This window comes from Bacillus sp. CR71 (assembly GCF_003429245.1).
GTDB classification, from domain to species: domain Bacteria; phylum Bacillota; class Bacilli; order Bacillales; family Bacillaceae_G; genus Bacillus_A; species Bacillus_A thuringiensis_S.
Genome location: NZ_CP031748.1, coordinates 4,160,631 through 4,218,301, shown reverse-complemented (window position 1 = coordinate 4,218,301; position 57,671 = coordinate 4,160,631). Strand labels below are relative to the sequence as shown.

Here is a 57,671-nt window from a genome sequence, read left to right as displayed (position 1 = left end):
ACTTCTAATAATGAGCTTCTTCAAAGTCAAACGTATTTAGAAGAACTTAGTGAAGGGCTTAATTCACTATTTGGAGAAAATAGAATACAGTTAGAATGTGATTTTAAAGTGCTTGATGACTGGCGCAGAGATACTGACAGGATGACGACTAGAATACAAATGGATGAAGTAAATATTTTACGTCGATTTACGCCAGCACAATTTTTGTTGAAAAGTGCCGGTAAATTATTTGGAGTTCTTCCTAAAAATAAATCTATGCTATATAACAAATACAAACAGTATGTAGAAAATGAAGATTATACTGAAGTAACGGCTTCTATTATGAAGAAATTTTTCTTGCAATTTGAGCTGTTTGAAAACACACAAGAGCGAGATATTAATATATTCTTTAGGAATCCATTTAACTCCTTAAAGCAAGCTGTAGAAAACACGCATTTAGAAATACAAGAAAAACAAGAGATATTACATAAGATGAAATCAAATCCTGAAATCTATCATGATTCTATCATGCTCTTTGAATTGAGATTGCGTCAATGTGAAGTAATTTTAAATATAGGTGATGATAATACCTATACGGATGTAGCTTTAGAAACAAGCGTAGAATAAAAGTAAACACATCAGATTTTTTATATGAAAAATCTGATGTGTTATAAGAAAGTAAAAAGGAGCAATTGTAATAAGTTGCTCCTTTTTCATATATAGATTATTTTTCTGTTTCTTTAATTTTAGTTTGTACTTCGCCAGTTTTAATTTTATTACTTTCTGAGAAGCGTAATAAATCGCCTTCAATAATTTTGTCAGACATTCGTAATTCATTTTGTGCACGTTTAATGAGGGCTTGAGCTTCTTTTTTTGGTAAATCTACAATTTCCCCTGTTATACGGTCGTAGAAAGTGTTGTTTTTGTATGCATACTTATCTGTAACGAAGCTACCATCGCGTAAAACAACAAAGCCAGTATATTCATCTGAAAACATATCATGGCCAAAACGGATATCATTCGTAGAACCAACACCTAATAAATTTAGAATAGTAGGTTTCATATCGATTTGTCCCGTAGGCTTTGAAATAGTTTGACCTTCTGTTTGTCCAGGAATATGAATATATAAAGGTGTACGTTGTAAATTTAAAGTATCAAATTCTGTTATTTGATCTTTGTCTAAAAACTGTGCCATTGCACGATTATGTTTTTCGGAAATGCCATAATGATCACCGTATAACACAATAATAGAATCATCATACATTCCCTCGGCCTTTAAACGCTCAATAAATTTTTTAATTGATTCGTCTAAGTAACGTGCAGTTACGATGTAACGATCGAATACGCCATTACCAGAGTTGTATGGTTCAATGAATTTTGTATCTTCATCATACGTGAATGGATAATGGTTTGTTAAAGTAAGGAAACGAGCATAGAATGGTTGATCAACAGTTTTTAATATATCTACTGATTGATCAAAGTATTCGATATCTTTTAATCCCCAATTTAAATTTGTTTCTGGCGTAATTTTGTAATCAAGCTCATTATAGTAACGATCATAACCAAGAGCGGAGTACATAATATTACGATTCCAAAATGTTGCGTTATTCGCATGGAATACAGAAGTGAAATAACCTTGCTGACGTAAAATTTCTGGAGTCGCAGTATAATCATTGTTACCGTGTGTGAAGAATACAGCCCCTCGATTTAATGGATACAACGACGTATCGATTAGAAATTCAGAATCGGATGTTTTCCCTTGACCAGTTTGATGGAAAAAGTTATCAAAGTAATAACTTTCATTTATGAATTCATTTAGGAATGGTGTAACTTCTTGCCCATTGACTGATGCGCCTATTAAGAAGGTCTGCAAGGATTCAAGAGTGACGACAATTACGTTTTTTCCTTTCGCTGCACCAAACATATTAGGGTTTGGCTCGCTTTGGTTTGCTTTTACGTAGTTTTCAGTTTCTTGTAATTTACTACTATCAGCAAGTGCTTTTTGTGACCCAGCTTTTACTTGCAGTGTTAAGTCATATACTTGGTGAGTATATAAGCCTAAATTTTTGACAAGCATTACCCGGTCGAATGATCTCGTTAATAATTCAGGGCGCTCTTTTTCTGCAAGCTGTAGATTCGTAAAGAATACACCAATCGTTAAAAGAAAGTATAACAAGCGTGTAGAATGAGTTACACGTTCTGTTTTAAAGACCAATGATTTCTTTTTTAATAAAATAAAGAAGAAAACAATGTCTACGAATGCGAGTATAATTTTGTAGTTTAATATCTCTATAATACTGCCGCCTAATTGGCCAAAGTTTGAGGTTTGTCCAAGTACTGGTAATGTAACGAAATCACTATAAAAATCATAGAACATTACATTTCCAACAAGCACGATCGTTAATAAGAAATTAATACATAGCGCTATATAATTTCGCTTTTCACCAGTTGCAAATAATGCTAATCCAACAAATGCTAATGATGCGGCTAGAGGGCTAATAAACAAAATAAGCTCTTGCGTTGAAGACTCAATTTTTAAATCAAAACTGAATCGCGTAATAAGATATGTTTTTAACCATACTGCTAAAGCCATTATTATAACAAAACTTATATTTTGCATTTGTAAATTTATTTTATTCTTCATTTTTACACCTTCTTTATACAATTTATTTAATTGAAGTTATATATTATGTTTTTATAACTATTAGAGTTTAATGAACCATTTAGATTATGTTTTCTAAAGGGAATAATTTGAAGTATTCATATACATACAATGGGGATTTTTAAAGCGTAGTAGCATAAATATAACTCTTTTTGAGAAACGGGCAGAACAAGTCATAGTTGTAGTGAAATTGACTTATAGACATCCTACCATATTAAACACTATGATGATGTTACAAAATATCGAACAAATGAAAGTGAAAATGGATAGAGACTTTTAAAACTGTTGACATTCAATTTATTAGAATTGAATGTCAATCGTTTTAAATATACAGTTATGTTACATATGTATTTTGTAAAATTCCGTTTCTTTGCCAGTTAATCATTAGCCGGGAAGGATAGGAGGGATTATTAAAACACTTTTACTATATATAAGTAAAAGTGTTTTGGAATTGAAAATATTTGACTGACATCTTAATGATAGAAATTAAATGTCAGATAAGTACTTTCCAACATACAGACCACTTGCAGCAGCTTGAGATAAGGAATGAGTGACGCCGGAACAATCTCCAACTAAAAATAGTCCATGCACACTTGTTTCAAAAGAGTTATTGATTTTTATCGTAGGAGCATAGAACTTTCCGTCAATTCCATATAGTAAAGTATGTTGATCAATAGGCTCTTGTATAAATTGTTCTAAACGTAATAAAAATTCTTTCAGCCCTTCAATATATAATTGAGGAACTTCTTGATTCAAATCTCCATAATCCCCCTGTAGTGTAGGTTGTATACGATTATGTTCCATGCTGTTTTTCGCCGTAGGTTGTTTCTTTAATAAGTCCTCTAAGCGCTGTATAACAATCCGATCTCGTCCTTGGTTAATGCCTTTAATAATTGAACTTGCGTATACATTTGCTTCTTTGAGAGTTGGAAAATAGCGAGGAATAAATAAAGTGAAGTTTAAATTAGAAGTGCCAGTTCCTTGCTCTCGAAAATTTTGACCGTCAGGCATAACTAAACCTTCTTCGTACTTTCGAATGATGCGTCCTTTTGGATTCATACAGTAAGTAGTTGCTGTGAAATGCTCACCTTGATAAGAAAGTTTTGTTTCAAAAGTATCTTTTAATATAGAACGTAATTGATGTTCTTTCATTTCTACTCTAATTCCTAAATCTACACGTGTTTGCTCCTGAGAAATACTTAGAGAACTGCATATTTCTTTTAACCAATCGGCCCCTGAACGCCCAGTTGCAAATACTAGTTGCTTAGTTTGAACTGTTCCTTGATTTGTCTCTATTGTAAAATAATCTTCCTGTTTCAGAATATGTTGTACATCTATTTGAAATTTGATCTTTATTTTCGTCAATAAAAATTCATAGAGCTGCTGAAAAATGTTATTGGAAAGGGGAGTACCAAGATGTCTTACTTCTGTTGTTAGCATTTGTAAACCACACGCTTCAGCTCTTTTAGTGAGACTTGAATTTTCAGTACAATATTTTGAGACAGAACTTCCACCAAACTGACATAGAATTTCATCTACTTCAGCCATGAGCTGTATAAAGCCCTCTTTACCGACTTTTTGCTCAAGTTCTCCGCCAAATCCGTTTGTATAATTAAATTTCCCTTCAGATCTTCCTAAACCACCAAACCCGAAATATTTATCACATGTAGTACAATTACACACTTTTCCTTCGTCTAAAGGACAATGGCGATCTTCTAGCGCTTTACCTTTATCAAGAATTAAAACTTTTTTGTTACTTTTAGCTAGTGAATAAGCCATAAAAATGCTACTTACTCCAGCGCCGATAATTGTAACATCATACATATTCTTTCACCTGCTAACGAATAGTTTGTTTTTTATTTTTCTAGTGTATAACAATTTTATGAAGTTAAGAAATAGCTTTTATTAATAAAGTGGGAGTTTTTGAACTTGATGCTGTATTAACTTCTCCGAGTGGTGGAGTAAATACAAAAATTTTTATTTGAAAGAAGAAATAGTTTGAAAAATCACTATGTCATATGATTAATAACATCTTACATAGAAAAAAAACAGACCTTTTAAGTGAAGAGGTCTGTTAATGATTTTAAATCTTATTTAGCAAACACATGGTTACCAATTACTGCTACTGTTTGACGTGTCGTAATCCACTTGTCTGTTGATGTTTTTGGATTGTAGAAATAAATCCAGTCAGAATGTACTCCATTTGTGGAGATAGCCTCTTCTACAGCCATTTTTGCTTCTGCACTTGCAGGCTGATTAATTCTGCCATCTGTAACAGGAGTAAATGCATATCCGTATTTAATAGGTTCATAAATAACACCTGTTATTGTATTTGGAAAACCTTTTGCATTTACACGATTTAGTATAACTTTTGCTACTGCTACTTTTCCTTTATAGGATTCGCCACCTGCTTCAGCAGTAACTAAGCGTGCCATTAAGTCTTTTTCTTTTTGTGAAATGCTTGAGTTAATTTTTAAATGTTGTCCTGTATAAAGCTTGTTTCCGACTGTATTGTTAATTTGTTTTATAGATTGGACGGTGACATTGTAACGCTTTGCTATCGTTTCTAATGAATCCCCCGGTTGTACTTGATAAATAATTTGTCCAGAAATGCTCGCAGGCTTGGCGTTTTGAGGAACAGTGATTTCATTTGATTTCACGGACCCTGGAATATGTAACTGTTCGCCAATAAAGGTTTTATCGTTTCCTTTATTATTAGCCTGTTTAATGGATTGTATTGAAACTCCGTATTGTTTACTAATGCCCCAAAGTGTATCGTTCTTTTTTACTGTATGAATGGTAGAAGCTTCAGCTGTACTTTGACTACATACGAATGTAATTGCAGCCGCGGATAAAGGGATTATATGTTTTATTTTTAGTAATTTCATTGTAAATCCTCCTAAGAAAAAATTAAGGTGAAACTATTAAGTAATGTAGTTCAAAATGTGTATATGCGTAATATATTAATGTAAGTATATTAGCACATATAAAATAAATAATCACTATAAGTTTCATATTCGTGTAGTGTAGAGTCAGAATATGAAATATTGCATATGAAAATACATTGAAGTTCATATTTCTGATTACTATAATCTATTTAGTAGAAAGGGAATACGTTATAGAAATAAAATCATTATAGATTAATATAATAATTAATAATTAATAATTATTAATAGGAGGATTGATGTAATGAAAATATTTCAAAAAATGTATGCGTCAACTGTAATCATTACAACACTTTTAGGAACAGGAGGTACTATCAATAGTGTACATGCTGATTCTATAGAACAGCAGAGTAAATTAGGGATAGAACAAGAAACAGATAAGCAAATCATTGTAAAATTTAAAGCAGATTTGGATTTTCCATATGAAGATGGTATTGAAAAACAAATACAATCTCAAACGAATGATAAAGTAATAAAAGATCTTTTGACAGAATATCCAGATGTAACATTTACTCGTTTATTCACATCTGTAAGCCCGGAACAAATACAAAACCTTGAAGTGAAAGCACCTAATCATGTATCTACAAGTTTATTAAACTACTATATTCTTCAAAATCAAAATAGTGGGTATGAAGAAGAAATAGTAGATAAGTTAAAGGCATCTTCTTTAATAGAAGATGCGTATATGAAGAAACAAGAGAAAATAATGCCACCTGAAGTGCAATCATCAAGTGTAGCTCTTAATCCTAATAAAAATCCTAGATTTAAAAAACAAGGTTATCTTGAAGCAGCCCCATACGGTATTAATGCGCCTTTCGCCTGGGGAGTTCAAGGCGGTAATGGAAATGGTATCACTTTTGTTGATATGGAATACGGATGGCTATTAAATCATGAGGATTTATTACATCAAAATATTGAATTAATGTCTGGAAGAAATATAAATCAGCATGTCGGTCATGGGACGTCTGTACTAGGAATTGTATCCTCTGAGGACAATGAAGTCGGGAATATTGGGATTGCGCCAAAAGCGAAAGCAAAGGTTATCTCTCAAATAAGAGATAACGGACAGTATAATACGGCTGATGCAATATTAAGCGCTGTAAATCAGTTAGAAGCTGGGGATGTTTTATTGTTAGAGGCGCAAGCATCCTTTGATGGATATGGTGATAAATATTTACCTGTTGAAGTACAACCAGATATTTTTGATGCAATTCGTGCTGGTACAGATAAGGGAATTGTAATTATAGAGGCTGGAGCAAATGGGTGGAATGATTTAGATCAGTTCAAAGATAGAAAGGGTAAGCAAGTCTTAAATCGTAATAGTAAAGATTTTAAAGATTCGGGTGCAATTATGGTAGGAGCTGGCTCTTCATCTTTCCCTCATGAACGTATGTGGTTTTCGAATTATGGAAGCCGTATTGATGTGTACGGATGGGGAGAAAATGTAGATACAACTACAGCCGAGCAAAGTAGAAGTGCTGTAAATCTTTATACTTCAAGCTTTAGCGGAACATCTAGTGCTTCGCCAATTATTGCTGGGGCAGCGACTTTAGTACAAAGCATTGCTAAAGAAAATTTAGGACAACCATATAGACCTAGTGAACTAAGAGCAATATTAAGCAACCAGAGCACAGGAACAAAATCTAAAGATCCATATGCAGATAAAATTGGTGTTTTACCAGATTTGAAGTCTATACTAGTAAACTTAGGCTATGAACAAAGAAAACTAAACGGTGGGAATGAATTACAAGTAACAGAAAATGAACCAAATAATGAGCCTAGACAGGCAAATAAAGTTAACTTTCATACACTGGTGAAAGGAACGCTACATAATAGTGATAGAGTAGATGTATTTACTTTCCAAATTGACTCGCCGGAAAATATTAATATTTCTCTACTAAATGAACAAAATATCGGAATGACATGGGTACTTCATCATGAATCAGATTTAAATAACTATGTAGCATATGGTGAAAATGAAGGAAATGTAGTTAAAGGAACTTATAATGCAAAGCCAGGAAAATATTATTTATACGTCTATAAATATGAGAATAAAGATGGTTCATATGTATTGAACATAAAATAAGCAAAGGGAACTTCAGATGAAGTTCCTTTAAATTTTTCTAATTTAGTATATGTGAATGATTTTTTAACTTTACTTCTATGCAATATTTCATATTGATGAAATGTTATTTATTTTTTATGAACTAGCCTATATTATATTCAATAAGTTTGATATAAAAACAGAAAAAGAGAGTGATAATAATGAGAAATAAGAAGTTAATTTTGAAATTATTCATATGTAGTACAATATTTATCACATTTGTATTTGCTTTACATGATAAGAGAGTAGTTGCAGCTAGCTCTGTTAATGAGCTTGAAAATTGGTCGAAATGGATGCAACCTATACCTGATAATATTCCGTTAGCACGAATTTCAATTCCAGGAACACACGATAGTGGGACGTTCAAGTTGCAAAATCCGATTAAGCAAGTGTGGGGAATGACGCAAGAATATGATTTTCGCTATCAAATGGACCATGGAGCTCGCATTTTTGATATAAGAGGACGTTTAACAGATGATAATACGATAGTTCTTCATCATGGGCCATTATATCTTTACGTAACACTGCATGAATTCATAAATGAAGCGAAACAATTTTTAAAAGATAACCCGAGTGAAACAATTATTATGTCTTTAAAAAAAGAGTATGAGGATATGAAAGGGGCAGAAAATTCATTTAGTAGTACGTTTGAAAAAAATTATTTTGTTGATCCTATCTTTTTAAAAACAGAAGGAAATATAAAACTTGGAGATGCTCGTGGGAAAATTGTACTACTAAAAAGATATAGTGGCAGTAATGAATCTGGAGGATATAATAATTTTTATTGGCCAGATAATGAGACGTTTACCACAACTGTAAACAAAAATGTAAATGTAACAGTACAAGATAAATATAAAGTGAGTTATGATGAGAAAGTAAAATCTATTAAAGATACAATCAATGAAACGATGAACAATAGCGAGGATTTAAATCATCTATATATTAATTTTACAAGCTTGTCTTCGGGTGGTACAGCATGGAATAGTCCATATTATTATGCGTCTTATATAAATCCCGAGATCGCGGCATATATTAAACAAGAGAATCCAAAAAGAGTTGGTTGGGTTATCCAAGATTATATTAGTGATAAGTGGTCACCGATTCTCTATCAAGAAGTTATAAGAACTAATAAGTCGCTTTAATTTTTATCATAATTTCATAGAAACAATATAACTCTATTAAAAGTCTTGTGGAATTCCCATAAGACTTTTTAGTATTTGATAGTATGAGAATCAAGTTCTTCGAATATAATTATAAGATTAATAAAAAAATGTCGATAAATGTCGATTGTTGTTGTAATATAAAACAAGTAAAATATAATATATAGATGGAGTGATTTTGTTGTCTTTTATTAAAAATAGTAAAATTGGAACGAAATTAAATGTGTTAGTCATTATATCGAGTTTGGCTTGTATCATGTTATCTTCACTCGGGTTTTTAGGGCTTCAAAAAGGTGAAAATGCATCTTCTAGTATGTATGAAGAAAGACTATTACCAATTGAATGGATAGGAATTGTAGAATCAAATTTTTACCATGTTAATATGAATTTTATGGAGATTATGATATCGAAAGATGAAAAAAGAATGAAAGAACTCATAATAGAAATGGATAAGACTAGAAAAGAAAATGATGAGCTGTTAAAACAATTTGAAACTAGAATTAGTTCTCATAAAGAAAAAGATTTGTATAATGCGTTTCAAAGTCAATTTAAAGATTTAAGAGTACAAATGAAAAAAGCACAAGATTTGGGACTGACTAATAATGAAGAAGCCTATAGCTATTATTTAAAAGAAATTGACCCTAATATGGAAAAAACAATTCAGTCTATTCGTGAACTTATTTTATATAATAATAATGCTGCTGAACAGCTACAAAAAGAGAATGTTAATAGTGTGAAAAATACAATCATAACATTTGTAATTATTTCATTTGTTGGAATCATAATAATCATTTTTATTGGTTTTATAACAAAAAATGCTATAAAAAAACCAATTGTATTATTACAAAAAGATATGGAACGAGTATCTGCTGGAGATTTAACAATTCGAACTTCTTATAAATCCGAGAACGAATTAGGCCATATTGTACAGTCCTTTAATAGTATGTTAGATAACTTGCAACAATTAGTCGGTCAGGTGAAGGTTACGGCGAAAGAAGTGATTGTTTCAACTGAAAATATGCTACAAGAGACGAAAACGGCAGCACATATATCAAACGAGGTTGTTCGAACTACTTCTGAAATAAATAAAGAAATAGAGGGACAAGTGACTAGTATTCAAGAAAGTTCAACTTCAATGGAAGAAATTGCAACTGGTGTTCAAACAGTAGCTGAATCTTCAGCGATGGTTGCTGAAGTTGCTGTTGCAACAATAGACCAAGCAAACTCTGGTAGTGAAGTTATAAAACAATCTATTCATCAAATGAATAGCGTGAATGAAGTTGTCGAAGAAACTTCTAAGGTCATTGATAGACTTGTTACGCGTACACAACAAATTGAAGAAGTGTTAGATGTTATTACTAATATTGCGGAACAAACGAATTTACTTGCTTTAAATGCTGCAATTGAGGCAGCACGTGCTGGAGAAAATGGAAAAGGATTTGCAGTAGTTGCAGCTGAAGTAAGAGGTCTAGCTGAGAAATCTAAAACATCTGTAAATGATATAAATAATTTAATACGTTTTATACATCAAGATACAGAGGATACAGTTCATGTAATGAAAAAAGGTCAACAACAGGCTAGTGGTGGTAAAGAAGCAGCGCATAAGGCAGAACTCGCATTTTCATCTATTATGCAAGATATTAATAGAATAACGACCCAAATTCAAGAAGTGTCTGCTGCCACAGAAGAAATGTCTGCTGGGACAGAAGAAGTAAATGCCTCTTTGTCAATAGTTTCTGAAACTGCAACACAAGTCGCACAAGAAACGAATCGAACGGTACAATCAATTCAAGCACAAGCCACATTGATTCAAGAAATAACGACGAAATCTAATGAAATGAAAAAGAAAGTCGAAAATTTAGAAATGCTAATTTCACAATTCATTATTGAAGAATAAGTCTATTAACATTTATCCCGCTATTTGCCGGGCAGTAAGACCCCTACCTCAAAATTCAGCGGAAGCAAAGAAGTTAGGTAGGGGCCTGCTGCCCGTAAAAGCCCGATTGGTGAAGACTGATTAAAGTTTCACTTTATCATTAGTATAAACTTTAAGATACTCAACATAGTGCTGTGTTGTATAATTTGAAAAAGGACCTTCATAGGTTCTTTTTTTGTAAATGGTGTGAACGATACTTTTCATTATGAAAAAATCAAACTTTTAAATCGGGTTAATTTCAAGTGGAAAATGGATATAATTAACCTTGCGAAAAAGCAACTGGTCCTAAGTGATCAGTTGCTTTTTATTTTTAAAGTGGATGAGCAAAAAAACGCGAAAGTGGTTGGTCCGCTTTTTACAAACATCTATTATGATAAGAGAAGAAAGGTAGTATGTTATCAGCATTTTAAAGAGGAAGGTTTTTATGTAAGTTCTTTAATTAAAATAGATGGGTCTTAGAGAGGTGAAAAGACAATGAGTTTTGCAATTTCACTAGTCGTTATTATTGTAATTGTATCGCTATTTGGGACTGTACTAGTTGCAAGAAACGTGGAGGAGAATTACGGCAAGTCTACAAAAAGAAATGTGAAAAACTTATCTGCAATCTATATTCTTCTTCTTTTTGTTCTACTGGTTGGGGTAACATGGTATGTGGTAATGATTTGATAGTTTGTGAAAGAACTGAAATGAGAGTATGAAGTTGGAATTTCAGAAGCTATCGAGTAATCAGAAAGAGAACTATTTTGGATATATCCATTTACGGATAAGAAAATGTGACTAATTAATACTATTTTTACGGTGAATACTGTTAGTAAAAAATGAGGATAGTTCGTTTTGAAAGGAGGGAACTAGATGGAATGGAAACCAAATCGTGCAGATAAGACACCTTTATATAAACAAATTGCTGATTATATTGAAAGAGGCATTTCTTCAGGTGAATTTCCTTCTGATAGTAAGTTACCTTCTGAGCGTATATTGGCAAAGGGATTACAGGTGAACCGGAGTACAATAGTAGCTGCGTATGAAGAATTAAAATCACTTGGAGTAGTAGAACGGCAAAAGGGAAGCGGAACACGGGTCAATACAGACATATGGGGTGTCTCACATAAACGAATACCGAACTGGGGTAGGTACGTGGAGGACGGATCATTCTTACCTAACGTACCACTCGTTCAACAAATTCGAACGGAAACACAAAAAGATGATTTAATTAATTTAGCAAGTGGTGAACTGTCACCAGAATTAATTCCAAGTGATAGATTTCGAACAATTTTGTCGGAGAAAACATTTATGGAAAACCTCGGTTATGACCATCCACTTGGAAATGAGATGTTGAGAAAAACAATTTCAGCACATGTTCAGCAATATAAACAAATTGAAGCAGATTCAAGCTCTATTCTTATTACGTCTGGAGCACAACAGGCGCTTAATCTTATCGTTCAATGTTTATTAAAACCTGGCGATGCGATCGCGATTGAAGATCCTTCGTATTGTTTTTCGCTTCCAATGTTTAAATCGGCCGGTTTAAACATATTTCATTTACCTGTTGATGAGCATGGAATGAATCCAGATGACTTAATCGATTTGCACAAAAAGCATCGCATTCGGATGGTATTTTTGAATCCAGATTATCAGAATCCAACGGGTACTGTACTTTCATTAGCGAGACGTAAAAAGATTTTAGAACTGTCTTCTGAGTTCGGTATACCAATTGTAGAAGATGATCCGTATAGTTTAATTTCTTTTAATGGAGAAGTGAATCCGACATTAAAATCAATGGATCAAAATGGAAATGTTCTTTATATAAGTTCATTATCAAAAATTGTTGCATCAGGATTACGTATTGGATGGATAATTGGTCCTATACGAGTAATTGAGCGTTTAGCAGATGCAAAGCAACAAGTTGATTTTGGCCATAGTGTATTTACGCAGTGGGTAGCAAATCAATTTTTAGAATCAAAGGATTTTCATACACATATTACGATACTTCGTGGACAATTAAAGCAAAGAAGAGATGAATTAATTACAGAGCTTGAAGGAACATTGGGAGACCGAGTTGAATGTTTCGTGCCAGAGGGTGGAATACATGTATGGTGTAAAGTGAAAGGAAAGTTTGATGAATATCACTTATTAGGTGAATCTATACGGAATGGTGTCGCATTTGTTCCGGGCAGTGTTTTAGGTTCGAAAAATGAATATATACGATTTACGTTTGGTAGAGCGAATATAGAACAAATTCAACTTGGAATTAAACGGTTTGCTTACACGCTAAATGAGATTTCATAATATGGATGTGTGATAGTGAAATGAGGGAAATAAATGAAGTACGTGACGCTTTTACTTCAAGTAGGCGTGCTATATGTATTTAGCTTAGTGGGTATGTGGATTCAGGAAATATTCCATCTATCAATACCGGGAAGTTTAATAGGGATGTTAATACTGTTCCTGTTTCTTTTCACTCGCGTTCTACCGTTAAAGTGGTTTGAGTTAGGTGCGGAAAAGTTAATCGTATTTTTACCGTTATTTTTAATCCCTTCGACAACAGGGCTCATGGAATACGGATCTTTTCTTTTAAGTAAGGGGAGTATTATATTCCTTTTAGTAGTTGCAAGTACTATAGTAACTTTAATTGTTTCAGGTTATATAAGTCAATTATTAGTAACATCAAAAAAATAAAATCGACAAGGTGCACGATTCAAATGGTCTTAATTATTATTACTGTAGCAATTTATTTCTTGGCGACAAATCTATATAAAAAATTTACGTTTGCATTTACGTTACCGGTGTTAACAGTTACGGCAATTATGATTTGTTTATTTTTGATTTTTGGTATTTCTCATCATGAGTATAGGGAAAATGGGGGAGACATTCTTTCAAGCTTATTGAGCCCTGCAATTGTAGCATTAGCCATACCTCTATTTAAAGAGCGAAAGATACTGATGAAAAATTTTTTATCGATACTTATCGGAGTAGTGATAGGTATAGTGGCTGTAACGAGCATGAATGTAGTGATTGGCGGAATTTTAAATATAGATAAGGAACTTATATTAACTACTTTACCACAGTTAGCAACGATGCCTATTGCCCTTTCATTAGCGGATCAAATTGGTGGTATTCCATCTATGACTTCTAGTTTTGTAGTTGTTGCAGGGATAACAGGTGCTATTGTCGGACCGACAGTACTTAAGTTTTTCAGTATAACAAGTACGATTGGAAAAGGAGTTGGAATGGGCTGTGCATCACATATTATCGGTGTGAGTCGTTTAGTGAAGGAAGGCGAGAAAGAAGCGACTATCGGTTCGGTAACGATGATTGTAACTGGAATACTCATTAGTATACTAATACCGTATGGAACGAAATTTATTTTTTAAATGTAATGGAGATGATAACAATGACAACATGGTTTATAGTTACATTATTTGTTTTTGGAGCTATTAAAGTATTAGTTTCTAGTATGCCCACTTCTGTTGTAGAATCAATTATTAGTAAATTTGAGTTGCATCAAAAACTTGAGGCGGAAAATACTTCTATATCAATAGATGGAAAAAATATAGAGGGAGAAATGAAACTACAAGTTATTCATGAATTTAATGAAGCTTTGTTTTTAGATAAACATTATTTCCCGCCGCACGGAGAAGGGACACCAATAGTCATTGATACGAAGAAAGGGAATAAAGAGATTAGGTTTTCTCTATATAGTTATGAGGAACATATTGATGTCATTAAGCAATATAAGAAGAAAGTCGTTGCCTATCGTTTACGCTCTAAAAGCCTACAAACACTGGCACCATTAGCAATAATGGAAGAGTATGCTTAAGAAGGGACCTATAATGGTCTCTTTATTTTTTTATCCAATTATATATGTTCCAAATAAAAGAATGGAAAATCATATAACCAAATAAAGAATATGTATGGTTCCAATTCGTACTGTGTATAAATAAACCTAAACTTTCAGCAATCTGTTCAAAAAGGCTAGCACAAATACCAATTGAAATAATAAATAGAATTCTAGAAACTTTAGATAATTTTTTTGAAATGTGTATAAAGATAACTGTTAAAATCGGCAGTACGAATAATGTAAAAGCTATATTAACCGAAAATGTGGATGAGAAGGGTCTAGCTGGAAAGGAATATATTTGTTTATGAACAAAAAAAGCATCTAAACAAGTTCCAATAATAGCAGAGAGAAAGATTGTAACTACTAATGCTAGAAACTCATTCTTCTTCTCGGAGGAGGACATTTTTCTTTGCGAGAATTGCGAGTTCAATTTTTTCGAGTGTTTTGCAGTAGTCTTCTGTAATTTGTCCATTTATATTTTCCTCCTTATCAACTAAATAATGTACAACTTGCCAATCGGTAAACCAATCTTCACTGTCAACTTCCTCATGCTTCATATCTCGCCATGCATAGATGAGTGCAGGGCTGTATATGCGATAAGCGTCATTTCGTAACTGGCATTTTTTTATTCGGCGCTTATAAAACTCACGGGAAAAAGATTCATTTACACTTGAAAATAAATGGGGCCAGTAATCTTTCCTTGATCCCGTGTGCGGATGGTGTTGGGCCCAGCTTATTATTTGAGATAAAACATGTGTATCTCGAAATAATAATGAATATAATCTTTTTCCAATTAATATTCGTTCATGTAAGGAAGTGAAATGTTTCATTGTATCACCAAATAGTAACACTTTTTGTTTCTTATCATTTTCGTAGAATGGGAAAAGGATATGATTAAACTGAAAGAAATCAAAGAGTTTAAATCCAATACTATTGAGTACGGTCTTTTTAAATTGTACATTTTGAATCACTCTTTTTTCTAAGTAGTTTTGTTCATTAATAATAGTTGCAATGGCTAATGTTTTTTTGTTGCCTGTTTTCCAAAAATCGTTCCACATCGTTTCCATAAATGTAGAAACATTTAGGTGAGGGAGAAGGTGAAATAACTTTTGTGATTTCTTTACACTTTGTTCGTAAAGTAAAAATTGAGGGTATACATCTTGGAAAATAAGCCAATTCCCTCTTTCTAAAAAAGAAAAAAATATGAATTGATCTTTCTCTGATAAGATTCTCGTATATAAATCGCCCTTTAAATCAGTCATATTCCAACCGCCGTTACGTGATACCATATGTCCAAGCAGTGCCCAATGTATTTCTGGATATTGAATGTAAAATTGGTAGTATGCGCGTGTTCTTGTAACATTATTTTTATTTAGCTGTTCTGTTTGTATTTTTATTTTGTTGATGATGAGTTGCTCTTCTTTCGTTAATTTATACAAGGTATCAGAAGGAATAAGCTTGCTTTTTTGTTTCAATTCATTTTTTACATCGAATAGGGAGAGGGGCAGTGCTTTGGAAGGTCCGTTATATGTATGATTTGAATTGCTTTGGTCCATTCCGTTACCTCCCTTTTTCATAAATTTAAACATGATTATTGGCTATGAATCATTCTATTTATCCCGCTATTTGCCGGGTAGTAAGATCCCCACCTCAAAATTCAGCGGAAGCAAAGATGTTCGGTGGGGGATCAACTGCCCGTAAAAGCCCGATTGGTGAGGGCTGATAATTAGTGGGGGATGAACAATATCCCCACTGATTAAAGTTTCACTTTATTTTATTACGAGTATAAGAAATAAATGAGCGGTGTTTTTTTACAAGGAATTTATTTATCATGCAAACAGTATAAAAAATCTTACTGTTGTGAGGTGAAATGAAAAACAGAAACGTTGTTTAATAGTTTCTGTTTTTTTATTTTGTCAATTAAATGTAACAAACGACGATTATGATTTGAATCAATTGAAAATAATTCAATAAATACTATTTAAATTGAGATGTTTCGTAGGAGGAAAAGGAATGTTAAATAAAATAATTTTAATTACTGGTGGTACAGGTTCGTGGGGGCATGAACTTATAAAACAACTATTAGAAAAATCACCGAAAGAAATTAGAATTTTTTCAAGAAATGAAACGGTTCAGTTTGAAATGCAGCAACAGTTTATAAATGATGAAAGGTTAAAATTTATTATTGGAGATATTCGTGATAAAGATCAACTAGTCTATGCTTGCCAAGGTGTACATTATATATTTCATCTTGCAGCTTTAAAACACGTTCCAGTATGTGAGTATTATCCTTATGAAGCTATAAAAACCAACATACATGGTACGCAAAATGTAATTGAAGCCTCTATACAGATGCGAGTTGAAAAAGTTATATATGTTTCAACGGATAAAGCAGCTGATCCATCAAATACGTATGGGATGACAAAAGCAATTGGTGAAAAATTAATGGTTCATGCGAATATACAAACGAAGAAAACAAAATTCATTTGTGTTCGTGGTGGAAATGTTTTAGGGACGAGTGGAAGTGTAGTACCGCTTTTTAAACAACAAATTAAAAAATCTTCACAAGTAGGGATTACCGATGCGAATATGACTAGATTTTTCTTAACAGTTGAAGATGCTGTTGGATTGTTATTTAAAGCCGTATATCAAGGTAGAGGCGGGGAAATCTTTGTTATGAAAATGCCGGCATGTAAAATAACAGATTTAGCAGAAGTGTTAATTGAAGATTCGGAAAAAAGGAACGTTAAGGTAAAAGAGGTAGGGATAAGACCAGGTGAAAAATTAAGTGAAATGCTTTTATCTGAGGTAGAGAGTAAAACAAGTATAAGTTTTGATCAAAATTATTTTGTGGTACTACCGACCATTCCTATAGAAGGACTTCAAGAATATTATTCTAGCTATCCGCTAGTGGATGTGAAGAGTTTTAGTTCTCAACAAGACTTACTTGCAAAACATGAGGTGAAACAAATGCTATTAAAAGGAGGATTTTTGCGATGAAAAAAAATGCGAGCCTTTTAATAACTGGTGCAAATGGTTTTACAGGACGCCATGCTTGCCAATATTTTTTAGAGCAGGGCTTTCATGTAATTCCTATGTTTCAAAATCGTGCACATAGAGAAAAAATTAGAAATGGTATTACTTGTAATTTAACTAATAAGAGCGAAGTAATAAAGGTAATGAAACAAATAAAGCCAGACTACGTATTGCATTTAGCAGGAAGGAATTCGGTCATAGAATCTTGGACATCTGCTCTTGAATATATAGAGATTAACGTAATAGGAACGTTATATTTATTAGAAGCAATTAAGCAAGAAGCATCGCATTGTAGAACATTAGTTATAGGATCTGCTTTGCAAGCAGATAGTATGGACGAAATGAAAATTTCAAATCCATATAGTTTAAGTAAAACGATGCAAGTCATTATTGCAGAGGCTTGGGGAGAATTAATGGATTCAAATATTATCATTGCAAAGCCTTCAAATTTAATTGGTCCAGGGGTATCGAATGGCATTTGTTCGATTCTCGCAAAGAAAATGATAGATATAGAATCAGGTAGAAGTAAAGCTATTATTGAAGTAAACAGTTTGAAAGATAGTAGAGATTTTCTAGATGTACGTGATGCGGTTAAAGCGTATCATGTGTTATTACGAGATGGAATAAATGGAAAACAATATAACATCGGATCAGGAGTAAAACGATCTTTATTAGATGTACTAGAACAATATAAAGAATTAACACAGCTAAATTTTTTTATAGAGGAAACAGAGAAAAGTGGGAGCGACTCAAATGAGAGTTTAGTAATAGAGGAAATAAAAAGGTTAGGTTGGATCCCAGAAATTGAATTTCATCAATCATTAAAAGATGTACTTGAGTATGCGAAGTGTAGTGACATCTGCATGCAATGAAAAACAAAAAAGGGTGTAAGAAATATATGAATGGTTATGAAGTAATAGATAATCAAAATACGCTATTTCTTTCAATTGTTGATACGCTGGACTGGAAAGATGAAGAAGCGCATGTATTGCGTCTTTATGAGGCAATACATAAATATCAAGCGTATGTAGAAGAAAAAAGGGTTAATCGAATAAAGTCAGCATTAGAGACCGAAACTAGGTATGTGATTCAAATCTTTGCTCAATATGAGTGTAGTGAGTATGGAAATGATTTTTATGAACTCATTAAAGATCTTTTACAAGATATAGAGGTGGAGTTAAAGATTTATATAAAAAATAATAAGTTTATTTACATTTAAAAGGTAAATATAAAGCTAGATTTTTAATAATAAAGGTGGGTATAAGTTATGAGCAAAACGATTCTTTTTACTGGGGGCGGTACAGCCGGACACGTTATGATTAATATTGTATTAATTCCTAAATTTATAGAGCAAGGATGGAGAGTCGAGTATATTGGATCCAAAAATGGAATTGAAAAATCATTAGTGAAAAATGTTAAATACAATAGTGTTTCAACGGGCAAGCTTAGGAGATATTGGGATTGGGAGAATTTTAAAGATCCTTTTAAAATTATAAGCGGTTGTTTACAAAGTTATAAATTAATTAAGAAAACAAAGCCTGACGTTATCTTTTCAGCAGGAGGATTTGTTTCAGTTCCTGTAGCTATAGGAGCATGGTTAAATCGTGTGCCTATAATTATACGTGAACCAGATAGCACATTAGGACTTGCCAATAAAATAGCATTACCTTTTGCTACAAAGCTATGCACAACATTTCCTCAGACAGGAGAAAATGTAAGTAATGAGAAGAAGGTTTATGTAGGACCGATTGTAAGGGAAGAAATTGAGAAGGGTAACGTATTAAGAGGAAGAAGATATTGTGAATTTCAACAAGATAAACCAGTGTTATTAATTATGGGTGGGAGTCAAGGTGCTAAATGGATAAATGATATGGTAAGGAAATGTTTAGATACAATACTATTAAACTTTAATATTATTCATATATGTGGTAAAGGGAAGGTAGACCCATCTATTGGCATGGAGGGGTATATGCAATTTGAATATATAGGAGACGAGTTGCCGCATATACTAAATATGGCAAGTGTTGTAGTTTCCAGAGCGGGTTCTACTGCTATTTCTGAATTGTTATTTTTGAAGAAACCGATGTTGCTTATCCCGTTAACTAACAGTTCCAGTAGGGGAGATCAAGGTTTAAATGCTGAATATTTTTCACGGCAAGGATATGCGGAAGTAATACTCCAAGACAGAGTAAATACGAATACATTTATACATGCAGTAAATAAGTTGTATACAAATCAGGAGAAATATATTCAAAACATGAATGAATATAAAAAAACAAATGATGAGGGGATTCATCAATTAGTAGATATAATAAATGATGTGGTGAAGTAATAGAAATGTAAATGGAAAAACAAAAGGAAAGAAGGTATCTTCTTTCCTTTTTACTATATTTGTTCAAATTTATTGTTAGTTATTCCAATTAGCTATGTAATATGGGTGAATGCCGTTTTCTAATAGCTCAGTAAATGCATCAATATGAATAGGCTTACTGTAATAATAACCTTGAATAAACTGACATTTATTTTTTTGAAGGAAATTTACGTGCTCTTTTGTTTCTACACCTTCAGCAATGACAGACATTCCTAGTGTATTTGCTAATGTGATGATTGTTTTAATAATTTCCATTCCATCATCACATGTTTCAGACATTGTAATAAATTCTCTCGGAATTTTTAATGTATCAATTGGATATAAAGGTAAGTAGGCTAGCGAAGAATAACCTGTACCAAAGTCGTCGATTGAAATGTGAATCCCTAGACTTTTTAGTGTACGCAGTTTTATCAATGTTTCTCGTTCATCCATCATTGCAATTCGCTCTGTTAATTCAAGATCAAGAGAGCTTGCTGGTAAACCTGTATTTGTTAAAGTAGAAGAAATAGACCTTACAAAATCCTCTTGTTCAAATTCTTTAGCAGATAAATTTACACCTATTTTTAAATGTGAATATCCGAGTCCGTGCCAACGTTTCATTTGCTTACAAGCCTGCTCTAATGTCCATTTTCCTATTGAAATAATTTGTAGTGTTTCTTCTGCAATCGGAATAAACTCGTATGGAGAAATAATACCTAATTCAGGATGATTCCACCTAATTAAAGCTTCTGCACCGATGATTTTATTAGATTCACTATCAACTTGAGGTTGATACAAAAGGAACAATTCTTCATTTTGTAGTGCGTTTGGTAAATCTTTTTCTAATCGTAATCGTCTTTCAATTTTTTTAGCGATTACATCGTCATAAATAGAGAGAGAGTTAAGCTCTTTTGCTTTTGCATCATACATTGCAACATTGGCGTTTTTCAGGAGTGTAGCGGTATCGATTCCGGAATGTGGATAAATAGCGATGCCGATACTCAGTGATAAAGTTAATTTATGCTCATGTATGATAAATGATTTTTTCATGCATTCAAATAATTGGTTACATAATTGGAATAAGTAATCTTCGTCAGTATAGTTTTCAATTATGATTGTAAATTCATCGCCACCGATTCTTGAAAGATGAGTATGTGATGGAAGACATGATTGGAATCGCTTTGCTACTTCTTCTAATATGTAATCTCCTGACGAATGTCCAAGTGTATCGTTAATTGCTTTAAAGCGATCTAAATCTAAATATAATAATGCAAACTCGCTTCCTGCTATTTTAGCATTTTTTATAACTCTCTTTAATTTTTTATGAAAAAAGGCACGGTTCCCAATTTTCGTTACTGTGTCATGGAATGCTAAATATTTAATTTCTTCTTGCTGTTTTTTTAGTGCAGTAATATCTTTCACCATAATATAGCTTCCTGAAATTTGTCCGTCTATTATAATAGGAATGATTGTAACGTATAAAAAATAAGTAAAGCCATCTTTATATTGAGAACTAAGTTGTAAGGATGCCGATTCTTGTTGTTTCACTTTCTCTAATGCCAATGCTAGCTTATGCTTATCTTCATCTAAAATAATCGAAAAACAAGTTTCACCTAGTAACTCATCCGTTGGTGCACCAAGTAGTACACTCCCAGCCTTATTTACATTTAAGAATATTCCATTTAAATCAATGGTGAAAATAGGGTCAGGATGATATTCATATAATGATTTAAACTTTTGTTGTTTTTGAGAAAGAGCCTCTGATTTATGAACTAAATCAGACGTCCGTAAAGTAACTTTTTCTTCTAGTTGGGCATTAAATGCCTGCAAACGTTTTGTTAAGGAATTGTTTTGCATACGTACGATAGAATGACGAATGAGTACGAAAATAAAAGTAATACAATTTCCTGTAATGAGAGTTGAAGATGATGTTTGTTCTTTTAATGTAAACCCGATTAGTATTGCAACAGCAAGATAGGGAAATACAACTAAAGCTTTTTTTCCTATTATAGGGTTTACAATGAAATAATTTTTATGGCTATTATGATCTTCTGGAATAGAGCCAGCTATTGCAATAAGTAATATAGGTATTCTATATAAAAGACGTAATAATGTTATCGTTTCAGTTGATAAGTGGTTATTTAAGTAAAAATAAATATAGTTAAAAGTTGCAGAACTTATTAATACAAAAATAAAGATATAAATTTTCCGTTTGGATTTAAAAATTGTTGGACGGAAAAAGAGACTAACACCTAGCAGCAGAAATAATAAATCTGCAATTGGGTATAAAAATGAAAGGAAAACATCTCCTAGTGAAAGAGAGAATATATTTAAACTTGGTTGGTTAAATAAATACCATTCTAATGTAAATATGGAAGTAAGCACTATGCATATATCACAAATAAAGAACGCTTTTTCCCATTTATTGCATTCCTTTAAAATTTTATAGCAGAAAGCGATAAGACAGAAAAATAGAAAAAACATGTAAAATACATCAGAAACAGTAAAACGATGTATTGGAATTTCGAAGAAGCTATCCTGATATGTATATACTATTTTCCCTAATAAAAAACTACCAATTGCTATTGTAATACATATCCAAAACGGATTTGAACTGACTTTTTTAGAATATATAGAGTAAATCAGTGATACAAATGTAATGGCTTCAACGATAAGTGAAGCGAAGCGTACATCTGAATTTGAAAAATGAGTAGGGAACAGATAGAAAAACATAAAATAGATTGAATAGCATATTAATGTTCCAATTAATATACATAATTGTAAATTTTTATTTAATTTCAATGAAATCACCTTCTTTAATTATGTACTATGTTCGTTATATCTATACATAATAATATTATTTAAGAATTGTATCAGATTTCCTTATAAAAATCATGTTTATAAGGAAAGTGTTAAATAGTGTAAGTATTCTTAAAGTTAAAAAAACATTGTGGTTGATAGTATAGACTGTATCAAGATTTTAAATAGAAATTGTATATTTAGTCATCCTTTGAATTGTAAAGTTTTTTTAGTGATTTGTAAGTGGAGATGCAAAATTGCATATAAAATGATGAGGATTTTTTAGGCGAGATTTTTATTTTAAATCTGAAAATTAACATTTGTGAAAATATAGGGAAAGGATATAGAATAAGAACGTGTATTCTTACAGAGTGGATAGTATTGCCACTAAATAGGGAGGTTTTTTTATGATATATCGAATTAAAGATGCAGAAATATACTATGAAATTGTGGGAGAGGGTAAACCGGTCATTATCATACATGGCTGCGCCCCTGATCATAGGTTAATGATGAAATGTATGGAATCAGTATTTCAGAAATATGAAGGTTATAAGCGAATATATATTGATTTACCTGGTATGGGGAAATCGAACGCTCCAAATTGGATAAATAGTTCAGATCGTATAGTAGAAGTGCTTATCACATTTATTGAGGAAATCATTTCTACTGAAAAATTTTTATTGGTAGGAGAATCATATGGAGGCTATTTAGCCAAAGGTATACTTACAAAGATGTTTGAGAGAGTTAGCGGATTACTATTAGTATGTCCTGTTGTTGTAGCGGAGCCAGAAAAAAGGATTCTTCCAGATAAACAGGTAATTGTACAAGATGAGGAATATTTAAATACGCTTACTTCCACGGAAAGAGAGAAATTTTGTGAGTTAGCTGTAATAGCAAATGAATATACATATACGCGATTTAAAGAAGAAATTAAGCCTGGGTTAGATGTTGCTAATTATGAATTTATTGAAAGGTTGCAAAAGAATTACTCTCTTACTATGGATTTTCAGCGTGAAAAATATGAAAAGCCCGTTCTTTTACTGACTGGAAGACAAGATATATCAGTAGGTTATCAAAATATTATAGAAATTATTGAAGAATATCCCAGGGCAACATTAGCAGTGTTAGATATGGCAGGGCATAATTTGCAAATTGAGCAGCCTGAATTATTTGAGAGTTTAGTAGGAGAATGGATTAGACGAACAAATCAGCACATTTTATAAAGTATTTTAGTATTACACTTAAGTGTTGAAATGGGATAAATGAACGTGATGTATTAACTAATAAACAATTTTAAGGAGAAATTATGAGCACATATATTTATATGGTTAGACATGGTGAATCACCAAAACTAGAAGGAAATGAAAGAATGCGCGGGTTAACTGAGAAGGGACGTATGGATGCCCGTAGAGTAACTGACATATTAAAAGCGGAGAAAATTCATACTTTTATTTCCAGTCCCTATAATCGGGCTATGTTAACGATAGAGGAGTCAGCTAATTTCCATGAAAAAGAAATAGTAGTATATGAAAATCTTAAAGAGTGTATGTTTTCAAGTGAGGGTCAGGTTATATCAGACAAAGAGGTGTATCCACTTGTACAGAAGATGTTCTCTAATCCGGACTTTTCACGAACGGAAGGAGAGTCATATGCAGACTGCCAGAGAAGAGTAGTGAAAGTATTAAAAGAAATCTTAATAGATTTTCAAGGACGCAAAATTGTAATTGGTACACATGGGCTTGTCATGACATTAATGATGAACTATTTTGATAAACAATATGGTTTTGAATTTTTAATGAATACGTCAAAACCGGATATATATAAGATGGAGTTTAAAGAAGAACAATTAATGAATGTAGAGAGATTATGGAAAGCGGAATAAAATTAGTTGCATGGATTTTGTTGTAAAAGTTACTTTTATAGCAAAGTCTTTTTTTGAATAGAAAGCATCTTTATCAACTATTTTTAGAATGTTAAATCAATAAGTAATTATTCAGTATTTGAATAAATTATGGGGGAATTGGTTTAGGGAAACAATTTTAAATGTGTCAAAACTCCAAACGTTGGATTTATATTCAATAGGAGAAAAAGATGTAGAATTTTGTCTTACAGTCCCCGTTTACTTTTCATTTCATTACATATAGGCTTTGTGGTGTAAGGGGGACATCACCTTTACGCAAAATCTATAAGGAGGTCATTGTAATGAAACAGATTAAAAAGTTTGCGGGAGTTGCTTTAGCGGGGACGATTGGATTAAGTGGACTACTGTTTTTAGAACCAAGTGTAAGCGTTGCGGAAGCACAGCAAGTGAAAGTGGAAAATTTCAATACAATTGATGTAACGATGGATCTAAATGAATTGTATGTATTAAGTGGCAGAAGTATTGATATTCTTTCTGGAGATAAAGAAGCAATTCAGTTAAATAAATACACAATTAGTTTTAATAAACCTGGGAAGTATGTGATTAAAGTAAATGGTTGTATTTATGATGATGTATATACTTTTATTGTGAATGAGTAGTATTATATATTCTTAAATTGCGAGATAAAAACAGAAACACCCTATTTGCGGCGGGAGTCGTAAATAGGGTGAATTTATTTGCATTAAGCAGTACTTTAAATATGTTCACTAATTTTCTTTTTGTTATGTAAAGTATGTAAAAGTGTTTGAAACATCTTAAATGATTGCTGAAAGATTGGACTTTGAATAAAGGTGTACAGAAAAGTTACGATGAAAACAGGACCGCCTAGCATAAATCCAACAACTAGTACAATACATTCTACTATGATTCTAGCACGGCTAATAGAAAGTCCTGTTTTGTCGGAAATAGTAAGCATGAATCCATCACGAGGGCCAGCGCCAATCCCAGCTGCAACGTACATCCCTCCCCCGATACCTGTAATGGCAATACCAGAAAATAAAATGAGTAAGTTTATCCATAAATAATTACTAGCGTCTGGAAGCATGTTTGATTGTAAGAAAAAGTCCATAATGGGACCGATAAGTAGTGCATTCAAAAATGTACCGACATTTATATATTTTCGATCTACTAGTAAAGATATTAGAACGAGACATAACCCACATATGACACTCCACGTACCAATGGTCCATCCAAACTTTTGGTAGAGAGCCATATTTAAAACTTCCCAAGGGTGCAAGCCTAGAAATTTAACTTTGACCGCAAGAGCATTTCCAAGGCCAAAGAAAATTAATCCTAAGAAAAAAAGAAAATAGCGAAAGAGAGTTAGCCTCATCTTTAAAACCTCCCATATTTTATAATTATGTATGTTACCTGTTACGGTTTTAATGTACAAATATTATGTCTTTTTATCATTCGTTTAAAAATGTTAACAATGTAAATGAAATATGTATCTTCACAGTCAAAAAAGTTAAAATATTTCGTTTTAAGGATTATAATGGAGAGAGAAACGTAAAAGGGAGTGAATGAACTTGAAACAAGAACTTATTGAAAGATTTACGAGATATGTAAAAATTGATACGCAATCAAATGAAGAAAGCCATACAGTACCAACAACACCAGGACAAATTGAGTTTGGTAAGTTATTAGTGGAAGAGCTAAAAGAAATTGGGTTAACAGAAGTAATGATGGATGATAATGGCTATGTAATGGCAACACTTCCAGCTAATACGGACAAGGATGTTCCTGTAATCGGATTTTTAGCTCATTTAGATACGGCAACAGACTTTACAGGGAAAAACGTCAAGCCACAAATTCATGAAAATTTTGATGGTAATGCAATTACGTTAAATGAAGAGCTAAATGTTGTGTTAACACCAGAGCAGTTCCCGGAATTACCATCATATAAAGGGCATACCATTATTACAACTGATGGTACAACACTTCTAGGAGCAGATGATAAAGCTGGTCTTACAGAAATTATGGTTGCAATGAACCATTTAATACATAATCCGCAAATTAAGCACGGGAAAATAAGAGTAGCATTTACACCGGATGAAGAAATTGGTCGTGGGCCAGCGCATTTTGATGTAGAAGCGTTTGGTGCATCATTCGCTTATACGATGGATGGAGGTCCATTAGGTGGTTTAGAGTATGAAAGTTTTAATGCTGCAGGTGCTAAGTTAACGTTTAACGGAACGAATACACATCCTGGAACAGCGAAAAATAAAATGCGCAATGCAACTAAACTGGCTATGGAGTTTAATGGGCATTTACCAGTAGAAGAGGCGCCAGAATATACAGAAGGCTATGAAGGATTCTATCATTTACTTTCTTTAAATGGTGATGTTGAGCAAAGTAAAGCGTATTATATTGTTCGAGACTTTGATCGTGAAAATTTTGAGGCACGTAAAAATAACGTTAAAAATATTGTGAAGAATATGCAAGAAAAGTATGGTGAAGATGCAGTCGTCTTAGAAATGAATGATCAATACTATAACATGCTTGAAAAAATTGAACCGGTAAGAGAAATTGTTGATATTGCATATGAAGCAATGAAAAGTTTAGACATTGAACCAAATATTCATCCGATTCGCGGAGGCACAGATGGATCACAATTATCATATATGGGATTACCGACGCCGAATATTTTCACTGGTGGTGAAAACTATCACGGTAAATTTGAGTATGTTTCGGTAGATAATATGGAAAAAGCCGTTCAAGTTATTGTAGAAATTGCAAGACGTTTTGAGGAGCAAGCTTAAAAAAGAACCAAGTAGTACGAATGTGCTACTTGGTTCTTTTAATATAGTACTCGCCATAAATAAAAAGTCGCATAAGACTCCCAATTAGCCCAGTTTGCCGCGAAATCTTTTATTTCATTTTTAGTCGGTTTATTTTCGGAACCTGTTATAAATTTAATTGCATTATGCAGACCAACATCATCAATTGGAAAAGCTGAAGGAAATCTTAAACAACGCATTAAAACATAGTTGGCAGTCCATGGGCCTATACCATGGATAGCGGTTAATTGTTTCTCAGCAACCTTTACATCTTGTGTTTGCAGTAAATCCTCTTTTGATAGTTTTCCCTCTGTGATAAGCTTCGCAATACCGATTAAATATTCACATTTTCTAGTCGTCATTTTTAATTGTTGGAGATCTTCTACATGTAGATTTGCAATTGTTTCAGGTGATGGGAATATCCAATGCTTTCTACCGTCCCATTCTACATAACTTCCAAATTGCTCAACTAATCTTCTTTTTAGCGTATAAGCATATGTTAGGTTAATTTGTTGACCGATAATTCCCCAGGAAAGTGCCTCAAATAAGTCTGGAATACCTAAAGTACGAAGGCCATAATATTGTTCAATTGGTCCTTGAAGGAGTAAATCATGTTTAGCTAATGTATAAAAGGGGGCTAAATCAGTAGTTAAATCAAACCATTCTTTTACATAGTTAGCTACAGCTTCACGTATCGATTTTTCAGATGTGAATGATTCTTCTAAACAAAGTATTTGAATATTGCCATCTGTATTCACACTAATTTCAACTAGAGGATTTATATCTTGAACAGGGATAACTTTATAAATTTTGTTATCTTCAATATGGAACATACATTCATTGTTAGAACGTGATAGATAACGTAAATTTTCTTGGAAACAAAATTCTTTTGGAACTGCTATAGATAATGCGCTATTATATTCTGCTGTCATATGAATTCCACCTGCAACTTTTCTAATGTAAGCAATTTTTTCTTCATTTCTAATCCACCCCTAAATCCGGTTAGTTTCCCATTCTTCCCAATAACGCGGTGACAAGGAATGGTAATAAGAAGAGGGTTAGCAGCAATAGCAGAAGCAACGGCGCGCACAGCTTTAGGTTTTTGAATTCTTTCAGCAATTTCTGTATAAGAATAGGTCTTTCCATAAGGAATTTCACGTACCGCATTCCAAACAGATGATTGAAAATTAGTTCCATAAGCATCGATAGGGAATGTAAAAGTTTCTCGCTTGCTTTCTAAATATTCGATAATTTCTTTCGTATATATTTGCAAGTAATCTGGACTATGGATCAATATATGTTGGGGCAGTTTTTTTCTAGCCCATATATTTAATTCTTCAAAGTTTTCGTCTTGTGATCCAATGAAACATAGTCCATTTTCAGTTGCAGCAATATGAAATCGCCAATTTTTATGTGTAAGTAGCGTCCAATATATATAATTATTTTTGTAGGAATTCATTATCGTATCCCTCTTTCATTTCGTTCTTTTTTCGATATTCAGTAGGAGTAAATCCGGTTTTTTTTTAAATAAAGTTGCGAAATACTCTGGGTTTTCTATCCCGACAGCAGTACTAATTTCTTTAATAGATTGATTTGTGTGTAAAAGGTATTCGGTTGCTTTAAGAACCCTGAATTGTTGTATATATTCTATAGGAGTTAGCCCTATTATTCTTTTGAAAGTACGCTGTAAATGAAAAGGGCTACCATGACACATTTCCGCAAGCATGTCGAGAGTTAAGGATTCGTCATAATGCTTTTCGATATAGTCTTTAATTTGTTCTACCCACTCTTCATTAGGTAAAGTGATCCCGTTTGGCTTACAACGTTTGCACGGGCGAAAGTTTTCACTTAATGCTTGTTCTGCATGATGAAAAATTCGTACATTGTTTCTATTCGGTATTCTTGATTTGCATGATGGCCTGCAAAAGATTCCAGTTGATTTCACAGCATAAAAGAATTTGCTATCATAGGAAGAATCATTATGAATAATTGCATGCCAATACTCACTCGTTAATGTTAACCCTTCATTGTGCAAAAACATCACCTCTGAAAGTAGTATAACCTGAATAAAGTGCGTATGTACGTATTTACAAATGTAAGAGCAAGATTACAAAGATGAACATATGATTGTTTTTCTATTTTGTGATAGCATGAACTTTGAAAGTGAACATCAAGAGGAGGACTATAAGTGAAGTTAATTTCATGGAATGTAAATGGTTTACGTGCAGTTATTGCAAAGGGTGGATTTTTAGAATATCTCGAAGAATCTAATGCAGATATATTTTGTCTGCAAGAGATTAAATTGCAAAGTGGCCAAATTGATTTAAATCTAGAGGGATATTATACATACTGGAATTACGCTGTGAAAAAAGGGTATTCGGGAACGGCTATTTTTACAAAAAAAGAACCGCTTTCTGTTACATACGGCTTAGAAATTGAAGAGCATGATCAAGAAGGGCGACTTATTACATTAGAATTCGAAGATTTTTACATGATCACGTTATATACACCAAATTCAAAACGTGGATTAGAACGATTAGATTACAGAATGAAATGGGAAGATGATTTCAGATCCTATATCAAACGATTAGATGAGAAAAAACCAGTTATTTTTTGTGGAGACCTAAATGTTGCTCATAAAGAAATCGATTTGAAAAATCCAAAAAGTAATCGTAAAAACCCTGGATTCTCCGATGAGGAACGAGAGAAATTTACATGTATTTTAGAAGAAGGATTTATTGATACGTATCGTTACCTTTATTCTGATCAAGAAGGTGCATACTCGTGGTGGTCGTATCGTATGGGCGCGAGAGCGAAAAATATCGGATGGCGTTTAGATTATTTTGTTGTTTCGGAAAGAATGAAAGACCAAATAACAGAAGCGAAAATTAATAGTGAAGTAATGGGATCAGACCATTGTCCAGTTGAATTACATATAAATTTCTAAAAAAAGAAGTATCTCCCTAAAATCAGGCGGATACTTCTTTTTTTAATTCAGTTTGTTAAAATTTTTCAAATCATTCTTGAAATAATTTCATATTAAATATATACTTAGTAACGATAATCATTATCAGTAGAAACGGTTATCAAGTGATGAAGGTGTAAAAGAATTATAGTCTAGGGGAAGTGAACGTGAATGAGTTCTGGATAAAATTATTAATCTAATGAAATATATATTTGAGACAAGGTTCATATAGTTAAATTTTATTGAGAATATAGTTTGAAAATTCGAGAGGAGACATATAAAGATGAACAAGAAATTATTTACTTTAGGGATGGTTACAGTTTTAAGTGTAGGTTTAGCGGCATGTAATAGTGCGGATAAAACTTCAGGCGAGCAAAAACAACAGACAAAAGCTACGGAAACGAAAAAAGATGAAAAACGAAAAATTACATATTTAGGTAAAGAATATACAGTGCCAGCAAAAGTAGATAAAATTGCGACAGCTAGTTTAGAGTCAATGGAAGATGCGGCGGTACTTGGAATTAAACCAGTTGGTGCCATTACTGTAGGTGGTAAATTACCAAAATACCTTGAAAAAGAGTTAGAAGGTGCGAAATCTGTTGGTGAGAAAATGCAACCAAATTTCGAAACATTACTACAATTAAAACCAGATGTTATTACATCGAGTACGAAATTCCCAGCAGAAACAGCTGAAAAGTTTACGAAAGTAGCTCCTACATTCCCGGTATCACACGTTTCAACAAATTGGGAAGATAACTTAAAGTTAATGGGAGAATTAACTGGTAAAAAAGATAAAGCAGAAAAAATTATTAAAGACTACAATTCGGACGCTGAAAAAGCAAAAGCAAAACTAGGAGATAAGTTAAAAGATAAAAAAGTACTTGTCATTAGATTAAGAGCAAACGAATTATTCTTATATCCAGATGGAGTATACTTCAACCCTGTAATTTATAAAGATCTTGGACTAACTGCTCCAGAACAATTGAAAACTGTAAAAGCACAAGAGAAAATTTCATTTGAAAAACTTGCTGAACTTAACCCAGATTATATTTTCTTACAATATGAGGCAAGTGAAAATAAAAACCCGAAAGTGTTAGAAGAAATTGAAAGTAATCCAATTTGGCAAAGTATGAATGCTGCGAAGGAAAAGAAAGTATTTGTAAATGTTGTAGATCCAATGGCACAAGGTGGTACTGCTTGGAGTAAAACAGCATTCTTAAAAGAAGCAGTGAAAAATTTATCTAAATAATACAATAAGTAAGGTGCGTTGAATGATATGCAGAAAACAAATGCAGTACCAGTAACCATATTATGTATAGCACCCATACTCATCTTATTTACAGTTATACTTTCGATTTTGTATGGGGCGAAAAGTATTGATGCTGAAACAGTGTGGAACGCATTATTTCATTTTGATTCAAGCGATGTAAATCATAATATTATTATTACTTCACGTTTACCAAGGGTAGTTGCAGCTCTTTTAGTCGGAGCATTTCTAGCCATATCAGGAGCACTTATGCAGGGGATGACAAGAAACTATCTTGCATCCCCTTCTATTATGGGTGTGACGGATGGCGCTGCCTTTGTTATTACACTTTGTATGATCTTTCTTCCGGGAATGTCATCAATTGGTATGGTTTTATGTTCAATGATTGGTTCTGCACTAGGAGCCGGTATCGTGTTTGGTTTTGGTTCGCTCCTTCAAAATGGCTTATCACCAGTTAGGTTAGCGATTATAGGGACAGTTATTGGAACATTTTTAAGCAGTGTATCGGCTGCAATGGCTTCATATTTTCAAATTTCTCAAAATGTTAGTTTTTGGTTTAATGCAAAATTAGATCAAGTAGATCCTAATATCATTAAAATCACGATACCGTTTGGGATAATTGGAATAATTTTAGCGCTGTTAATATCAAAATCTATTACCATTCTTTCATTAGGCGAAGAGGTTTCTATTAATTTAGGGCAGCGTACAAAACTAGTTAAAGCGATGGCAATTTTATCAGTTATCTTTTTAACAGGAACAGCAGTTGCTTTAGTGGGGAAAGTTGGTTTTGTAGGTTTAATTATTCCGCACATTACTCGCTTTATAATTGGGGTAGATTATAAGTGGATTTTGCCATGTGCAGGCGTTATTGGTGGCGTTTTCTTAGCGTTATGTGATGTTTTAAGTAGATTTGTAAATTATCCATTTGAAACGCCAATTGGAGTCGTAACATCTTTAATTGGAATTCCTTTCTTCCTTTATTTAATTCGTACAAGAGGAGGAGAGAGACATGCTTAAAAGTTCAAGTCAACGTTTTGGAATGACGATGGGGATTATTGTATTTTTAATACTATGTGCCATTTACATTAGTTTAACGAATGGTACGTTTGATATTACGATTACAGATGTATTTAAAACACTTTTTAGAATTGATCCAGTACCAGAACATGATTTAGTTATTTTTGAGTTTCGCCTTCCGCGTATTGTAATTGCTGGATTAGTAGGATTAGGCCTTGGTGTTGCAGGTGCCGTTATTCAAGGGATTACAAGAAATGGATTGGCAGACCCAGGTATTTTAGGCGTAAACGCCGGAGCAGGAACAGCCATCGTTATTTTTATGTTTTTCTTTCAAGGGCAACTAAAGAGCACAGATTGGATTTCTATAATGATGATGCCTATGTTTGGTTTAATAGGTGGATTAGGTGCAGCGCTAATCATTTATTTGTTTTCTTGGAAAAACGGTAAGTTAGATTCGCAACGACTGTTATTAACAGGGATTGCAATCGGTTCAGGGTTTGGAGCATTCTCTATGTATTTATCACTCAAAATGAAGTCAACCGATTTCGAGATGGCTGCAGTGTGGGTGTCTGGAAGTATATATAGTGCAAACTGGAAGTATATTGTGGCTATGTTACCATGGCTTATTATCTTAATTCCGCTTATACAAAAGAAAGCTTATTTATTAGATTTATTTCAATTGGAAGAAACGAGTATTACAAGTTTAGGTGTTTCAGTAGAAAGAGAGAAATCGATTTTACTGTTAAGTAGTATCGGACTTGTGAGCGCATGTGTTGCTGTTTCAGGGAGTATCGGTTTTATTGGACTAATGGCACCGCATATAGCGAAAAGACTTGTCGGTATTCAACATAAGTATATAATTCCTACGTGCGGCGTAATAGGAATGTTTCTTGTAATTGCTTCAGACTTTATTGCGAAAACAGTTTTCACACCTGTAGAGCTACCAGTTGGAATCGTTATTTCTATTGTCGGTGTACCGTATTTCTTATATTTACTTTATAAGGCGAAAGCGTAAGAGGAGGAATAAAAGTGAGTATTTTAAGTGCAAAAAATTTAGAAACAAGTTATGAAAAGCTTACAGTGTTTCGCGATTTAAATGTGGAAATACAAGAAGGAAAAGTAACGACAATTATAGGTCCAAACGGTTGCGGTAAATCGACATTGTTAAAAACAATGGGAAGAATTTTAAAACAAAAAAGCGGAAAAGTATATTTGCAAGGGCAAGATTTACATACAATTCCAACGAAAGAAATTGCGAAGCAGTTAGCTTTACTCCCGCAAACGCCAATTGCACCAGGTGAACTTAAAGTGGAAGAATTAATTTCTTATGGACGCTATCCACATCGAAATAACGTAAATAAGTTAACGACAAAAGATAAAGAAATGATTGATTGGGCATTAGATATAACGAAAACTTCTGAATTTCGGACGAGACAAATTGCAAATTTATCGGGCGGTCAAAGACAAAAGGTATGGCTAGCGATGGCATTAGCACAAGAGACAGAAGTGTTGCTATTAGATGAGCCAACTACATACCTTGATATGTCTCATCAATTAGATGTATTACAAATTGTGGAGAAGTTAAATAAAGAACATAATTGTACGGTTGTTATGGTATTACATGATATTAATCATGCAGCAAGGTTTTCAGATGAAATTATTGCAATGAAGGAAGGAGAAATTGTTATAACTGGTAGCCCAGAAGAAATCATTACAAATGAAGTGTTAAAAGAAGTATTTCATATTGATGCGCGTGTCATGATTGATCCGTATAACGGGGCTCCTGTTTGTTTCGGTTATGATAGCGTTGTATCTCAAGAAGAAAAAATCGAAATATATGTAACAAGTTAAAAAGGGGGGGATAGGGTGAATACTACAGTTGAAAAACAGCAGATTATAACATCTAATACAGAGCAGTGGAAAATGTATTCAAAATTAAAAGGTAAAGAATATCAAATTCATATTTCAAAGCCGAGGCAACCAGCACCGGATTCAGGATATCCTGTCATTTACGTATTAGATGGCAATGCCTTTTTTCAAACATTTCATGAAGCAGTTAAAATACAATCAGTAAGAGCGGAAAAAACCGGTGTTTCACCAGCTGTTATAGTAGGAGTGGGTTATCCAATTGAAGGCGCATTTTCAGGGGAAGAAAGATGCTATGATTTTACGCCTAGCGTAATTTCAAAAGATGCTCCTTTAAAACCAGATGGTAAACCGTGGCCTAAAACAGGAGGAGCACATAATTTCTTTACTTTTATTGAAGAAGAACTGAAACCACAAATTGAAAAGAATTTTGAGATTGATAAAGGTAAGCAAACGTTATTTGGGCATTCTTTAGGTGGACTATTTGCTCTCCATATACTATTTACAAACTTAAATGCTTTTCAAAATTATTTTATTAGTAGTCCATCTATATGGTGGAATAATAAATCTGTACTTGAAAAAGAAGAGAACCTTATACATGAATTAAACAATGCTAAGTTTGAAACAGGAGTGTTCCTTACAGTTGGGTCACTAGAACGAGAGCATATGGTTGTAGGTGCAAATGAATTATCAGAGCGCCTTCTCCAAGTAAACCACGATAAACTTAAATTTAAGTTTTATGAAGCTGAAGGAGAGAATCATGCATCTGTTGTGCCGACGTCTTTAAGTAAAGGATTGAGATTTATTAGTTACGTATAGGAAAAAAGGTAAGCAATTGCTTACCTTTTTTCCTTATTGTTTAAAGGCAACGTATCCATCAATTAAAAAACTAGTGAAAAAGCGAGTCATTTGAGTAAAGCCACATTCCTCCATAATAGTTAATAAATTAGCTTCGGAAATAGGAAATATTTCTGTTTCAAAAGAATTTTCAAATCGGTCCCAATCTTCTAATGGAATTTGATTTTGCATCATATGATTGCGCCAAGCATGTAATTGTGTAGAAAACATACTTGTATGGGGCACACCATTTATTGAAGCGAGAAAGAATGGCGCACCAGGCTTTAGGCGATTACTAATATCATTAATAAGTTCTTTTTTCTCCTTATTAGTTGGAATGAAGTGCAGGACAAGCATACAGGTGGCAGCGTCAAATAACTGATTTGGTAATAATGTATGGATAGTTCCATGTACAAGATGAACATGGTTTTGTATGCCTTCGTTTTTAATTCTTTTTTTAGCTAACTGTAGCATGCTTTCAGATGGATCGACCCCTGTAAAAGATAAGTTGTTATTTTGTTTGCCTATTGAGAGAATTTCTTGTCCGCCACCAGCACCTATAACTAGTAAATTTGGATTCATGTTTTTTATAGGGAGTGTAGTAAATAAAAAATGGTTCATCATTTCATATAGGTGGTAGTAGCCTGGGATTTTACATGGAATTCTTTGTTCATATGAATTTACGGTAGTATCATTCCAATTCATTTTTAACCTCCTAAGTATGTGTTTTATAGGTTTATTATGAAATGAAATTATGAAGGGGAACAATCCCGTAAATCTGGGGGGGGAAGAGGATGCATGAAAAAACAATGAAAGAAATTAAAATGGTAGCGAATCATATAAGTTCTATAAGATCATTTCAAGAGTCATTTCTCCACTTGATACGTAAAGTTATTGATTTTGACGCCGCTTGTTTTACAACTATAGACCCAATTTCTTTTTTATCTACTGGGGCATTTACCGATGAGAGTGTTGAAAAGATTCATCCACAATTGTTTATGAATGAATTTTTAGAAGATGATTTTAATAAATTTAAATGTTTAACAGAACACTCTCCTCATGTTGCTTCTCTAAGTATGGCGACAAATGGTGAACAAAAGAAAAGCTCTAGATACCGAAATATTTTAAAACCAGCAAGTTTTGGAGATGAATTAAGGGGCGTTTGTATGAGTAAGGGGAAATGTTATGGCCATCTTAGTTTATTTCGAGGAAGTATAAGTCCCGCTTTTCATATCGATGATTGTAAGTACTTAGCAACGATAGTCCCAATCGCTGGAGAGGCTTTAAAGAAGACAGTTTCTATACCTTTTTCAGAAGAGAAGGTGATAGGCACAGGTACGATTATAGTAAGTGAGGATTTTAGTGTATTATATTGGAATCAAGGTGGCAGCGAGTGGCTTTCAAATCTTAGAAAGCATGAACAGTTAAATATAAAAGAAATACCAAGGCCAATACGTGCGGTTTGTTCGAAAGTAAAGGCTAACGAGTATAATGTAGGGTGTATGAATAGAGAAGAAAACGTTTGTCTACCTTTAGCCTATGGCCATTTTTTAATCATTCGGGCTAGTAAGTTAGAACGTACAAGTAGTTTTCAAGGTGGTTATATTGTTCTATTCGAAAGAGCAAGACCGGAAGAGATTTTTCCACTTATTATGGAAGCTTATAGTTTTACAATACGTGAGAAGCAAGTAATACGTAAAATTCTTACAGGTATGTCGACAAAGGAATTAGCCCAAGAACTTTGTATATCTATATACACGGTACAAGATCATTTAAAATCCATTTTTGAAAAGACTGGGGTAAGTAGCAGAAATGAACTTGTGTGGGAAGTATTTTCGAAGTTTTGCTTTGATGTCAATGAATGAAAATAAAACAACTCTACAAAGATCACATGAAGTACGGTGGATGAGTTGTAGGATTGGACTTAAAAAGGTTATGGATGAAACGTTCCATAACCTTTTTTGATATGTAGAATTGTCCTTTTTGAACGTTTTGTTTCAACTTTTCGTCTAAAGAGACGAAAAGTTGTCACAATTCGGTCACAATTAGCATAAACATAAAATAGACGAAATGAACTTATTTCCAAAAAGGCTTAGTTCATTCCAATCATGATTCGTAGAGCTGCAAAAGCATGGATTAAAAGTTCACTATATTTTCAAGGAGGTAGATCGTATGAAAACTATTCTTGCTATCGCTGGGCTTATTTGGGTTTTATCACATGGAATTCCAATTTATGAAGGAGAACAAATTCGCAGTGCTCTGAATAAAAATTTTAATGAATATCATGTTATTGATCGGCAAGATAATGTTGTGACAGTTCGTGTAAATGACTGTTTTCATACGGTAACCGTGGAAGGAACTTCAGTAGTGAATGATGAAAAAGTATGTGATCAGCAATAATTATATATAGAAGGAAAAAAGTCTCAATTTATACACGTATAAATTGAGACTTTTGTATTTATGGATGAATAATAAGAGGGGATGGATAATCCCCTTTTATTATTTTTTTGAAAAAAGGAAAGGGTATCATGATAATTGAGGCTGAGAAGCTAATAAGTTGTTAAGAATAGGCATAAAGTGTAAATATACTCTTATGGGGTATCATGCGTAGATATTTAATGCTATAATTGGTATACTCATAAAAACAATTGTTTTATTGGATGAAGAGAAACTTTAAGAAGGTGATAATATGGATCATAAAGAGAATGAAGCAGTAACACATAGATCAGAAAAAGAAAAAGAACAGATTATAAATAGATTAAAGAGAATTGAAGGACAGGTTCGCGGTATTCAAAATATGATTGAAAATGATCGTTATTGCGTGGATATTTTAGTGCAAATTTCAGCGATTAATGCAGCGATGAAAAAAGTAGGAATGGGCGTTCTCAAAAATCATACGAGTCATTGTGTTTCAGGAGCTATTAAAAATGGAAATGGTGACGAAGCAATTGAAGAATTAATGACAGTATTTGAACGTTTTTCAAAAGCGTAAAAACAAGCTAGTATTTAACTGGCTTGTTTTTTTGTTTACCCTTATATTGGATTTTGGTGTATTGTAGTGAAAAAGTGTGTGTAAAATAAACTTTTAGAAAATAATTGAAAAATCATGATATAAAACCATTGATTACCTTAGGGGGGTATGGTAAGATGTAATTGTGATTAACAAACAATGAATAAACAAGAGGAGGATTTTAAATGGAACAGTTAACATTACAAGTTGAAGGTATGTCTTGTGGACATTGTGTAAATGCTATCGAAAGCAGTGTGAAAGAGCTAAACGGTGTTGAACAAGTGAAGGTTCAATTAGCAGAAGGAACTGTTGAAGTTACTATCGATTCGTCTGCTGTAACATTAAAAGATATCGTTGCTGTAATCGAAGATCAAGGATACGATGTTCAATAATTATTTTTAGATATGGAGATAAATCGTACTTTAAATGAAGTACGATTTATTTTGCTAATAATTATACCTCATAAGGGTATATAGAGGTGAGAGACATGAATGAAAAAAAAGAGGCCAATCTTCAAATATCAGGAATGACATGTGCGGCATGTGCAAATAGAATTGAAAAAGGTCTAAAAAAAGTAGAAGGTGTTCATGAGGCAAATGTAAATTTTGCGCTTGAAAAAACAAAAATAATGTACGATCCAACTAAAACAAATCCGCAACAATTTAAAGAAAAAGTTGAATCGTTAGGATATGGAATTGTAAGTGATAAAGCTGAATTTACTGTTTCAGGAATGACATGTGCAGCATGTGCAAATAGAGTTGAAAAGCGTTTAAATAAGTTAGATGGTGTGAACAAGGCGACAGTAAATTTTGCTTTAGAATCAGCCACAGTAGACTTTAATCCTGATGAAGTTAATGTAAATGAAATGAAGAGCGTGATTACGAAGCTAGGATATAAATTAGAAGTGAAACCAGATGATCAAGATGCATCAACTGATCATCGATTACAAGAAATTGAGCGACAAAAGAAGAAGTTTATTATTTCGTTTATTTTATCTTTCCCATTATTGTGGGCAATGGTTAGTCATTTCTCATTTACTTCGTTTATTTATTTACCAGATATGTTAATGAACCCTTGGGTGCAACTAACACTTGCAACTCCTGTTCAATTTATCATTGGTGGACAGTTTTATGTTGGGGCTTATAAAGCGTTACGCAATAAAAGTGCTAATATGGATGTTCTCGTGGCGCTTGGAACGTCGGCCGCCTATTTCTATAGTGTATATTTAAGTATTCAATCTATTGGTTCTTCGGAACATATGACAGATTTATATTTTGAAACGAGTGCGGTACTTATTACATTAATTATTTTAGGTAAATTATTTGAAGCGAAAGCAAAAGGGCGCTCATCAGAAGCGATTAAAAAATTGATGGGTTTACAAGCGAAGACAGCTACAGTTGTGCGAGATGGAACAGAAATAAAAATTTTGATTGAAGAAGTAGTAGCTGGTGATATCGTCTATGTAAAGCCTGGTGAAAAAATCCCAGTAGATGGGGAAATTGTAGAAGGAAAGTCAGCGATAGATGAATCGATGTTAACAGGCGAAAGTATTCCGGTTGATAAAACAATTGGAGATGGAGTAATCGGTTCTACAATAAATAAAAATGGGTTTTTAAAAGTGAAAGCCACTAAGGTAGGCAGAGATACTGCATTAGCTCAAATTATTAAAGTAGTAGAAGAGGCTCAAGGTTCAAAAGCTCCTATTCAAAGGGTAGCAGATCAAATTTCAGGTATTTTCGTACCAGTTGTAGTTGTGATTGCAATTATCACATTTGCAGTGTGGATGCTATTTGTTACACCTGGTGATTTTGGCGGAGCACTTGAGAAAATGATTGCCGTACTTGTTATCGCTTGTCCGTGTGCATTAGGGCTTGCAACGCCTACATCTATTATGGCAGGATCAGGAAGATCGGCTGAGTATGGTATTTTATTTAAGGGCGGGGAGCATTTAGAAGCAACACACCGATTAGATACAGTTATTCTAGATAAAACAGGTACTGTGACAAACGGGAAGCCGGTGTTAACAGATGTAATTGTAGCAGATGGATTCCGTGAAGAAGAAATACTACGTTTAGTAGGGGCAGCAGAAAGAAATTCTGAACATCCACTTGCAGAAGCGATTGTAGAAGGAATTAAAGAAAAGAAAATTGATATCCCAAGTTCAGAAACGTTTGAAGCGATTCCAGGATTCGGTATCGAATCAGTTGTAGAAGGAAAACAATTATTAATTGGCACACGTCGATTAATGAAGGAATTCAATATTGATATTGAAGAAGTTTCTAAATCAATGGAAGCGCTAGAACGAGAAGGAAAAACAGCAATGCTTATTGCAATCGATAAAGAATATGCCGGTATAGTTGCCGTTGCAGATACTGTGAAAGATACTTCAAAAGCAGCTATCGCAAGACTGAAAAAAATGGGTCTAGACGTTGTGATGATTACAGGAGATAATACACAAACTGCTCAGGCGATTGCAAAGCAAGTTGGTATTGATCACGTAATTGCAGAAGTATTGCCAGAAGGAAAAGCAGAAGAAGTGAAAAAACTCCAAGCACAAGGTAAGAAAGTAGCAATGGTTGGAGATGGAATAAATGATGCTCCTGCTCTTGCTACGGCGGATATCGGTATGGCAATTGGAACAGGAACGGATGTAGCGATGGAAGCGGCAGATATTACGTTAATCCGTGGGGATTTAAATAGTATTGCTGATGCGATCTTTATGAGTAAAATGACGATAAGAAATATTAAACAAAATTTATTCTGGGCATTAGCTTATAACGCGTTAGGAATTCCAATCGCGGCATTAGGCTTCTTAGCACCTTGGGTTGCTGGAGCAGCGATGGCATTTAGTTCTGTATCCGTTGTATTAAATGCATTAAGATTACAAAGAGTTAAATTAAAGTCTTAAAAAGCTACATTAAAGTAATTGAATAGAATTAAAAAACAATACTTTGAATAAGTATTGTTTTTTTGTTCGTATAGAAATTAAAACGATATAATAAAGAAGAAATATGGAATCGTATGTAGTAGAAAAGTTAAGAGGTAGTTTGGTAAGGAGACTTATATATGTTAAAAGATATTATAGTTAGAACATTTCAGAAAGAAGATTTAGAGCAAGTATTACAATTGTTCTATGAGACAGTTCATACGGTTAATGCAAAAGATTATAATGAGTTACAGCTACAGGCGTGGGCACCAAATCGACTAGATAGAGAAAGCTGGTTAAAGTCTTTAGAGAAGAATATTAGTTATGTAGCGGATCATAACGGTGTGATATTGGGATTTGGGGATTATAACGATGATCATTACGTAGATCGTTTATTTACACATAAAGATTATCAAGGGAAAAGAGTCGCTTCATACATACTACAGATGTTAGAAAAAGAAGCAGTGAAATTGAGGCATAGGGAGATATATACAGAGGCGAGCATTACCGCAAAACCTTTTTTTAAAAGTAAAGGTTTTATTTGCATAAAAGAACAAAAGAAACAGCATAATGGTCAGATTTTTATTAATTATGTTATGAAAAAAATATCCTTCTCATAAATGAGAAGGATATTTTTCATTATTTTACAGCTTCTTTTAGTTCTTTACCAGCTTTGAAAGCAGGTACTTTAGAAGCTGCGATTTGCATTTCTTCACCAGTTTGTGGGTTACGGCCTGTACGAGCAGCTCTTTCGCGAACTTCGAATGTACCGAATCCGATAAGTTGTACTTTTTCACCAGCAGCTAAAGTGTTAGTGATTGATTCTACTACAGTTTGTACAACTACAGTAGCTTCTTTTTGAGAAATCTCAGCATTTTGTGCTACGTTTTTAATTAATTCTGTTTTGTTCATGTTTTTCACCTCATATGTAAATAATGCTATTTAAGTTGTTATTATAACGTATAAAACATTCGAGAACAAGTGTACGTACATATATTCGCAAAAAAAATGAAATTTGTAATATTTTTTAGGACACTTTATAGACATTCCATTTAAGCGGATAGAGATTTGTTCTTCATTTCAGTCTTCTCTTGATGAGAAGGTAGTTTCTTATTATAAGATATGAAGTAAGGTAGTGCTACAAATAACATACCCCCTACTAAATTTCCAAAGAAAACAAAAATAAAGTTTGGAAAATATTCAGCCCAAGTGAAATGACCGGCAAAAATCGCAGCTGGGATGACAAACATATTGGCTACAACGTGTTGAAATCCAATCGCAACAAAAGTCATAACTGGGAACCAAATACCGATAATCTTTCCGATAAATTCTTTACTTCCCATACTGAGCCAAACAGCTAAACAAACGAGCCAATTACATCCGATTGCAGAAATAAATGCTTGCAATGGTGTATCTTGTAGTTTCGCTTGAGCGATAGAAATAGTTTTCGCTAAAAAAGCTCCTTCAGTTAAGCCGACGATATGACCGAAAAAATAGGCTACGAATACAGCTCCTATGAAATTGCTAAATGTAACAATAACTAAATTTCGTATGAAATAAAATAAAGTAATTTTCTTTTGGAACCAGGCCATAGAAACTGTCATCATGTTACCAGTAACTAGTTCACCGCCTGCAAGAATAACGAGAATAAGACCAATAGGGAATACAGCAGCGCCTAGAAAACTAGAAAATGATCCCCAATATTTTGGCATTGTCCCAATAACATGAATATCGAGTAAATACCCTAATGAGATAAAAGCACCACCAAAAAAACCAAGAATTAGTATAGGGAGCAATGATAAATGACCTTTTTTCCTTCCTGAATTCGCAGCAAGTTTCGTAATTTCTTCTGGTGTAAATACAGACATGAATAACCCCTCCGTAATAAAATGATGGAATGAATAGAAAAAATTCAAAAATCTACGTATTATAAAAATATGTTATGACTTCTGTATAAAATTGTCAAAGTGAATAGAGAGGGAACGACATATTGATAACATTGTTCATGTTGTCACATTAATGTAACAATAAGGATTTAAAGTGTTTCTAGAGGTGAAAACATGAATACGAATCATGTAAAAAAAGAACGAAAAAAATCAATCGTAAAGATATTTATTATTATTTTTATAAGTATATTAATGATACCAGTAAGTTTGTATTATTATGCGACAGAAATAGAACGAAAATTAGTAACAGTTACGTGGAATGAAATAGAAGCTTCTGCAATTCCTAAAGAATTTAATAATAAAAAAATATTACAGTTTTCAGATGTACATTTAGGACCAGAGTTTACACTGAAACAACTTGAACATTTAGTGGAGAAGATGAATGAATTACATCCAGATATAGTAGTTTTTACTGGAGATTTAATAGATAAATTTGGGTCTTATAGTGCGGAAAGAGAAGAAGCGAAGGCTATTTTGCAGAAAATTTACGCTCCCTTAGGGAAATATGCTGTGTTTGGGAATCATGATAGGGGCGGGGGCGGTAGTTTATTTTACAAAAAATATATGGAGGAAGCTGGTTTTTCTGTATTAGTAAATGAAGTGCAGAAAATTAAAGTGGAAAATGGCAAATATATTACAATATCAGGTTTGGATGATTTTCTATTAGGGAAGCCGCAAATAGATTCAACTTTAAAAAACTTGAAACAAAATGATTTCAACATGTTATTAGTACATGAGCCGGATGTTGTAACCAAAATCAATCGTTACCCAGTTGATCTTCAACTGTCAGGACATAGTCACGGAGGACAAGTCCAAATTCCTTTTGTAGGTCCGTTAATTACTACCAAACTAGCTGAGAACTATGTTGAAGGTATGTATGAAGTAGAGGGGAAGAGTAAGCCGTTATATTTATATGTAAATCGTGGCATTGGGACTACTAGGATGCCTGTTAGATTTTGGAGTGTACCTGAACTTTCAATTTTTGTGTTGAAGCAAAATAGTGACTAGAATAGTAGGAGGACTTTTAGAGAAAGTTCTCTTTTTTTAATAGTTAAATACTGAATATTATGTAAGTTTTGTTTAAAGTGTTAAATAAAGAAAGGGGAATTTCTAGGATAGAAACATGGCATAAAGAATTGGAAAGTTTATATAATCAAATAGTTTCATGACGAAGAGATTTTCATCAATATCCAGAGCTAGCGTTTCAAGAAATAGAAACGCCGAGAAAAATAGCTGAAATCTTAAAAAGTTTTCATATTGATGTGAAAACAAATATCGGGAGCAGAGGAGTAATCGGCGTAATTGAAGGTGGAAGACCTGGGAAGACGATAGCGCTACGTGTTGATTTTGATGAACAAGCAATGTTAATTGGTGGTAAATTACTTTTAAGTCTTGTGAATAGTTATGTAAGAGATGAAAAAGAATCTCTTCATCATGTAGAAGTGAAAAAGTAATTTACATAAATAAAAAACAACAATAGGTTATGTAACCTATTGTTGTTTTTTATTATTTTTGCAAGGAAAGATTATCAAAATATGTTCTGTAAGTATTAGAGAATTCAAAGTTGTTTTTTGCATCCCAATTAATAGACCAAGACATTAGGCCGCGGAATGCAGGATAGCCACTCTGATTTGAAAGTTTATACTTTCCTCCGAAAGGAATGCCCTTAATGATATAATCTAAAGCTTTTTTCATTTCAGTTGGAGAAATGTACCCGCCACTTGGAGCGGCCGCTGGAGCTGCAGGAAGTCCAATTATGACTTGATCCGAACGAAGAGCTGGGAAAATGTTATTTGCATTACCACCTACAGGAAAACCATGTAAGAGCATATCCGCCATAGCGACTTCGTAGTCTGCAGTACCTTGATTGTAGTTATTACCGTCCATTCCAATCCCGCTACCAGCATTGTAGTGTTGAACGTGAATGTATGTTAGTTTATCTTTCACTCCATAAATAATTGGTAAATATGCACCCCAGATGCTTCCGTATGCGCTATAACCGCCTTGAACATAAGCTGTTTCAGGAGCCATGCTTAATAGAAAATCTGGACCATAATGATCTGAGATTGTTCGAATAGCTGATATAAGATTTACGATTTGAGGAGTAGTTGGGTTTTTGAAATTAGTGTCATTTCCGTTTAAGTAAATACCCGATTCAAGGTCAATATCTATTCCATCAAAATCATATTTATCAATCAGAGATTGTATGGAATTAATAAAACGTTGCTTAGCGGCATTGTCAGGGAGTAAAACGACCCCATTTTGTCCACCTATTGAAAGAACTACTTTCTTTCCTTTACTTTTTAAATAAGAAATATCTGATTTGAATTCTGCATCTGTACCATATACAGGGGAAAATTCAACAGTGGAACGATCACCACCAGTTTCACCGAAAGATACATTGATTACATCCCATTTTGGTGAAACGTCTCTTAATTTAATAATGCCAGTACCGTTATCGAAGTTATGCCAGTATCCAACGAGTAATTTTGAACCTAAATTGTTTGCTGCTTGTGTTTGGAAAGGGGATAGCGGTAGTAGTAAGAACATTACTAAAATACAACAAAAAAATTTGAACTTGTTTAACATATTAACACTCCTATACAAAAAGTTGTCTAGATGTATAATCTTGTTTATTTAATGATATCTGAAAATTCTTTCTTTTGTAAGAGGACTATAATTTTCTCAACAATTGTGTATGGGAAAGTATTAAATCTAATGAAATAATTTTTGAAGGAGATTGAATTGCAATTGTTAAATTCAGAATATTTTGATATATTTTAAAGTATAGGACAAAATCTTTCGCACAGTACTCTTACATAAATTTCAAATTTAGTTTGGAAGGGGATGTACAAGAGTTGGATAAAAATCTTAAGAAAGACCTCAAAATACGCCACATTACAATGATCTCAATTGGTGGCGTAATAGGAGCTGGTTTGTTTGTTGGAAGTGGTGCGGTTGTGCATTCGGCAGGACCTGGTTCTATCGTTTCATATGCATTAGCAGGGCTTCTAGTTATTTTCGTTATGAGAATGCTGGGGGAAATGGCAGCTATTAATCCGACAAGTGGTTCATTTGCAACATATGCAAGAGAAGCAATTGGTCCATGGGCAGGTTATACAATTGGGTGGCTATATTGGTTTTTCTGGGTAATTGTTATTGCAATAGAAGCTACAGCAGGTGCTGGTATTATTCAATACTGGATTCCGGAAATCCCACTCTGGTTATTAAGCTTAATATTAACGATTTTATTAACGTTGACGAATGTTTTCTCGGTGAAATCATTTGGAGAATTTGAATATTGGTTTTCATTTATTAAAGTAATAAGTATTGTTTTGTTCCTTTGCTTAGGTCTTGCTGTTATTTTAGGATTTGTACCAGGAACGGAAGCACCTGGCACTTCGAATTTAGTAGGGCAAGGAGGATTTATGCCAAATGGTATAAGTTCGGTGTTACTTGGAATTACCGTCGTTATATTTTCATTTATGGGATCAGAGATTGTTGCTGTAGCCGCTGGAGAGTCTGCCGAACCTGTAAAAGCAGTAAAAACAGCAACAAATAGTGTGATTTGGCGTATTCTCGTATTTTTCATTGGATCGATCGCTGTAGTTGTTACACTCCTTCCGTGGAATTCAGCGAACATACTAAAAAGCCCATTTGTGGCGGTATTGGAACATATAGGGATACCAGCGGCAGCACAAATTATGAATTTTATCGTTTTAACAGCTGTACTTTCTTGTTTAAATTCGGGTTTATATACGAACTCAAGAATGCTTTTTTCAATGGCAGAAAGAGGAGATGCACCAAAGGCATTTTTGAAATTGAATAGTAGTGGTGTTCCGGTTCGGGCGGTTTTATTTGGAACTTTCTTTGCTTACATTGGAGTTGTTTTTAGTTACATATCTCCAGATAAAGTATTTTTATTTTTAGTGAATGCATCTGGCGGTATTGCATTACTCGTTTATCTCGTTATAGCAATTTCACATTTCAAGATACGTAAAAAAATGGGGAAAGCAGAACAACAAAATTTGAAAGTGAAGATGTGGCTTTTTCCATATGTAACATATGTTACAATTGCTGCGATTATAGCAGTTTTAGTTGCAATGATCGCAATTGAATCTTTACGTTCACAGGCACTATTAACGATGCTTGTTACTCTTCTTATAATAATTTCTTATTTTATTTTTAATAGAAATAAAAATAGTACAGTATTGAATTCCGAAAGTAAAAATGAGGAATCTGTTCGATTCTAATTTCTTGTTTTAGAAGAGAGTTACACCCAATCATTGCTATAAAAGAATCATATATAATCATAGAAACAAGTAATTACTATTGTCATAGTGAATATAAACTTTTTTCTTGACTTTTTATACGAAGGCGAGCAGAATGGTAAAAAAGGAAGGGGGGGATGATGTTGGAAGAGTACGTATTAGAGCTGTATAACTTGTTATATACGACAGAATGGCAAGATATTGTTTCGTTTCTAGGAATAGTATTTTGCATGAAAATTGTAATTGTATATATGGAAGAGCAAGGTATGTTCTATTCCTTCTCATCTCCGTTCGATGTGCAGCGCGAGCCGTTGCTAAACTATGCCAATGTGAATTACGAACAATTTCCTTTTGTACTATTCTTTATGATTCGATTTATAACAGCAATTGTAAAGAAGAAGGAAAGTGATGATGAAGAGTGCCACGCAACTTGTAAGGTAGCTAACGTTTTTTAAGCTAAATACAAGGAGGAGATTTATATGTGGTTTCGATTTCTTATGATTGGTTTCTTTTCATTAACAGCAATTTCATTAATGGGATATCAAGTGTCTGAAATTTTTCAAGCATATAGCGATACATTTTTTAACAAAAATTAATCGCGTTGCTATTTGAATAATAAAGCGATAAAATCCTTCTTAAGAAGTTTTATTAAGAAGGATTTTTTTCTTTGTCTTGTCTTGCTGTGTCAAACTATTGTCACATTTACACTGTGAATAATATGTTAAAATAGTGAGGTTATGTATACATACTCGAAGGAAGAGGGAGTGACCATTTTGGTGGATCAATCAACAAATCAGAAAAGCTATGCTCCTATTGTGATAACGCTTTCTGTAATTGTAAATGCGATTATTTTATTTTTGTTCTTTGGACCTGTTGGCTATGAAGGAGAAGTACATTTTGATGTAACAATTTTACCAATGTTAAATGCGATTTTTAATAGCTTTACGTTCGTATTCTTATTAGCAGCTTTATACTCTATTATTAAAAAGAATGTGAAAATGCACCGTGGTTTTATCCTCGCAGCATTTACAACGACGTTGCTATTTTGTGTTTCTTATTTATCGTATCATTACTTGGCGCCAGCAACACATTTTGGCGGAGAAGGATTCATTAAATATGTGTATTTCATCATTTTAATTACACATATTATCCTAGCAGCAATTATTGTACCACTTGCATTGTTTGCACTTGTATTTGGTTTTACAAATCAATTAACACGTCACCGTAAAATTGTACGTTGGACGATGCCAATTTGGTTATATGTAAGTTTATCTGGTGTTATTGTTTACTTAATGATCTCACCTTATTATCAATAAAAGTCTCAGCCCTTAGGCTGGGGCTTTTTTGTTAAGCAAATCTTTTTGTGAAATGAAAAAAATATGGTATACAAAAGTATAGTTGCTTTTCATATAGAAGGGATGGTAAAGAAATATGCAAAATTTTGTATTTCGTAATCCAACGAAACTTATTTTCGGTAAAAATCAATTAGAACAGTTAAAAACTGAAATTCCACAGTTTGGTAAGAAGGTTCTTCTCGTATATGGAGGAGGCAGTATTAAAAGAAACGGTATTTATGATAATGTAATTTCTATTTTAAAGGATATTAATGCAGAAGTATTTGAATTGACGGGTGTTGAACCGAATCCTCGTGTATCAACTGTAAAGAAAGGGATTCAAATTTGTAAAGATAATGGAGTTGAATTTATTTTAGCAGTTGGTGGAGGAAGTGTAATCGACTGTACGAAAGCGATTGCTGCTGGTAGCAAATATGATGGAGATGTATGGGATATTGTAACGAAAAAAGCATTTGCTAGTGAGGCATTACCATTTGGCACTGTACTTACTCTTGCTGCGACAGGTTCTGAAATGAATGCAGGCTCGGTAATTACAAATTGGGAAACGAATGAAAAGTATGGATGGGGAAGCCCAGTTACATTCCCGCAGTTTTCAATTTTAGATCCAGTTCATACTGCATCTGTACCGAGAGATCAAACGATTTATGGTATGGTAGATATTATGTCACATGTATTAGAACAATATTTCCATCATGGAACGAATACAGAACTACAAGACCGTTATTGTGAATCTGTTTTAAGAACAGTCATTGAAACAGCACCTAAGCTTTTAAGTGATTTAGAAAATTATGAGCATAGGGAAACAATTTTATATTGCGGAACGATGGCGTTAAATGGCATTTTAGCGATGGGAGTAAGAGGTGACTGGGCAACTCATAATATTGAACATGCAGTTTCTGCTGTTCATGATATACCGCATGGAGGTGGGCTTGCGATTTTATTCCCGAACTGGATGAAACATGTTGTAGAGGAAAATGTAAGTCGTTTTAAACAGTTCGCTATTCGTGTATTTGATATAGAAACAGATGGCAAAACAGATAAAGAAGTGGCGTTAGAAGGAATTGAGGCACTGCGTCAATTTTGGACTTCAATTGAATCACCAGCAACATTAGCTGATTACGGTATTGGAGAAAATGAAATTGATATAATGGCTAATAAAGCGATGGTGTATGGTGAATTTGGTAACTTTAAAAAATTAAATAAAGATGATGTTCTAAGTATATATAAAGCTTCTTTATAAGTGAATTTAGAAAAGAAACCTATTTGATTGTTTGATCGAATAGGTTTCTTTTTTGCTTTTTATAAGCGTTTATGAATGTTTGTGATTATTTTTGACTGTTTATGGTTGATTTTTGTGACCGTTTTCATTATACTGTAATCAAAGAAGAGGTGAATAAAATGTTAACTCCTGAACGTCATCAAATGATATTGCAACTTGTAAAAGAACAGAAAGTTGTAAAATTACAGCAATTAGTTGAAAGAACAGAAAGCTCTGAGTCGACAATTCGCCGTGATTTAGCACAATTGGAAAAGCAAAGGTTATTAAAAAGAGTTCATGGTGGTGCCGCTGTTTTAACAGGAAAAGGGCAAGAACCAACGATGGTTGAAAAATCATCCAAAAACATTCAAATAAAACAACAAATTGCTAATTATGCGGCTAGCGTTGTTGAACAAGGTGATTGTATTTATTTAGATGCAGGGAGTACAACATTTGAAATGATTCCATTTTTAATCAATAAAGATGTTACTGTCGTTACGAATGGACTTATGCATATTGAAGCTTTAGTTGAAAATAATATTCGTGCGTATTTACTAGGCGGAATGATGAAGAGTAGGACGAAAGCTTTAATCGGTGCTATGGCACAGGAAAGTATGCAGAAGTATCGCTTTGATAAATGTTTTTTAGGTGCAAATGGTGTACATGAACAGCTTGGCTTTACAACGCCAGATCCAGAAGAAGCGCTCCTAAAACAAATGGCATTAACATTAGCAAACGAAGGATATTTCTTAATTGATGAAAGTAAGTTTTCAGAAGTTGCGTTTGCGAAAATTGCAAATGTTGAAGATGCAAATATTATTACAAACCATTTAGAAATTGATTTAGAAAAATATAAAAAACAAACCAATGTAATTGAGGCTGATAAACAATGATCTATACAGTTACTTTAAACCCATCTATTGATTATGTAGTGCAAGTTCCTTCTTTTGATTTAGGAACAATAAATCGAGCGGAGAAAGATATGAAGTTTCCTGGAGGAAAAGGAATTAATGTTTCTCGTGTTCTTCAGCGTTTAGGTGTTAAAAATATAGCACTTGGATTTACTGGTGGATTTACTGGTCAATTTATTAAAGAGGTATTACAGACGGAAGGTGTAACAACAAACTTCGTCCAAGTAGATGAAGATACTCGCATTAATGTGAAAATAAAAGGGAAAGAAGAAACAGAATTAAATGGCCAAGGTCCTATTGTAACAAAAGAGCAGTTCGAACAGTTAATGAAAAAAATTGAGAGTATGCAACCTGGAGATTGTGTTGTACTCGCTGGGAGTGTACCAGTCTCTATTCCAAGTACCTTTTACGAATCAATTGCTGCGTTTGGAGCTGAAAAAGGTATTCGTGTAGTAGTAGATGCAAGTGGAAGTGCACTGCAACATGTAATTAAAAATAAGCCGTTTTTAATTAAGCCAAACCACCATGAACTTGGTGAGTTGTTTGGAGTGGAGCTTTCAACAGTAGAAGACATTTTACCTTATGGAAGAAAATTAATTGAACAAGGTGTAAAACACGTTATCGTATCGATGGCTGGAGAGGGAGCTTTATTATTTACGGCAGAAGGTATATATGAAGCGACTGTTCCAAAAGGTGTTGTAATTAATTCAGTTGGGGCCGGAGATTCTCTTGTTGCAGGGTTTGTAGGCAAATATGAACAGACAAAAGATATTGAAATGGCATTTCAATACGGCGTTGCAACAGGGAGTGCAACAGCATTTTCAGCTGATTTATGTAAGAAGGAAAAAGTAGAAGAATTATTGTCGCAAGTAATTGTAGCTAAGCGATAGGGGGAAGCAACATATGAAAATTACAGAACTATTAAAAAGGGATACAGTCATTATGGATATGACAGCTTCAAATAAAGAAGCTGTCATAGATGAATTAGTTGAGAAATTAAACGGGGCAAATCGTTTAAATAGTAAAACGGAATTTAAAGAAGCTATTTTAAAGCGGGAGTCCCAAAGTACGACTGGAATAGGGGAAGGTATTGCAATACCTCATGCGAAGACAAAGGCTGTTAAACAACCATCGATTTGTTTTGGTAGAAGTGTAAGCGGTATCAATTATGAGTCGCTTGATGGACAACCGGCACACTTATTCTTTATGATTGCTGCAAGTGAAGGAGCGAATAATACTCATTTAGAAACGTTGTCTCGTTTATCGACATTATTAATGGATGAAGGGTTTCGCAAGCAACTATTAGAAGCGAAGGATGAAAGTGAGCTTCTTCAACTATTTGATGAAAAAGAGAATGAAAAAGAAAAAGAGAATGAAAAAGAAGAAGAGATTGAAGTTGCAAAACCAGAAGGAAATGAACCGTACGTACTTGCTGTTACAGCTTGCCCAACTGGAATCGCTCACACATATATGGCGGCGGATAGCTTAAAAGCAAAAGCGGCAGAGTTAGGAATAGCGATTAAAGTTGAAACGAACGGATCAACAGGTATTAAAAACGGTTTAACGAAAGAGGATATTGAACGTGCAACAGCTATTATTGTTGCGGCAGATAAACAAGTAGAAATGAATCGTTTTGCTGGTAAACATGTCATTCAAGTGCCAGTTGCTGATGGGATTAGAAAAACGGAAAATCTGCTTAAACGAGCTGTCAAACAAGATGCACCAATCTTTAAAGGTGTAAAAGAGGATGGGAAAACAGAAAGTATTGAGAGAGAAAAAGGATTAGGAATTTATAAGCATTTAATGAGCGGTGTAAGTAATATGCTTCCATTCGTTGTTGGTGGCGGGATTTTAATAGCGCTAGCATTTTCGTTTGGTGGTATAAAGGCGGAAGGTCCTTTAGCTGAATTGTTCATGTCAATTGGTGGAGGAAAAACAGGTGCGTTTTTATTCCTTGTACCAATTTTAGCTGGATTTATTGCAAGCTCTATTGCTGATCGTCCTGGTTTTATGCCTGGTGTTGTAGGTGGATTTTTAGCGGCGAATGCGAATGCTGGATTTTTAGGTGGATTAATTGCTGGTTTCTTAGCTGGATATGTTGTTTTAGGGTTAAAAAGATTATTTTCAGGACTACCAGTACAATTAGAAGGAATTAAACCTGTTTTGTTATATCCAGTCTTTGGATTATTGATTACAGGAGTTGTAATGCAAAAAGTAGTAATTCCGCCTGTAGTAGCATTAAATGAAATGTTGACAGGGTGGTTAAATGGTTTAAATGGTACGAATGCTATATTACTAGGTCTTATTTTAGGTGGTATGATGGCAATTGATATGGGTGGTCCAATTAATAAAGCGGCATTTACGTTTGGTATTGCTGCAATAGAAGCACAGAATTTTGGAGTGCACTCAGCAGTTATGGCTGGTGGTATGGTACCGCCACTTGCGATTGCATTCGCAACTACATTCTTTAAATCAAAGTTTACAGAAGCGGAACGTAAATCTGGTTTAACAAATTATATTATGGGAGCATCGTTCATTACAGAAGGTGCGATTCCGTTTGCAGCTGCAGATCCGGTTCGAGTAATCGTAAGTTGTGTTGTTGGTTCAAGTATTGCAGGTGCGTTATCTATGTTATTCCAAATTACATTACCGGCACCGCATGGTGGATTATTTGTAATAGCATTAGTAAATAAACCGTTACTATATATTTTCTCTATATTAATTGGAACGATTGTCTCGGCTATTATGCTAGGTGTTTGGAAAAAGAAAGTTCAATAACAAATGAAAAGAGAGCAGCTTTTAGTAGCTGCTTTCTTTTTATTACAAAAAAATAGGTTAACAATGGAATATTGATGCTTTTTGGTAAAAGATGTAATGAATTTTGGTTTTTTTGTAACAAAAAAGTAACACTGTAATTTTTTCTGGAAAAAGTTCTTGTGCTCGTATGTAAAAAATATATGAAAACCATTGGAGATTGTATTAAAAATACATTTTATTAATATGGAAATTTATGTTACAGCTCATTAATCGTATATTACGAATGCTTTGTAATTGTGTGATTTCTAAAAATTCTAAAAATCTGTTGCTATAATGAAAATACGAAAACAAAGCAAATGGAGGCTATTCATGAAAAAATTATTAAGTATAGCAACAGCAGCAGTTTTTGGTCTTGGGATTTTTGCAGGTTCTGCTAAAGCGGAAACAATTGTAACAACAGACGTATTAAATGTTAGAGAAAACCCAAATGTAGAGTCAAAGCTTGTAGGTAAAGTGTTAAGTGGGAATACACTAGATGTTATAAATACAGAAAATGGATGGACAAAAATTAAGTTAAACGGTAAGGAAGCGTTTGTAAGTGCTGAGTTTACAAGGAGCACATATTATGTAACGGCGGGCGTATTAAATGTTCGTGCTGGAGCGAATACTGATTCTGAAATTTTAGGTAAACTTAATAAAGATGATGTGATTGAAACGACGAATCAAGTTCAAAATGAATGGTTACAATTCGACTACAATGGAAAAGTCGGATATGTTCACGTGCCATTTTTAACAGGAACGGCACCTGTAATTGAAAAGAAAGAAGTTGTAGCTCAAGAAGAAGCGCCGGTTAAAAATAATACAGCAGTTAAGAATAAAGAGTCTGTTAAGAGTAACGATTCTATTAAGAATGTAGAATCAAGTAAACCTGTGGTAAAAGAAAAGCCGGCTGCAAAACCAGTTGCGAAATCTACTGAAAAAAGTGCGCCTACTGGTGGTCGTGAAATTACAGTAGAAGCGACGGCATATACAGCAGATCCGAGTGAGAATGGTTCGTATGGTGGTCGTGTATTAACTGCAATGGGGCATGATTTGACAGCAAATCCAAATATGAAAGTAATTGCTGTTGATCCGAAAGTAATTCCGCTGGGCTCGAAAGTATGGGTAGAAGGATATGGAGAAGCGATTGCTGGAGACACTGGTGGTGCGATTAAAGGAAATCGTATTGATGTATTAGTCGGTTCAGATGGTAGTGCTAATAGCTGGGGGCGCAAATCTGTAAAAGTGAAAGTTATACAATAGGTTATCGATATTAATATAAAAAGCGGTTGCTTGAAATTATGTAAGCAACCGCTTTTTATGGATTATTGAAAGGGATAAATAGTTTTACCTGTAATAATTTTATATGCACTGCAAAATTGTGTTTGTATATATTCTGTATTTTTATTTTCTGGATGTGATGTTGTTTCATGGAGAGTAGAATGAAAAGCCCGTAGTAAACAATTTAGGGCGAAGTATAATTCCTCTTGTGAACAATTTTGTTCTTTTGTAGAAGTAGCTAAAATGAGGTCTTTTGTCAAAGATGAAAAATTGATGGTGGATTGTTTCATAGTTAACTCATCCTCTCGAAACTATTTTTATCATGTATATGCAGAATTGGACAAACTATGTTCTTTTTTATATGTAATTTCATGTACCGAAATGAAAGAACTTGCAATCATGCCGTTAAAATTGGTAAGATTGGGTATAATCAATAGATGGAGTATATTACATAAAGAGAGTTGAATGCTATGGGAGAAGTGCAACGTGAAAAAGTTGCTGTCATCATTGGACCAACAGCTGTTGGAAAGACGAAGTTAAGTATCGATCTTGCCAAAGCGTTGAACGGTGAAATTATTAGTGGTGATTCCATGCAAATCTATCGAACGATGGATATTGGAACTGCAAAGGTAACACAAGCAGAGATGGACGGAATTCCACATTATATGGTCGATATAAAAAATCCGGAAGATTCATTTTCTGTCGCGGAATTTCAAGAACGTGTTCGCAAACATATTCGAGAAATTACAGAACGTGGTAAATTACCAATTATAGTTGGTGGGACCGGTCTTTATATACAATCTGTTTTATTCGATTATCAGTTTACAGATGATGCTGGTGATGTGATATACCGAGAGCAAATGGAAAAGTTAGCTTTAGAACGCGGTGTGGAATATGTACATAAAAAATTGCAAGAAGTAGATCCAGAAAGTGCAGAGCGTATTCATGCAAATAATGTACGACGTGTCATTCGGGCGTTAGAAATTTTCCACACGACGGGTGAAAAAATGAGTGACCAAATTGAGAAACAAGAAAAAGAGTTACTCTATGATGTTTCATTAATTGGCTTGACAATGGATCGAGAAATGCTATACGATCGCATTAACTTACGAGTGGATTTGATGATGGAACAAGGCCTATTAGAGGAAGTAGAAGGGCTGTATAATAGAGGGATACGAGATTGTCAATCTATTCAAGCGATTGGATATAAAGAAATCTATGATTATTTTGAGAATCGAGCCTCTTTAGAAGATGCGGTATCACAATTAAAGACGAATTCGCGTCGTTATGCAAAGCGTCAATTAACGTGGTTCCGTAATAAAATGGATGTCACGTGGTTTGATGTTACAGACGGTGAAAAAACGTCAGAAATTTTACGATACATAGAAGGAAAGTTACAAGTAAAGTCGAATAATAGTAAGTAGAGAAAAAGAGGAGGATTCGACATGAAGCAATCAATCAATATTCAAGATCAGTTTTTAAATCAACTCCGTAAAGAAAATACGTTTGTTACGCTGTACTTATTAAATGGTTTCCAGCTTCGTGGACTAATTAAAGGATTTGATAATTTTACAGTCCTACTGGAAACAGAAGGTAAGCAACAGCTTATTTATAAACATGCAATTTCTACATTTGTACCACAAAAAAATGTTTCAATTGAATTAGAATAGTAATGAATTATTGTACATAACAAAAAAAGAGCGAGTTTCTCGCTCTTTTTTTATTTGTCATAAACAATATATAGTGAAATTTAAGCGATTCTAAATACAGTAAGGCGGATGTTAGTATTTCCTGTCGCAGGAATCGTAATCTCATTAAGAGTAGATTGGACAGAAATTCTTGCACCAGCTACTAATGTTTCGATTGTAGTAAATGAAAGTGAGTCGCCTATTAAATTTGAAGAGAAATTATCAGTTGCGACTGCTCCATTAATTGAAATTCCTACTCCGAGTGGAGCGCATCCTGGCGCAGTTGTAGAAATGGATACGCTAATTACATAAATACCACCGTTGATAACAGTAACTGTATCTGTGCCGTTGAAGATAATATTGTTTACGTTAATTGCAGTACTAAAAATAAAGTTATTAAATTGCAGTACTGTTTGCTGAATATTGTTTGTTACAACAATTGTTGCTACAGGGAAGCTAGGTCCAGTTGGCCCAGTAGGTCCGGTAGGCCCACCAGAAGGTCCAGTAGGTCCAGTAACTCCTATACCAGTAGCGCCGGTAGCACCCGTTGGTCCTTGAATGCCTTGAGGTCCAGTGGCACCCGTAGCACCTGTGTTACCTTGAACACCTTGAGGTCCAGTAGCACCCGTAGCACCAGTAGCGCCGGTAGCACCCGTGTTACCTTGAACACCTTGAGGTCCAGTAGCGCCGGTAGCACCAGTAGCGCCGGTAGCACCAGCAGGTCCTTGAACACCTTGAGGTCCAGTAGCGCCAGTAGCACCAGCAGG

55 protein-coding genes and 2 pseudogenes (1 of these 57 only partly in view) are annotated in these 57,671 nt (G+C 33.7%); 41 read left to right on the top strand and 16 right to left on the bottom strand.

Annotation, left to right across the window (positions count from 1 at the left end):
* Positions 1-606, top strand: partial view of a dynamin family protein gene (locus tag DOS87_RS21055; protein WP_081143655.1) — the end only. 2,178 nt of this gene lie to the left of the window's left edge; the window shows 606 of its 2,784 coding nt (coding positions 2,179-2,784); the start codon falls outside the window, past its left edge; the stop codon is at positions 604-606.
* A 97-nt stretch (positions 607-703) separates the two neighbouring features.
* Here the strand turns inward: DOS87_RS21055 and DOS87_RS21050 are convergent, their stop codons facing one another.
* From DOS87_RS21050 to DOS87_RS21040, 3 genes are all read right to left on the bottom strand, one after another.
* A complete protein-coding gene (locus tag DOS87_RS21050) occupies positions 704-2,623 on the bottom strand; it encodes an LTA synthase family protein (protein WP_098577807.1) in 1,920 nt (639 codons plus the stop codon).
* A 504-nt stretch (positions 2,624-3,127) separates the two neighbouring features.
* A complete protein-coding gene (locus DOS87_RS21045; RefSeq protein ID WP_000272409.1) occupies positions 3,128-4,465 on the bottom strand; it encodes an NAD(P)/FAD-dependent oxidoreductase in 1,338 nt (445 codons plus the stop codon).
* A gap of 266 nt (positions 4,466-4,731) precedes the next feature.
* A complete protein-coding gene (locus tag DOS87_RS21040) occupies positions 4,732-5,529 on the bottom strand; it encodes a cell wall hydrolase (RefSeq protein ID WP_000771008.1) in 798 nt (265 codons plus the stop codon).
* A gap of 301 nt (positions 5,530-5,830) precedes the next feature.
* Here DOS87_RS21040 and DOS87_RS21035 point away from each other — a divergent pair, with 301 nt between their 5' ends.
* The 8 genes from DOS87_RS21035 to DOS87_RS21000 all read left to right on the top strand — a co-directional run bounded on the left by DOS87_RS21035 (position 5,831) and on the right by DOS87_RS21000 (position 14,603).
* The gene (locus DOS87_RS21035) at positions 5,831-7,672 is read left to right on the top strand and encodes a S8 family peptidase (protein ID WP_098578618.1); all 1,842 of its coding nucleotides are present in this window, start codon (positions 5,831-5,833) and stop codon (positions 7,670-7,672) included.
* Positions 7,673-7,851: 179 nt separating this feature from the next.
* The gene (gene plcA / locus DOS87_RS21030; RefSeq protein ID WP_001244685.1) at positions 7,852-8,832 is read left to right on the top strand and encodes a phosphatidylinositol diacylglycerol-lyase; all 981 of its coding nucleotides are present in this window, start codon (positions 7,852-7,854) and stop codon (positions 8,830-8,832) included.
* A gap of 199 nt (positions 8,833-9,031) precedes the next feature.
* Positions 9,032-10,747, top strand: coding sequence for a methyl-accepting chemotaxis protein (locus tag DOS87_RS21025; RefSeq protein ID WP_000008149.1), 1,716 nt, complete (start codon positions 9,032-9,034; stop codon positions 10,745-10,747).
* Between the two features lie 513 nt (positions 10,748-11,260).
* Entirely contained in the window at positions 11,261-11,452 is a 192-nt protein-coding gene (locus tag DOS87_RS21020; protein ID WP_000006462.1) for a hypothetical protein, read from the top strand.
* Positions 11,453-11,638: 186 nt separating this feature from the next.
* The gene (locus DOS87_RS21015; RefSeq protein WP_098578305.1) at positions 11,639-13,072 is read left to right on the top strand and encodes a MocR-like pyridoxine biosynthesis transcription factor PdxR; all 1,434 of its coding nucleotides are present in this window, start codon (positions 11,639-11,641) and stop codon (positions 13,070-13,072) included.
* Between the two features lie 33 nt (positions 13,073-13,105).
* Positions 13,106-13,462, top strand: coding sequence for a CidA/LrgA family holin-like protein (locus DOS87_RS21010; protein ID WP_000878483.1), 357 nt, complete (start codon positions 13,106-13,108; stop codon positions 13,460-13,462).
* Between the two features lie 23 nt (positions 13,463-13,485).
* Entirely contained in the window at positions 13,486-14,157 is a 672-nt protein-coding gene (locus DOS87_RS21005; RefSeq protein WP_000242949.1) for an LrgB family protein, read from the top strand.
* Between the two features lie 20 nt (positions 14,158-14,177).
* A complete protein-coding gene (locus DOS87_RS21000) occupies positions 14,178-14,603 on the top strand; it encodes a YfmQ family protein (RefSeq protein WP_000214632.1) in 426 nt (141 codons plus the stop codon).
* Between the two features lie 22 nt (positions 14,604-14,625).
* On the opposite strand, the gene DOS87_RS30360 is transcribed toward DOS87_RS21000, so the two are convergent.
* Positions 14,626-15,027, bottom strand: coding sequence for a CBO0543 family protein (locus tag DOS87_RS30360; RefSeq protein WP_042595508.1), 402 nt, complete (start codon positions 15,025-15,027; stop codon positions 14,626-14,628).
* Positions 15,002-16,180 carry a DUF2515 domain-containing protein gene (locus tag DOS87_RS20995; RefSeq protein ID WP_000372811.1) on the bottom strand — a complete coding sequence of 393 codons (1,179 nt, stop codon included), beginning with the start codon at positions 16,178-16,180 and terminating at the stop codon, positions 15,002-15,004. Before DOS87_RS20995 ends, DOS87_RS30360 begins: the two co-directional genes overlap by 26 nt.
* A gap of 457 nt (positions 16,181-16,637) precedes the next feature.
* Here DOS87_RS20995 and DOS87_RS20990 point away from each other — a divergent pair, with 457 nt between their 5' ends.
* From DOS87_RS20990 to DOS87_RS20975, 4 genes are read left to right on the top strand one after another with little or no spacing between them, the layout of a single operon-like run.
* On the top strand, positions 16,638-17,624 hold the full coding sequence (locus DOS87_RS20990; protein WP_000932593.1) for a UDP-N-acetylglucosamine 4,6-dehydratase family protein: 987 nt from the start codon (positions 16,638-16,640) through the stop codon (positions 17,622-17,624).
* Positions 17,621-18,532, top strand: a complete 912-nt coding sequence (locus DOS87_RS20985; RefSeq protein WP_000739089.1) for an SDR family oxidoreductase — start codon at positions 17,621-17,623, stop codon at positions 18,530-18,532. Before DOS87_RS20990 ends, DOS87_RS20985 begins: the two co-directional genes overlap by 4 nt.
* A complete protein-coding gene (locus DOS87_RS20980; RefSeq protein ID WP_002082318.1) occupies positions 18,529-18,879 on the top strand; it encodes a DUF6572 domain-containing protein in 351 nt (116 codons plus the stop codon). The genes DOS87_RS20985 and DOS87_RS20980 overlap by 4 nt, the downstream gene beginning before the upstream one ends.
* Positions 18,880-18,927: 48 nt before the next feature.
* Positions 18,928-19,992, top strand: a complete 1,065-nt coding sequence (locus DOS87_RS20975) for an undecaprenyldiphospho-muramoylpentapeptide beta-N-acetylglucosaminyltransferase (RefSeq protein WP_000047567.1) — start codon at positions 18,928-18,930, stop codon at positions 19,990-19,992.
* Positions 19,993-20,067: 75 nt separating this feature from the next.
* Here the strand turns inward: DOS87_RS20975 and DOS87_RS20970 are convergent, their stop codons facing one another.
* Entirely contained in the window at positions 20,068-22,812 is a 2,745-nt protein-coding gene (locus DOS87_RS20970; RefSeq protein WP_000773542.1) for a sensor domain-containing protein, read from the bottom strand.
* Between the two features lie 404 nt (positions 22,813-23,216).
* Here DOS87_RS20970 and DOS87_RS20965 point away from each other — a divergent pair, with 404 nt between their 5' ends.
* The 3 genes from DOS87_RS20965 (at position 23,217) to DOS87_RS20955 (ending at position 25,329) form a co-directional block, all read left to right on the top strand.
* Complete coding sequence (locus tag DOS87_RS20965; RefSeq protein ID WP_000640339.1) at positions 23,217-24,032, top strand: alpha/beta fold hydrolase; 816 nt, start codon at positions 23,217-23,219, stop codon at positions 24,030-24,032.
* A gap of 83 nt (positions 24,033-24,115) precedes the next feature.
* Positions 24,116-24,691 (top strand): histidine phosphatase family protein, encoded by a 576-nt coding sequence (locus tag DOS87_RS20960; RefSeq protein WP_000109173.1) that lies wholly within the window; start codon positions 24,116-24,118, stop codon positions 24,689-24,691.
* 320 nt (positions 24,692-25,011) lie between these two features.
* Entirely contained in the window at positions 25,012-25,329 is a 318-nt protein-coding gene (locus tag DOS87_RS20955) for a hypothetical protein (RefSeq protein ID WP_000809494.1), read from the top strand.
* A 95-nt stretch (positions 25,330-25,424) separates the two neighbouring features.
* Here DOS87_RS20955 and DOS87_RS20950 read toward each other — a convergent pair whose 3' ends face one another.
* Complete coding sequence (locus DOS87_RS20950) at positions 25,425-26,063, bottom strand: YczE/YyaS/YitT family protein (protein ID WP_001241258.1); 639 nt, start codon at positions 26,061-26,063, stop codon at positions 25,425-25,427.
* A gap of 196 nt (positions 26,064-26,259) precedes the next feature.
* Between DOS87_RS20950 and pepT the strand changes: the two genes are divergently transcribed.
* Positions 26,260-27,492 carry a peptidase T gene (gene pepT / locus DOS87_RS20945; RefSeq protein ID WP_000807003.1) on the top strand — a complete coding sequence of 411 codons (1,233 nt, stop codon included), beginning with the start codon at positions 26,260-26,262 and terminating at the stop codon, positions 27,490-27,492.
* A 38-nt stretch (positions 27,493-27,530) separates the two neighbouring features.
* Here pepT and DOS87_RS20940 read toward each other — a convergent pair whose 3' ends face one another.
* The 3 genes and pseudogenes from DOS87_RS20940 to DOS87_RS20930 form a co-directional block, all read right to left on the bottom strand.
* Complete coding sequence (locus DOS87_RS20940; RefSeq protein ID WP_000123497.1) at positions 27,531-28,442, bottom strand: DNA-3-methyladenine glycosylase 2; 912 nt, start codon at positions 28,440-28,442, stop codon at positions 27,531-27,533.
* Complete coding sequence (locus DOS87_RS20935) at positions 28,439-28,969, bottom strand: methylated-DNA--[protein]-cysteine S-methyltransferase (RefSeq protein ID WP_001089834.1); 531 nt, start codon at positions 28,967-28,969, stop codon at positions 28,439-28,441. The genes DOS87_RS20940 and DOS87_RS20935 overlap by 4 nt, the downstream gene beginning before the upstream one ends.
* A pseudogene (locus DOS87_RS20930) lies at positions 28,950-29,545 on the bottom strand (bifunctional transcriptional activator/DNA repair enzyme AdaA). The gene DOS87_RS20935 and the pseudogene DOS87_RS20930 overlap by 20 nt, the downstream one beginning before the upstream one ends.
* Before the next feature lie 153 nt (positions 29,546-29,698).
* Here DOS87_RS20930 and DOS87_RS20925 point away from each other — a divergent pair.
* The 6 genes from DOS87_RS20925 (at position 29,699) to DOS87_RS20900 (ending at position 35,444) form a co-directional block, all read left to right on the top strand.
* A complete protein-coding gene (locus tag DOS87_RS20925; RefSeq protein WP_000767606.1) occupies positions 29,699-30,457 on the top strand; it encodes an exodeoxyribonuclease III in 759 nt (252 codons plus the stop codon).
* A gap of 301 nt (positions 30,458-30,758) precedes the next feature.
* Complete coding sequence (locus tag DOS87_RS20920; protein ID WP_001035504.1) at positions 30,759-31,724, top strand: iron-hydroxamate ABC transporter substrate-binding protein; 966 nt, start codon at positions 30,759-30,761, stop codon at positions 31,722-31,724.
* Between the two features lie 27 nt (positions 31,725-31,751).
* Positions 31,752-32,759, top strand: a complete 1,008-nt coding sequence (locus DOS87_RS20915) for a FecCD family ABC transporter permease (RefSeq protein ID WP_001173054.1) — start codon at positions 31,752-31,754, stop codon at positions 32,757-32,759.
* Positions 32,752-33,774, top strand: coding sequence for a FecCD family ABC transporter permease (locus tag DOS87_RS20910; protein WP_000920455.1), 1,023 nt, complete (start codon positions 32,752-32,754; stop codon positions 33,772-33,774). Before DOS87_RS20915 ends, DOS87_RS20910 begins: the two co-directional genes overlap by 8 nt.
* Before the next feature lie 14 nt (positions 33,775-33,788).
* On the top strand, positions 33,789-34,610 hold the full coding sequence (locus tag DOS87_RS20905; RefSeq protein ID WP_000025762.1) for an ABC transporter ATP-binding protein: 822 nt from the start codon (positions 33,789-33,791) through the stop codon (positions 34,608-34,610).
* A 15-nt stretch (positions 34,611-34,625) separates the two neighbouring features.
* Complete coding sequence (locus DOS87_RS20900; protein WP_001098706.1) at positions 34,626-35,444, top strand: alpha/beta hydrolase; 819 nt, start codon at positions 34,626-34,628, stop codon at positions 35,442-35,444.
* 33 nt (positions 35,445-35,477) lie between these two features.
* On the opposite strand, the gene DOS87_RS20895 is transcribed toward DOS87_RS20900, so the two are convergent.
* Positions 35,478-36,167, bottom strand: coding sequence for a class I SAM-dependent methyltransferase (locus DOS87_RS20895; protein WP_001104343.1), 690 nt, complete (start codon positions 36,165-36,167; stop codon positions 35,478-35,480).
* Positions 36,168-36,256: 89 nt separating this feature from the next.
* Here DOS87_RS20895 and DOS87_RS20890 point away from each other — a divergent pair, with 89 nt between their 5' ends.
* The 6 genes from DOS87_RS20890 (at position 36,257) to DOS87_RS20865 (ending at position 42,018) form a co-directional block, all read left to right on the top strand.
* Positions 36,257-37,327 (top strand): helix-turn-helix transcriptional regulator, encoded by a 1,071-nt coding sequence (locus tag DOS87_RS20890; protein WP_000544759.1) that lies wholly within the window; start codon positions 36,257-36,259, stop codon positions 37,325-37,327.
* Between the two features lie 307 nt (positions 37,328-37,634).
* A complete protein-coding gene (locus DOS87_RS20885; RefSeq protein WP_000849105.1) occupies positions 37,635-37,862 on the top strand; it encodes a hypothetical protein in 228 nt (75 codons plus the stop codon).
* A gap of 289 nt (positions 37,863-38,151) precedes the next feature.
* The gene (locus tag DOS87_RS20880) at positions 38,152-38,454 is read left to right on the top strand and encodes a metal-sensing transcriptional repressor (protein WP_000349643.1); all 303 of its coding nucleotides are present in this window, start codon (positions 38,152-38,154) and stop codon (positions 38,452-38,454) included.
* A 203-nt stretch (positions 38,455-38,657) separates the two neighbouring features.
* The gene (gene copZ / locus DOS87_RS20875; RefSeq protein ID WP_000436973.1) at positions 38,658-38,864 is read left to right on the top strand and encodes a copper chaperone CopZ; all 207 of its coding nucleotides are present in this window, start codon (positions 38,658-38,660) and stop codon (positions 38,862-38,864) included.
* 95 nt (positions 38,865-38,959) lie between these two features.
* Entirely contained in the window at positions 38,960-41,380 is a 2,421-nt protein-coding gene (locus DOS87_RS20870) for a heavy metal translocating P-type ATPase (protein WP_001003184.1), read from the top strand.
* 158 nt (positions 41,381-41,538) lie between these two features.
* On the top strand, positions 41,539-42,018 hold the full coding sequence (locus tag DOS87_RS20865; protein ID WP_000910173.1) for a GNAT family N-acetyltransferase: 480 nt from the start codon (positions 41,539-41,541) through the stop codon (positions 42,016-42,018).
* A gap of 19 nt (positions 42,019-42,037) precedes the next feature.
* On the opposite strand, the gene DOS87_RS20860 is transcribed toward DOS87_RS20865, so the two are convergent.
* Together DOS87_RS20860 and DOS87_RS20855 are read right to left on the bottom strand one after the other, a co-directional pair.
* On the bottom strand, positions 42,038-42,310 hold the full coding sequence (locus tag DOS87_RS20860; protein ID WP_001043904.1) for an HU family DNA-binding protein: 273 nt from the start codon (positions 42,308-42,310) through the stop codon (positions 42,038-42,040).
* Positions 42,311-42,450: 140 nt separating this feature from the next.
* Positions 42,451-43,266, bottom strand: a complete 816-nt coding sequence (locus tag DOS87_RS20855) for a formate/nitrite transporter family protein (RefSeq protein WP_000110551.1) — start codon at positions 43,264-43,266, stop codon at positions 42,451-42,453.
* Between the two features lie 192 nt (positions 43,267-43,458).
* Between DOS87_RS20855 and DOS87_RS20850 the strand changes: the two genes are divergently transcribed.
* A complete protein-coding gene (locus DOS87_RS20850; RefSeq protein ID WP_001095333.1) occupies positions 43,459-44,352 on the top strand; it encodes a metallophosphoesterase in 894 nt (297 codons plus the stop codon).
* Between the two features lie 107 nt (positions 44,353-44,459).
* Positions 44,460-44,696, top strand: a pseudogene (locus DOS87_RS30355) (amidohydrolase); the annotation flags it as partial.
* A 154-nt stretch (positions 44,697-44,850) separates the two neighbouring features.
* Here the strand turns inward: DOS87_RS30355 and DOS87_RS20840 are convergent.
* Positions 44,851-45,933 carry a chitinase gene (locus DOS87_RS20840; protein ID WP_000932446.1) on the bottom strand — a complete coding sequence of 361 codons (1,083 nt, stop codon included), beginning with the start codon at positions 45,931-45,933 and terminating at the stop codon, positions 44,851-44,853.
* Between the two features lie 269 nt (positions 45,934-46,202).
* On the opposite strand from DOS87_RS20840, the gene gabP reads away from it, so the two are divergent.
* From gabP to entD, 8 genes are all read left to right on the top strand, one after another.
* Complete coding sequence (gene gabP, locus DOS87_RS20835; RefSeq protein ID WP_000360101.1) at positions 46,203-47,597, top strand: GABA permease; 1,395 nt, start codon at positions 46,203-46,205, stop codon at positions 47,595-47,597.
* A gap of 158 nt (positions 47,598-47,755) precedes the next feature.
* Positions 47,756-48,070 (top strand): hypothetical protein, encoded by a 315-nt coding sequence (locus DOS87_RS20830; RefSeq protein WP_002162598.1) that lies wholly within the window; start codon positions 47,756-47,758, stop codon positions 48,068-48,070.
* A gap of 318 nt (positions 48,071-48,388) precedes the next feature.
* Positions 48,389-48,931 carry a DUF420 domain-containing protein gene (locus DOS87_RS20825; protein ID WP_000228316.1) on the top strand — a complete coding sequence of 181 codons (543 nt, stop codon included), beginning with the start codon at positions 48,389-48,391 and terminating at the stop codon, positions 48,929-48,931.
* Between the two features lie 115 nt (positions 48,932-49,046).
* Positions 49,047-50,210 carry an iron-containing alcohol dehydrogenase gene (locus tag DOS87_RS20820; RefSeq protein ID WP_001179114.1) on the top strand — a complete coding sequence of 388 codons (1,164 nt, stop codon included), beginning with the start codon at positions 49,047-49,049 and terminating at the stop codon, positions 50,208-50,210.
* Between the two features lie 158 nt (positions 50,211-50,368).
* On the top strand, positions 50,369-51,121 hold the full coding sequence (locus tag DOS87_RS20815; protein WP_000957288.1) for a DeoR/GlpR family DNA-binding transcription regulator: 753 nt from the start codon (positions 50,369-50,371) through the stop codon (positions 51,119-51,121).
* Positions 51,118-52,029 (top strand): 1-phosphofructokinase, encoded by a 912-nt coding sequence (gene pfkB, locus DOS87_RS20810; RefSeq protein ID WP_000640857.1) that lies wholly within the window; start codon positions 51,118-51,120, stop codon positions 52,027-52,029. Before DOS87_RS20815 ends, pfkB begins: the two co-directional genes overlap by 4 nt.
* Positions 52,030-52,042: 13 nt before the next feature.
* Positions 52,043-53,917, top strand: coding sequence for a PTS fructose transporter subunit IIABC (locus DOS87_RS20805; RefSeq protein WP_000704617.1), 1,875 nt, complete (start codon positions 52,043-52,045; stop codon positions 53,915-53,917).
* A 348-nt stretch (positions 53,918-54,265) separates the two neighbouring features.
* A complete protein-coding gene (entD, locus tag DOS87_RS20800; protein WP_000735455.1) occupies positions 54,266-55,198 on the top strand; it encodes a cell wall-binding protein EntD in 933 nt (310 codons plus the stop codon).
* 62 nt (positions 55,199-55,260) lie between these two features.
* Here the strand turns inward: entD and DOS87_RS20795 are convergent, their stop codons facing one another.
* Positions 55,261-55,506 (bottom strand): hypothetical protein, encoded by a 246-nt coding sequence (locus DOS87_RS20795; protein ID WP_000814431.1) that lies wholly within the window; start codon positions 55,504-55,506, stop codon positions 55,261-55,263.
* Between the two features lie 180 nt (positions 55,507-55,686).
* Between DOS87_RS20795 and miaA the strand changes: the two genes are divergently transcribed.
* On the top strand, positions 55,687-56,640 hold the full coding sequence (gene miaA / locus DOS87_RS20790) for a tRNA (adenosine(37)-N6)-dimethylallyltransferase MiaA (RefSeq protein WP_000504954.1): 954 nt from the start codon (positions 55,687-55,689) through the stop codon (positions 56,638-56,640).
* 21 nt (positions 56,641-56,661) lie between these two features.
* Positions 56,662-56,886: an RNA chaperone Hfq gene (gene hfq / locus DOS87_RS20785; RefSeq protein ID WP_000813896.1), complete on the top strand. Its 225-nt coding sequence runs from the start codon at positions 56,662-56,664 to the stop codon at positions 56,884-56,886.
* Positions 56,887-56,966: 80 nt separating this feature from the next.
* Here the strand turns inward: hfq and DOS87_RS20780 are convergent.
* The coding region (locus DOS87_RS20780; protein ID WP_222621049.1) for a Gly-Xaa-Xaa repeat protein at positions 56,967-57,671 on the bottom strand (705 nt) is incomplete at its 5' end.

What these genes read in the sequence shown, in the direction of transcription:
- DOS87_RS21050 (WP_098577807.1), bottom strand. Translation starts at nt 2,623, where the DNA reads ATGAAGAATAAAATAAATTTACAAATGCAAAATATAAGTTTTGTTATA.
- DOS87_RS21045 (WP_000272409.1), bottom strand. Translation starts at nt 4,465, where the DNA reads ATGTATGATGTTACAATTATCGGCGCTGGAGTAAGTAGCATTTTTATG.
- DOS87_RS21040 (WP_000771008.1), bottom strand. Translation starts at nt 5,529, where the DNA reads ATGAAATTACTAAAAATAAAACATATAATCCCTTTATCCGCGGCTGCA.
- DOS87_RS21035 (WP_098578618.1), top strand. Translation starts at nt 5,831, where the DNA reads ATGAAAATATTTCAAAAAATGTATGCGTCAACTGTAATCATTACAACA.
- plcA (WP_001244685.1), top strand. Translation starts at nt 7,852, where the DNA reads ATGAGAAATAAGAAGTTAATTTTGAAATTATTCATATGTAGTACAATA.
- DOS87_RS21020 (WP_000006462.1), top strand. Translation starts at nt 11,261, where the DNA reads ATGAGTTTTGCAATTTCACTAGTCGTTATTATTGTAATTGTATCGCTA.
- DOS87_RS21015 (WP_098578305.1), top strand. Translation starts at nt 11,639, where the DNA reads ATGGAATGGAAACCAAATCGTGCAGATAAGACACCTTTATATAAACAA.
- DOS87_RS21010 (WP_000878483.1), top strand. Translation starts at nt 13,106, where the DNA reads ATGAAGTACGTGACGCTTTTACTTCAAGTAGGCGTGCTATATGTATTT.
- DOS87_RS21005 (WP_000242949.1), top strand. Translation starts at nt 13,486, where the DNA reads ATGGTCTTAATTATTATTACTGTAGCAATTTATTTCTTGGCGACAAAT.
- DOS87_RS21000 (WP_000214632.1), top strand. Translation starts at nt 14,178, where the DNA reads ATGACAACATGGTTTATAGTTACATTATTTGTTTTTGGAGCTATTAAA.
- DOS87_RS30360 (WP_042595508.1), bottom strand. Translation starts at nt 15,027, where the DNA reads ATGTCCTCCTCCGAGAAGAAGAATGAGTTTCTAGCATTAGTAGTTACA.
- DOS87_RS20995 (WP_000372811.1), bottom strand. Translation starts at nt 16,180, where the DNA reads ATGGACCAAAGCAATTCAAATCATACATATAACGGACCTTCCAAAGCA.
- DOS87_RS20990 (WP_000932593.1), top strand. Translation starts at nt 16,638, where the DNA reads ATGTTAAATAAAATAATTTTAATTACTGGTGGTACAGGTTCGTGGGGG.
- DOS87_RS20985 (WP_000739089.1), top strand. Translation starts at nt 17,621, where the DNA reads ATGAAAAAAAATGCGAGCCTTTTAATAACTGGTGCAAATGGTTTTACA.
- DOS87_RS20980 (WP_002082318.1), top strand. Translation starts at nt 18,529, where the DNA reads ATGAAAAACAAAAAAGGGTGTAAGAAATATATGAATGGTTATGAAGTA.
- DOS87_RS20975 (WP_000047567.1), top strand. Translation starts at nt 18,928, where the DNA reads ATGAGCAAAACGATTCTTTTTACTGGGGGCGGTACAGCCGGACACGTT.
- DOS87_RS20965 (WP_000640339.1), top strand. Translation starts at nt 23,217, where the DNA reads ATGATATATCGAATTAAAGATGCAGAAATATACTATGAAATTGTGGGA.
- DOS87_RS20960 (WP_000109173.1), top strand. Translation starts at nt 24,116, where the DNA reads ATGAGCACATATATTTATATGGTTAGACATGGTGAATCACCAAAACTA.
- DOS87_RS20955 (WP_000809494.1), top strand. Translation starts at nt 25,012, where the DNA reads ATGAAACAGATTAAAAAGTTTGCGGGAGTTGCTTTAGCGGGGACGATT.
- DOS87_RS20950 (WP_001241258.1), bottom strand. Translation starts at nt 26,063, where the DNA reads ATGAGGCTAACTCTCTTTCGCTATTTTCTTTTTTTCTTAGGATTAATT.
- DOS87_RS20940 (WP_000123497.1), bottom strand. Translation starts at nt 28,442, where the DNA reads ATGACAGCAGAATATAATAGCGCATTATCTATAGCAGTTCCAAAAGAA.
- DOS87_RS20935 (WP_001089834.1), bottom strand. Translation starts at nt 28,969, where the DNA reads ATGAATTCCTACAAAAATAATTATATATATTGGACGCTACTTACACAT.
- DOS87_RS20920 (WP_001035504.1), top strand. Translation starts at nt 30,759, where the DNA reads ATGAACAAGAAATTATTTACTTTAGGGATGGTTACAGTTTTAAGTGTA.
- DOS87_RS20915 (WP_001173054.1), top strand. Translation starts at nt 31,752, where the DNA reads ATGCAGAAAACAAATGCAGTACCAGTAACCATATTATGTATAGCACCC.
- DOS87_RS20910 (WP_000920455.1), top strand. Translation starts at nt 32,752, where the DNA reads ATGCTTAAAAGTTCAAGTCAACGTTTTGGAATGACGATGGGGATTATT.
- DOS87_RS20895 (WP_001104343.1), bottom strand. Translation starts at nt 36,167, where the DNA reads ATGAATTGGAATGATACTACCGTAAATTCATATGAACAAAGAATTCCA.
- DOS87_RS20890 (WP_000544759.1), top strand. Translation starts at nt 36,257, where the DNA reads ATGCATGAAAAAACAATGAAAGAAATTAAAATGGTAGCGAATCATATA.
- DOS87_RS20885 (WP_000849105.1), top strand. Translation starts at nt 37,635, where the DNA reads ATGAAAACTATTCTTGCTATCGCTGGGCTTATTTGGGTTTTATCACAT.
- DOS87_RS20880 (WP_000349643.1), top strand. Translation starts at nt 38,152, where the DNA reads ATGGATCATAAAGAGAATGAAGCAGTAACACATAGATCAGAAAAAGAA.
- copZ (WP_000436973.1), top strand. Translation starts at nt 38,658, where the DNA reads ATGGAACAGTTAACATTACAAGTTGAAGGTATGTCTTGTGGACATTGT.
- DOS87_RS20870 (WP_001003184.1), top strand. Translation starts at nt 38,960, where the DNA reads ATGAATGAAAAAAAAGAGGCCAATCTTCAAATATCAGGAATGACATGT.
- DOS87_RS20865 (WP_000910173.1), top strand. Translation starts at nt 41,539, where the DNA reads ATGTTAAAAGATATTATAGTTAGAACATTTCAGAAAGAAGATTTAGAG.
- DOS87_RS20860 (WP_001043904.1), bottom strand. Translation starts at nt 42,310, where the DNA reads ATGAACAAAACAGAATTAATTAAAAACGTAGCACAAAATGCTGAGATT.
- DOS87_RS20855 (WP_000110551.1), bottom strand. Translation starts at nt 43,266, where the DNA reads ATGTCTGTATTTACACCAGAAGAAATTACGAAACTTGCTGCGAATTCA.
- DOS87_RS20850 (WP_001095333.1), top strand. Translation starts at nt 43,459, where the DNA reads ATGAATACGAATCATGTAAAAAAAGAACGAAAAAAATCAATCGTAAAG.
- DOS87_RS20840 (WP_000932446.1), bottom strand. Translation starts at nt 45,933, where the DNA reads ATGTTAAACAAGTTCAAATTTTTTTGTTGTATTTTAGTAATGTTCTTA.
- DOS87_RS20830 (WP_002162598.1), top strand. Translation starts at nt 47,756, where the DNA reads ATGTTGGAAGAGTACGTATTAGAGCTGTATAACTTGTTATATACGACA.
- DOS87_RS20820 (WP_001179114.1), top strand. Translation starts at nt 49,047, where the DNA reads ATGCAAAATTTTGTATTTCGTAATCCAACGAAACTTATTTTCGGTAAA.
- DOS87_RS20815 (WP_000957288.1), top strand. Translation starts at nt 50,369, where the DNA reads ATGTTAACTCCTGAACGTCATCAAATGATATTGCAACTTGTAAAAGAA.
- pfkB (WP_000640857.1), top strand. Translation starts at nt 51,118, where the DNA reads ATGATCTATACAGTTACTTTAAACCCATCTATTGATTATGTAGTGCAA.
- DOS87_RS20805 (WP_000704617.1), top strand. Translation starts at nt 52,043, where the DNA reads ATGAAAATTACAGAACTATTAAAAAGGGATACAGTCATTATGGATATG.
- entD (WP_000735455.1), top strand. Translation starts at nt 54,266, where the DNA reads ATGAAAAAATTATTAAGTATAGCAACAGCAGCAGTTTTTGGTCTTGGG.
- DOS87_RS20795 (WP_000814431.1), bottom strand. Translation starts at nt 55,506, where the DNA reads ATGAAACAATCCACCATCAATTTTTCATCTTTGACAAAAGACCTCATT.
- miaA (WP_000504954.1), top strand. Translation starts at nt 55,687, where the DNA reads ATGGGAGAAGTGCAACGTGAAAAAGTTGCTGTCATCATTGGACCAACA.
- hfq (WP_000813896.1), top strand. Translation starts at nt 56,662, where the DNA reads ATGAAGCAATCAATCAATATTCAAGATCAGTTTTTAAATCAACTCCGT.